The sequence below is a fragment of the Ruegeria meonggei genome (assembly GCF_900172215.1).
Lineage (GTDB): Bacteria > Pseudomonadota > Alphaproteobacteria > Rhodobacterales > Rhodobacteraceae > Ruegeria > Ruegeria meonggei.
The window spans coordinates 57,324-113,804 of sequence record NZ_FWFP01000013.1 but is presented as its reverse complement, the minus strand read 5'-3'; the positions used below and the strand labels follow the sequence as shown (position 1 = coordinate 113,804).

The window sequence follows — 56,481 nt, the reverse complement described above, 5'->3', positions numbered from 1 at the left end:
ACTAGTCAAACCCGTTCTTGGGCCGAAACGTCGCGGAAACGTGAAACTGAGGCCAATTTGCCTACACAAAGCCGGTAGGATTTGTCATCACATACCATGTCGGCCACATCTTGCGTGCCGACTGGTATCAAGGAGAGATTTCCCCGTGTCCGACGCCCAAAGCAGATTGGATCTGTTCATCGACCGCATGGTGTCTCAGCGCGCCTGTCTGGATTACGCCATCGCACAGTCTCATGGGATACCTGGTCCTGTATTCGAACTGGGTCTTGGCAACGGCCGCACGTACCATCACATGGTACAGTACATTGAGAACCGCCCTGTTTACGTGTTCGAGCGCGCGGTTGCCTCTCATCCGGATTCGACGCCGCCGGATGATCGTGTGATTCTGGGCGACGTCCGTGAGACGCTGCCAGCCTCGCTGGATCGTTTCGGGGCCACCGCCAGCCTTATCCATGCGGACCTTGGAGGGCATAACCGGGAAAAAAACGATGCCTTTGCCAGATTCGTTTCCCCGCTGATCGAACCGTTGCTAGCCGAAGGTGGCCTGATGGTGTCCAGCGACCGGATGTATTTCGACACGCTGACCGAATTGCCTTTGCCGCCCACCGCAGTGGATGGCAGGTGTTTTATCTATCGCCGCTGACGGGCTAAGAGGATCTTTCCATGCTATTCTACGATTGCGCGACCGCACCCAACCCGCGCCGGGCCCGCATGTTCATTGCTGAAAAAGGGCTGGACATAGAAACCCGGCAAATCTCGATTGCCAAGGGCGAACAGCTGAGCGGTGCTTTCAAAGCAGTAAATCCGAATGCAACCATTCCGGTTCTGGTCACGAATGAAGGTACAGTGCTGACCGAAAACCTTGGGATCGCGGCATATCTCGAAGCCCGTTGCCCCGAGCCGCCGTTGATGGGACGCACGGCGGACGAAAAGGGATTGGTTTTGATGTGGAACAGCCTGGTCGAACAGCAAGGCGGGATGCCCATTGCTGAAACCCTGCGAAATACGCATCCGGCTTTTGCGGATCGGGCTATTCCGGGTCCGGTGAATCACGCACAGATTCCCGAGCTGGCCCAACGTGGGGCGGTACGGGTCGGGCTTTTCTTTGACCTGTTGGAAACGCGGCTGTCTGAGAGCGCCTATATCGCCGGGCCGGATTTCACCCTTGCCGATATCTCTGCCTTTGTCTTTGTGGACTTTGCCCGCGTCATTAAGGCGCGGATTCCGCAGGAAAATTCTGCCACTCTGGCGTGGTTCGAAGGGATTGGTTCGCGCCCCAGCGCGCAGCTTTAAACCTTGCCACCGGGCTTAATGATTTCTGGCGGCCAGGACTGTACAGAAATGTCTAGACAGAAGTGAACAGTGCGTCTAGCGTCCTTTGCAATCATGCAGGGGAGAGCAGGATGAAATCTCAGTATAGGGTTGTGGTCATTGGCGGCGGCGTTGTGGGTGCGTCGGTTCTGTATCATCTGGCCAAGTTCGGATGGTCGGATGTGGTCATGCTGGAACGTCGGCGCCTGGCGTCGGGGTCGTCCTGGCATGCGGCGGGGGGCATTCATGCGCTGAACGCCGATCCGAATATGGCGTCACTACAGGCCTATACGATTGATCTGCTCAGCGAGATTGAAAAGGAATCCGGCCAGAATATCGGCCTGCATATGACGGGCGGCCTGACGCTTGCGGGAACGCCGGAGCGTTGGGAGTGGCTGCAGGCGAATTACCGGATTTTCCAATCCATTGGCATTGACGATTGTGAATTGCTGTCCCCGGAAGAAGCGCAGAGGCGCTGCCCGATCATGTCGACCGACGGCGTGTTGGGGGCAATGTGGGCCGACCGTGAAGGATACATCGATACCACGGGCACAGTGCAGGCCTACGCGACGGCTGCCAAGAAACGCGGCGCTGAGTATTACGAGGAAACCAAGGTCGAGGAGTTGATCCAGACTGACGACGGCTGGCAGGTCGTGACCGACAAAGGCACGATCACGTGTGAGCATGTGGTCAATGCCGCCGGCCTCTGGGCCAAACAGGTGGGGCGTATGGCGGGGGTTGAGCTGCCGGTTTCGCCTTTAAAACACCACTATCTGATCACCGATTCCATTCCCGAAGTGGCCGCCGCTGATTTTGAGATGCCAATGACCGTCGATCTCGAAGGTTTCACCTATATGCGGCAGGACCAGAAGGGCGTCCTGATTGGTATCTATGAGGTCGATCACGAACATTGGGCGATGGATGGCGCGCCCTGGACCTATGGTGAAGAGTTGTTTCAGGAACAACTCGACCGGATCGAAAACGAACTGATGCTGGGCTTTGAACGTTATCCCGCGATCCAGGACGTCGGCATCAAGACGTGGGTGAATGGCGCGTTTACGTTTTCGCCGGATGGCAATCCGCTGGTGGGCCCCGTTCCGGGCAAACGCGGTTACTGGACGGCCTGCGCCGTTATGGCCGGATTCCTGCAGGGCGGCGGCGTTGGCAAGACGCTGGCCGAGTGGATGATCCATGGCGAACCCGAGGCGGACGCATGGCCGATGGACGTGGCGCGTTATGGCGATTTTGCCCAGAACAAGCGCTATATTCGCGAAACCACCGGGCAGTTCTATTCCCGTCGGTTTGTAATGACCTATCCGAACGAACAACTGCCCGCGGGTCGCCCGCTGAAAATGACACCGGCCCATGACGCGATGACCGAAGCCGGGTGCAAATGGGGCGTCAGCTGGGATCTTGAGGTGCCGCTGTATTTCGCACCGAAGGGGTTCGAAGAGACGCCGACGCTGAAACGATCCAACGCGCATGACATAGTGGCCGAAGAATGCCGGACCATTCGCGAAGGCGTCGGCCTGATGGATATCACGGGCTTTTCCCGGTTCGAAGTATCTGGACCAAATGCCAAGATTTGGCTGGACAAGGTCATGGCGTCGAAGCTGCCCGCGCCGGGGCGGGCCAAGCTGGCACCGATGTTGGGTGAGAATGGGCGCCTAAAAGGCGATCTGACCGTTCTCAACTGGGGCGATGGCACCTGGTGGATCATGGGCAGTTATTACCTGCGCGCCTGGCATATGCGCTGGTTCGATGACCATATGATTGACGGTGTTTCCATCCGCGATCTTGGTGAGGAATACTGTGGCTTTGGCCTTGTCGGTCCGAAATCGCAGGCTGTGATCGAAAAGCTGGTGGAACAGGATATCTCGGGCCTGAAATTCATGGGTTGCGGTGATTTCGACATCGGTCTGGTTCGCGCCCGCGTCGCGCGCATGTCTGTGACCGGCGAAAAAGGTTATGAAATCAACTGCCGCTATGGCGACCATATCAAGCTGCGCCGGATGTTGCTTGAGGCCGGGGCCGAAAATGGCATTTGCGAATGCGGGTTCAACGCCATGCTGTCAACGCGGCTTGAGAAGAGCTTTGGCATCTGGTCGGCAGAATTCACCCAGGCCTACACGCCCGGTATGACCGGAATGGATCGCTGGATCGACTGGGACAAAGAGTTTGTCGGCAAACAGGCCGCGTTGGCCGAGCGGGATGGAAACGGCCCGGCGCAGGTGCTGGTCACGCTTGAGGTCGACGCGTTGGACGCCGATGCCAGCGGTTACGAGCCGATCTGGGCGGGCGAAGACCGCGTTGGGTTCGTCACCTCGGGCGGGTTCGGGCATTACACCGGCAAGTCGCTGGCCATGGGGCTGGTCAACCAAGACATGGCAGAACTGGGCACGGAACTGTCCGTCCATGTGGTTGGCGTTGAATGCTCTGCGCGGGTGATCGCGCCGTCACCTTATGATCCACAGGGCAAGGCGATGAGGGGCTGATGGTCACCTCACAAACACCCGAGCGGAGCAAACGGCGGCGGGGGCGCGGTGCAGACGCCCCGCCAAAACCTAGCCGCGATGTGAACTACCGCCAGCTTAAAAACCCCTTCCCGCAGATGGAGGTTTTCCCGGCCGATCATATCGCGGATATGCACGATACTGCCCTGCGGATGCTGCAAGAGCTTGGCGTCCGGGTCCTGCTGCCCGAGGCGCGAAGGATATTTGCCAAGGCTGGTGCAAAAGTTGATGAAGACAGCGAAATGGTTTTTATCGGGCGCGATATCGTCGAGGCCGCGGTTGCCTCGGCCCCCAAGTCCATCGCTTGCCAGGCGGGCGCGCGGCACCGGGATTTCACGCTTGAATTGGGCTCGTTGGTGTTCCAGCCGGGGGCCGGGGCCCCCAATGCCACGGATTTGGAACGTGGGCGGAGACCGGCGACGGGACAGGACTATCTGGAGTTCCTGAAGCTCACGCATCATTTTGATGTATTTCAGATGATCTCGCCTCAGGTCGAGCCGCAGGATGTACCGACCCATCTGCGGCACTACTTCACCACGCGGGCGCAGATGGAACTGACAGACAAGTTCCCGTTCTTCTTCTCGCGCGGGACACCGCAGATAACGGACTGCTTTGAGATGTTGTCCACCGCGCGCGGTCTCTCAGACGATGTTTTCCGCGCCAATCCGCATTGCTACACGATCATCAATACCAACAGTCCGCGGACACTCGATATCCCCATGGCCCAAGGTTTGATTGACTTTGCCCGATATGGCCAGATGTCGATCATCACGCCGTTCACTCTGATGGGGGCAATGGCACCCATCACCGTTGCGGGCGCAATCACTTTGTCCCATGCCGAGGCGCTTGCGGCGCTGACGCTGACCCAACTGACCAACCCCGGCGCGCCGGTCTGTTACGGGACATTCACCAGCAATGTTGATATGAAATCGGGCGCTCCGGCCTTTGGGACGCCTTCGCATTTTCAGGCGTCACTTGCCGCAGGCCAATTGGCGCGGCATCTGGGTTTACCCTGGCGGTCAGCGGCCGGGTCGGCCTCGAACAGCAATGATGTCCAGGCGGCCAATGAAAACCAGTTTGGTCTGTGGGGTTGTCTGATGGCCGGGGCGACGGTGATTATCCATTCTGCTGGCTGGTTGGAAGGCGGTCTGACTGTATCCTTTGAGAAACTGGTTTGCGACGCCGAAGTGCTGAACATGGTGGCGGAACTATGCGCCGGTGCCCAGGCCGGACGCGACGAGATTGGCTTTGACACCGCGCTGGCCGAGGTGGAGCCCAGCGGTCATTTCTTTGCCTCCAGTCAGACGATGGCGCGTTACAATACAGAGTTTTACCAACCGCACCTGCACGATTATGCCAATTTCGGAACCTGGGCAGAACGCGGCTCGGTCGACGCCAACCATCGGGCGACCGGAGTTTGGAAAGACATCCTTGCCAATTTCGAACCCCCGGACCAAAACGGCGACGGGCTGGCCGCGCTCGAGACGTTTATTGCCCGACGAACTCAGGAGGGCGGCGCGCCGCCAGAAAGCTGAATGAACACCAAACCCATCCTCCACCGTGATGATCCAAAGGCCGAACCTCTGGTCGGCAACGTCAAGGTCACGCGCGATGACTGGCTGAACGTGGCGATGGATGTGCTGATTTCGGACGGGGTGGACCAGATCAAGGTTCTGAACCTGGCCGAGCGGATGGCGGTATCGCGGTCTTCGTTTTATTGGTACTTCAAGTCACGACAAGAGCTGCTGGATGCATTATTGGCCCGGTGGCAAGCCACCAATACCGCCGCGCTTGTCGCGCAGTCCGAGGCCCCGGCAGACACTATCACAGGTGCAGTTTGCAACGTGCATCGCTGCGTGGTGAACACCGATCTGTTTGACACGGCGCTGGATTTTGCCGTGCGAGACTGGGCACGTAAATCGGGCAAGGTCCGGCGGTCTTTGGACCAATCGGATGCCCGTCGGTTGCAGGCCCTGCACGCGATGTTCGCGCGCTATGGTTATTCCGAGATTGAGGCCGAAACTCGCGCCCGCGTGCTGTATTACATGCAGATCGGCTATGACCTTGCACAGCTGAACGAACCCATGTCGGTGCGGATCGCAATGGTTCCGCACTATCTTTACGTCTTCACCGGGGTCGAACCAATGCCCGAGGAAGTCGAAGAATTCAGCGCCTATTCAAAGCGCTATTGGAAAGGAGATCCCTCATGAGCCAACCAGACGCAATCATCATCGGAACAGGTGTGATCGGCGCAGCGGTCGCGTTTGAAATGGCCAAGGCGGGGTGGAAAACCCTGTCGCTGGACCGCAACGCTCAGGTTGGTCATGGCTCGACCGCCGGGTCCTGCGCGATCATCCGGATGCATTATTCGACCTTCGACGGCACGGCGTTTGCCTGGGAGGGGTACCATTACTGGCGCGACTGGGCCGAATATCTGGGCCTGCCTGACGACGCCAATCTGGCGCAGTTCCGCGAAACGGGATGTCTGGTGATGAAAACAGACGCCAACGGGATGCTGGACAAACACATGAAAAACAGCGCCGATCTGGATTGCCCGTTCGAGGAGTGGTCGCCCGAGAAGATCGTCGACCGGTTACCGGTTTACTCCCTGGACAGCTTTACGCCGCCCAAACGTATGGACGATCCTGACTTTGGCCAACCAAACGGGCGCAAGATGCAAGGGGGCGTGTTCTGGCCTCAGGCGGGGTACGTCACCGATCCGGCCCTGTCGGCGCAAAACCTTATGGATGCGGCCAAACAGCATGGCGCTGAGGTGCGCACCGGGGCAGAAGTTGTTGAGGTTTTGGCAGAAGACGGGCGCGTGGCGGGTGTCAAACTGGCCTCGGGCGAAGAGATCCGCGCCAAGGTTGTTGTCAATGTAGCCGGGCCCGGCTCGGCCATCATCAACAAGCTGGCAGACGTGCTAGACGACATGACCATCGAAACCCGCCCCCTGCGGCAAGAAGTGGTGCATGTGCCTGCGCCCGAAGGGTTTGATTTTGAACACCAGGGCACGATCGTTTCAGACAGCGATATCGCGCTTTATTGCCGGCCTGAGCACGGCAACCACATCCTGATCGGCTCGGAAGATCCGGAATGTGATGCGCATCAATGGTGCGAGGATGACGTGCACTACAACCACGATTTCACCGATCAATGGACCACGCAGGCGATGCGTTATGCGCAGCGCGTGCCCAGCCTTGGCATCCCGTCCAAAACCCGCGGTGTGGTCGATCTGTATGACGCGTCGACGGACTGGATTCCTATCTATGACAAATCCAGCCTGCAGGGGTTCTACATGGCCTGCGGCACCAGTGGGAACCAATACAAGAACGCGCCAATTGCGGGCAAAATGATGACCGCGCTGATCGAATACTGCGAAGGTGGGGTGGATCACGACGCGCAGCCACTGCAGTTTGAACTGCCCTATATCAAACATGCGATCGATGTCGGGTTCTATTCCCGCAAGCGCCCGATCAATGAAGAAAGCAGTTTTTCGGTTCTGGGCTAGCTTGCGCTGCCAAATGCTCTAACTATCCTTAAAGCTGCAAAAACGGCAGGGTCCGGGATGACTGAACCGACGAACCGAGTTCTGATACTTGGAAGTGCGCCAAGCGCTGTGGCGGCACGGGCATGGCCCCGTGACGCCTTCACCCATATTGTTGCGATCAACAATGCCTGGCGTATTCGTCCGGATTGGGATGTTCTGATTCACCCCGAGGATTTTCCGAGGGCAAACCGTCCCGACAGTATCGCGGACCATCAACGGATCGTCTCGGCCGAGGAATACGTGCCTGTGCAGAACGATTTTGGGGGGTTTGTGTACGCTGGTGGGACAATGGCGTTCACCGCCGGGTACTGGGCCCTTGCAGCGCTGCGGCCCGCGGTCATGGCGTATTGCGGCTGCGACATGGTGTATCCCGAAACCGGCAAAACCCATTTCTATGGAACCGGAGAGGCCGATCCGTTGCGCACAGATGTAACCCTGCGCTCGCTCGAGGCCAAATCGGCGCGGCTGGCGATGTTTGGGGCAGCACAAGACTGCCGGGTTGTCAGGCTGTCGAACGGGGCCAGCCGGTTGCTGTTCCCGCCAGCGGGGTTGGGTGATCTAACCGCAGGCTCGTTGCCGTCGACAAAACGAATGGAAGAAGTTCTACACGCTGAAAAAAAGTTGGGCTACATGGTTCCGTCCGGACGCTATTGGGAGGCGGAAGACAGCTTCGAATCCGCTGAGATAGACGCAATAGACCGGCGATGGATATCCATCTACCAAGCACCCGTTTTTGAAGATGTAGCCTGAAAATACCCGGTCTTTTAGGCGGCGAACTGTGCCCAGGCCCAGACCATGGCTACATATGTCAGATTATGGAGGCACTGATCCAAACCGGCGGCACGCCAGAACGCGGCCTGGCTCGGCACCAGTTGCTTTTTGTCCGAATAGCTGGCCTTGGCGAAATCAATGTTGAAATGAACAATCCATTCCAGCGCTGCGATGATCAGAATGAAGGACCATGGCGCGCCAAACAGCATGAATACTAAAACCGAGCCCACAATGTGGACTCCGGCATGCTGCGCACGGCCCCAGTGAAAATACTCACCACGACCGGACAACATTTTAGGCGTCTGGAGGTAGAAATCCGCAAACATATGTTTGATTTGCAACAAGCAAATCATCAATAACACTGCGCCTAAGCTGGCACTCAAATTGGCCTCCCGAAATCGTCCTGGTTGAAACTTTAGGGGCTAAACCGAAGTTGCGCAAATGAACTTGTTCACACTCGGCGATAATCTGGTCAAATTGGAAACTATTTGCGTCTCAGACCCGGATTGCGGTAAATTCAGACTGTTGGATTTACGACATTTTCGGCAATATCAGGTCGGTGATCCGTAACAGGGGCAGGTTCCATAGAACGCACGATCTTCCGGTTTATTTGGAAATACTCGAAACGCGACCAGATGATCCTGCTGGCCGTGACCTCTACGCTGTTTCCGTTGCTGTATCTGACGTTGGAATTGCCTAAGCGCATTATTAACGATGCGATTGGTGCAACCAGTTCCGTGGTCGAATTCTGGGGCTATAGCCTGCAGCAGACCACTTTCCTTGTCATCCTGTGTGGCGCATTTCTGGCGGCCGTGCTGGCGCATGGTCTGATGAAAATGCGGATCAACACCATGAAAGGCGTGCTGAGCGAGCGGATGCTGCGCCGGTTCCGGTATCAGTTGATCAACCGCGCCTTGCGCTTTCCGCAGCCCTATTTCGAGCGGGTCAGTCAGGGTGAAATGGTTTCGATGATCACCGCCGAAAGCGAGCCGATGGGTGGTCTGATGGGCGACGCGATCAGCCAGCCGGTTTTACAGGCGGGGCAGATGATCACGATTCTGTCTTTCCTGTTTCTGCAAAGCGTCTGGTTTGGTCTGGCCGCCGTTGCATTGATCCCGCTGCAGGCTTGGCTGATCCCCAAATTGCAGCGCCAGATCAACCTGCTGAACAAGGAACGCATTCAGGAAGTCCGTTTGCTGGCAGCACAGATTGGCGAAAACGCGGCTGGGGCTTCGACATTGCGATCCAACGGCGGCTGGCGCTATCGCCGGGCGATGATTTCGGATCAGCTGGGGCGGCTTTTCGCGATTCGGTTCGACATCTACCAGAAGAAATTCTTTATGAAGTTCATCAACAACTTCATATCGCAGCTGACGCCTTTCATGTTCTACCTGGTCGGTGGTCTGTTGGTGCTGCAGGGGTCGGTTTCTCTGGGCGCGCTGGTCGCGGCACTGGCGGCGTACAAGGATCTCAGCTCCCCCTGGAAGGAACTGCTGACTTACTACAACCAAACCCAGGACATGTCGCTGCGATGGGATGTGGTTGTAGAGCGCTTTGCGCCACCGGGCATGCCGGATGAAAAGCTGTTCGAAGGCGAGCCCGAGAAGCGCCCGCGTCTGAATGGCGATATCGTTCTGACCCATGTCTCGGTTCGAGACATGGACGGCAATCAGGTTCTGGACGATCTGAATCTGGCGTTCCCCAGCGGGCAAACCATCGGGATTGCAACCCCCAGCGAAGAAGACAGGCGCGCCGTGGCCGAGTTGCTGACGCGCGAGGTTGTGCCCAGCTCGGGCCGGGTTGAGATTGGCGGTGAAAACCTGTCTGGCGTGCATCAAAGCATCGTGGCTGCGCGGATCGGCTATGCCTCATCCCGTCCTGTAATGTTCCAGGGCACTTTTGGCGACAACGTCATGATGCCGATGCGGTTCAAACCGGTGACGGCCCCGGTGGAGGACCCGGCGTTTGCTGAAACTCAACGGGCTGGAAACAGCGCGGACCCATTCCAGGCGGACTGGCTTGATCCCTCGCTGGCCGGGTTGAACAGCCCGGCAGAGCTGCGTGACTGGTGGCTGCACCTGATCGACGGTTTGGGATCAGGCCCAGCCCTGTTTCAACGCGGATCGGAACAAAGTTTCGATCCAAAAGAACATCAGGAACTGGCGCGCAAACTGGTTGAGCTGCGCCCCTTGGTGCAACAGGCTGTGCTGAAAGCCGGGCTGGAACAACAGGCGCTGGTTTTTGATCGCAACACCTATAACCCCGCATTGCCGGTGGCAGAAAACCTGCTGTTTGCCACGCCACGCGTCCCGGTCACACAGGAATTGCTGGCGGGCCAAACGGTCTTTCTGGGGCAATTGCGAGAGTTGGGCCTGGATGAAACTTTGGTCAACCTGACCCGCGACGTGATCGAGATGCTGCGCCAGATTTTTGGTCTGGATGGCACTGATCACCCGTTGTTCCGCAAGCTTGGGCTTGAGGCAAAGACCTATGAAACCGCTGTGGAACTCATTGAGCAGACCCGAAACGACGGGGTCGCCGGGTTGAACGATGAGCAGCTGGCCAATCTGCTGGCGGTGCCGTTGGTGATTTCGGCCGAACAGATTGGGCCAGCTTTCACGGATGAGCTTAAGAACCGCATCCTAGAACTGCGTCACAGCCATTCGGAAAAACTGTTGGAGCGGTTGTCGGATGTCTTCGTCCCCTTGCGCGGCGATGAATTCGCCCCCGGTTTGACCGTGATGGAGAACGCTTTGTTCGGCAAGGTCAGTCAGATCGGTGGTACGCGCTCGGATGAGGTACGCAAGCTGATCGTGGATGTTCTGGACGAAAACGGCGCGCGCCCGCTTGTTGTCGAATTGATCTATGACGTCCCAGTTGCGCTGGGCGGGCAGAACCTTCCGGCGCTGTTTGCCGAACCTCTGGCCTTTACCCGCGCGACAATCAAAAAGCCCGATATTCTGATTCTCGAGAATGCGCTGGCAAGCTACGACATGGCCACTCAGGTCGCCGTGTACAAAAACCTGCGGTCAATGTTGCCGGACACGACGGTGATCTATCTGAATGATCAGTTCGAAAACCCGGCAGTATTCGACATGTATGTGGAAATCCGGCAGGGTAGGGTGGTTTCGGATGAAGGACCCGGCGAAGTGGAAGAAGACAGTGCAGCCTCTGCTGATCTGGCGCGCAAGCTGCGCGCGTTGGAACAGACGCCGCTGTTCTCGGGTCTGGACCGCAGGCAGTTGCGCCTGCTGGCCTTTGGTGCGCGCTGGTATGATGCTAAACCCGGCGAGGTCGTCTTTTTGAAAGACGACCAACCCACTGATGGTGCGTATGTGGTGCTTGAGGGCGAGGCAGGGCTGTATTTGCCTCAGTTGGAAGGTCCGGATCAGTTGATTGCCAAGGTCGGATCCGGCGCTCTGGTGGGTGAATTGGGTCTGATCCGAAAAGAACCACGTGCCCTGAGCATGATTGCGGAAACCGGCCTGTCCTGTTTGCGGATCGGTGAGGAAGAATTCCTAGCGGTAGTTGAGAACGACGCGGCAACAGCGTTCAAACTGATGCAGGTTATCGCCGGGTATGTTTCAAACTAGGGGTTGAGGACCTGGCCGGCGGGTTTTGCCCAGGGGGTGAGACCAGGTGCTTTACGCGTCGCTCGCCGGGGCACCCCCCTGAAACGCATTGCCGTTGACATAGTCGCAGGGGTCTTCCTGCATCTCCAGATGCAGCCCGTCACCAGTATATGGGAGCGCGCGGGCCAGGTCTTCGTCCACATCAATGCCCAGGCCGGGTGCGGTTGGGGCAGTCACGAAACCGTCTTCAGTGCGCAAGGTGCCTTTGATCAATTGTTGGTGGAACGGCGTTTCGATGGTTTCCAGCAACAAGAGGTTGGGGATGGATGCCGCCAGATGCACATTTGCCGCCCACTCAACCGGTCCGGCATACAAATGAGGTGCCATCTGAGCGTTGAACACTTCGGCCATGGCGGCAACTTTCTTCATCTCCCAGATGCCGCCTGCACGGCCCAAGGCGGGTTGCAGGATTTCCGCCGCACCTGCGCGCAGTACGGCGCCAAATTCGGCTTTGGTGGTCATCCGTTCGCCGGTCGCAACGGGAATGCGAACATTGCGGGCGACTCGGGCCATATCCTCGATCATGTCGGGTGGTGTCGGTTCCTCGAACCACAGGGGAGAGTAGGGTTCCAAAGCCTGACCCAGTCGAATGGCACCTGCGGTGTTGAACTGCCCATGGGTGCCAAAAAGCAGATCTGCCTTGTCGCCAACCGCCTCGCGGATTGCTTTGCAGAAGGCAACCGACATCGCGATGTCTGACATCGCAGGCATGTGCCCGCCGCGGATGGTGTAGGGACCTGCCGGGTCAAACTTGACCGCCGTAAACCCCTGCCGGACCATTTCTGCAGCGCTTTCTGCCGCCTGATCGGCCGAGGTCCAGAAATCGGACAGGTTATGCTGCGGCAGCGGGTAGAGATAGGTATAGGCGCGGATGCGGTCATTCATCAGCCCGCCTAACAGGGCATAGACGGGACGGTCGCGATCCTTGCCCAGAATGTCCCAACACGCGATCTCTAGCCCGGAAAATGCACCCATCACCGTCAGGTCCGGGCGCTGGGTGAACCCGCTGGAATAGGCGCGGCGGAACATCAGCTCGATGTTTTCAGGGTTTTCGCCCAGCATATGCCGTTCGAACACATCTCGGATGACATGGCGCATCGCCTCGGGGCCAACGGATGAGGCATAGCATTCGCCCCAACCCGTGATCCCGGTATCGGTCGTGACTTTGACCAAAATCCAATAGCGCCCGCCCCAGCCCGGTGCAGGCGGGGCGGTGACGATGATGTCGAGTTCCTGCAGTTTCATCCGGTATCCTCCCGCCTGGTGGCGTCAGTCGTTGTCAAAGACAATCACGTTGCGCTTGGCTGATCCGGTTTTGGTGTCCTCGATCGCCTCGTTGATCTGCGACAGGGACCAACGGCCCGAGATCAACTCGTCCAGTTTCAGCCGCCCCTGTTCATAAAGATCAATCATCCACGGGATATCGCGCTGGATGACAACATCCCCCATTTTCGATCCGACCAATCCCTGGCCCATCGCGGCCAGTACAACCGGCTCATAGCTGGACATGTCGCCTGAATGGGGCATTCCGATCATGATCGCCTTGCCCCCACGACCCAAATAGCGCGGGGCCTGATCATAGGCAGGTATCGCACCGACGGTGATCAGAACGGCGTCCGCCCCGCGATTTCCCAGGGCTTTGTACACGGCTTTCCAGGGTTCCTTGAGGCTTGCCAATACGCCGTGGGTCGCGCCGAATTCCTTGGCGATTTCCAACTTCTCTTCGGTCATGTCGACCGCCACGATGCGCCGGGCCCCCGCGATGCGCGCGCCCTGAATGGCGTTTAGGCCCACACCACCTGCGCCGATCACGACAACATCCTGACCCGGTCGCAGATTGGCGGCATTCACAGCCGCACCAACACCTGTGATCACACCGCAGGACAGCAAACTGGCAAGGTCCTTGGGCAGGGCCGGTGGGATCTTCACGATCTGACGGTGACTGACCACAACCTTTTCGGCAAAGGCGCCGCAAGCCATTGCCTGATCCAAAGGCGCCCCATCCGCGGTATGCAGCGGACCCTTGCTGGTATCGAACGGTGTTTCGCATATTGTCGGTTTGCCTCCGGCGCAAGATGGGCACGACCCGCAGGCCCGGATCAGCGTGACTACAACCGGGTCACCGACCTGAAATTCGCCAACCGCATCACCCGCGGCGGTGATCACCCCAGCCGCTTCGTGGCCATAAACAGCAGGCAGAAATCCGCCCCATGCGCCGCTGGCGAATGAGATGTCGGAATGACAGATGGCAACTGCATCCAGAGTGACTTCGACTTCACCCGTGCCGGGTGGCTCGATCAATACGTCCTCGATGACCAGAGGTTCGCCGAACGCATGGCAGACGGCCGCTTTGATAGTTTGCATGGTTTTCCTCATTCCATTTTGATCACGGTGGCGCGCGGTGATCCGCTCTGCAAGGTGGAAAGCGTCATGAAAGGGTCGTTGTTATGCTACCTGAGGGCGTGAACGCAAAAACATCGCGAATCCAACGAACATCAAAAGCAAAGCCAGCAAAAATGGCGCGCCGGGAAGGTAGTAGGCCGTGCCCGGCCGTACAAAATAGGCAAACACACTGGTCATGGCCAACGGAGACAAAACCATCGACAGTGCATGAAGCGATGTGAGGACACCCTGAAGCTCACCTTGTTGCGAATCCGGGGTCGCGCGCGAGGTAAGGGCCTGCAGGGCCGGGGTGACGACAGCCCCAAGCGCAGTGATGGGGATCAGCATCAGCGCGATGAAGCCGTTGGTAAGAAGTGAAAGCAGCAAAAAGCTGATGATCCCGAAAGTCATGCCGAAGATGATCGTGATGCGTTCGCCCAGATATCGGGTGGCCGGGCGGATCAGCCCGCCCTGAACCGCTGCCATCCCAATGCCGTAGATGCCCAATGACAGGCCGATCATCTGCGGCGACCAGCCGAACCGCTCGGTCGTGAAATAGGCCCAGATCGCGGGGTAGACATAGATCGAAACTGAATACAGGAAATAGACCCACAGCAACGGGCGTATGCCGGGCAAAGCGGCAATGGCGCGCAGAGAGTTCACGGGGTTGGCCCGCCGCAGGCTGAAAGATCTGCGGGTCTTGTCAGTCACTGTTTCGGGCATCACCAGAAGGCCTGCAAGAAAGGTCAACGCCGATAGCCCCGCCGCCGCCCAGAAAGGCGCGCGCGTGCCATATTCGGCGAGCAGTCCGCCAATCACCGGCCCCAGCACGAAGCCCACGCCAAAGGCTGCACCCAGCAGACCAAAATTGGTGGCTTTTTCATGCGGCTTTGACACATCCGCCATGAACGCTGCTGCGGTGGCATGGGTTGCCGCAGTGACGCCGCCGACGATACGCCCGATCAGCAACAGCCAGATGGTGCCGGCAAGCGCCATGACCACATAGTCCAGCGACATAACAAACAGCGACACCAACAACACGGCGCGCCGACCGTAGGCGTCCGACAGATTTCCCAGAATTGGCCCGAAGACAAACTGCATGGCGGCAAAAGCGGTGCTCAGCACCCCGCCCCAGATCGCCGCATCAGCCAGCGAGCCGCCCTGAACCTCGACAATCAGTTCCGGCATGATGGGCAGCACCAGACCGATGCCCATTGCGTCGATCATAACCGTGCCGAGAACAAAGAGAAAAGGCAGACGCATGGGACCCGTTCAACTGGATTACCGGGACACTACCACGGAGAACTGATGTGTGAAGGGCCTGCGTTGGGACCTTACTCAGGGTAACTCCTGCGCCAGATCATCCAGAATGGCGGCCAGTTCACCGGGGTGGGAAAAAAACGGGGAATGCGAGCTGTTGATCACGCGACGCAGACCTTCTTGGGCAACGCGACTCATTTCTTCTTCATATTCAGGGGGAATCGTCCGGTCATCGGTTGCGCGGATATAGGCTTTGGGAACACCCGCAAAGCGCTTGCTCAGCGCCAGTGGGGTGTCCTGTGGGGCGATGGGTTGCGGGCATAGGCGCGCCAATGAATACGGCACCGTTTCCGGCGGGCAGTCGTGATAGAACAATTCCTGCACCCGGTCCGGCCTGACCGTGTAGGACAAGCCATCTGTGGATTTCTCAACAGCGTCGGCAAACATCTGACGTGGCGCGCGTTTACGCATCTCGACCATGGACAGGCCGTCGCGGGGCACATAAGCGCACAGGTAGACAAGCGCGCGCATGGCATCCGGGTTTGCTTCGGCTGCCGCACTGATGGGATAGCCACCCCAGGAATGGCCCACAATGATCGTGTCAGGCGTTGATCCGGCCAGGATGGCATCGCGGCAACTGTCCAGAGTGACCTGCGCAATCGGCGTTGGATCAGACCCGTGGCTGGGCATATCGACGGTTTGCGCCGCATGTCCCAACGCCTCAAGCGCGGGGATAAGGTCGCGCCAGCACCATGCACCGTGACAGGACCCATGGACCAACAGGAAATCTGCCAAGTCTCTGCTCCTTTAAATATGTCCGATGTCGCTTAGAAAGCTCTGCAGCAAGGCGGCGTATTCGGACGGTTGTTCAACGCAAGGCAAATGGCCAGCCCTTCGCATCAGCTCAAATCGTGCGCCGGGGATCAAATCAATGGTCTCTCGTACCAGATCGGGCGGGGTTGATCCATCTTCACTGCCGGCGATGCCCATTGTCGGCAATCGCAGGCCGCTGGTCGGCGTGTAGAAATCCGTGCCCGAGATGGCAGCGCAACAGCCGACATAGCCATCCACCGGCTGCCGGACCATCATGTTGCGCCATGCCACGTGTTCGGCAGATGCGCGAAAGTCGCGGGAAAACCAACGCTCCATCGCCGCGTCGGCCAGCGCTTCGATCCCGTCTTTGCGCACGGCGGCCATCCGGTCCTGCCAGATCTTGGGCGTGCCGATCTTGGCGGCGGTGTTTGACAAAACCAGCGCGCGCACCTGATCCATGCGTTTGACTGCCAGCCCTTGCGCGATCAGGCCACCAATCGAGAGGCCGACAAATACACAATCCCGTACTTGCAGATGATCCAGCAATGCCTCGGTATCGCGCACCAGGGCTCCCATTGAGTAAGGCGCGGTGGGCTCCGAAGACAGGCCATGACCCCGCTTGTCATAGCGGATGATCCGCAATCCAGCGGGCAGATGGGGCAGGACCGCGTCCCAAAGGCGCAGATCGGTTCCCAGTGAATTGGCAAAGACAATCGGCGCGCCATTTGGATCACCATCAACCCGATAGTGAAGCTGCACGTCCCCGATATCCGCAATTTGCATGACCAAAGCCCCCTGCCGTCACACGCTAAGGTCCCAGACTGACACTTTACTTGATCGGTGTCAGGTCAGGAATTCCAGCGCCTTCCCAAAGACCTCGGGGTCCGCGTTGCCCCCCGACGCCACAACAATCACCGAATCGCCTTCGATTTCGTCCCTCCGGAACAAGGCAGAGGCCAGCGAGACTGCACCGCCCGGTTCCAGCACGATCTTCAACCGTAAAAAGGCCTGTGCCATGGCGCGCATCGCTTCGTCCTCGGTCACGGACAGGCCCGGGCCGCACAGGCGGCGCAGGATGGGAAAAGTGATGTCTCCGGGCTGCGGCGTCAGGATCGCGTCGCAGATATTGCCAGCAGCTGCGTTGTTGTTTTGAATTTGGCCGGTAGCAAGCGACCGCTTGACGTCGTCAAACCCTTCGGGCTCGCACGGGCGGGCGCGTAGACCGGGCGCATGACTTTCCAGGGCTAGTGCAATACCCGATGTCAGCCCGCCGCCGCCGCAACAGACCAAAACATCCGCCTGATCCACGCCCATGTCGGCTGCTTGCCGCGCAATCTCCAGCCCTGTTGTGCCCTGTCCTGCGATGACCTGCGGTTCGTCATAAGGACGGATCAAGGTCAGGCCGCGCTGGGCGGCCAAAGTCTCGCCAATCTCTTCCCGGCTTTCATTGGCGCGGTCGTACAAAACCACTTCTCCGCCCAATGCCCTGGTGTTGTTGATCTTTAATTGCGGCGCGTCCGACGGCATGACAATGACAGATGAAATCCCGTGCTGCGTGGCGGCAAAGGCTACGCCTTGCGCATGGTTGCCAGAGGAATAGGCGATCACCCCGCGCTGCCGGTCTGCGTCATCCAGTGCCGAGATTGCCGACCACGCCCCGCGGAACTTGAAGCTGCCGGTATGTTGCAGGCATTCGGGTTTCACCAATACGCGCCGCCCGGCGAGCTTGTCCAGAAAGGGTGAGGTCAGAAGTGACGTTTCCCGCACATGCCCATTTAACCGGACAGCAGCGGCTTCGATCATGTCCAGCGTGCTCATGCGGCGTCCAGTACTTTGCGAATGAGGTTCAGCGACTGCGGTTCGTCCAAGAAGGGAACATGCCCGCGATCAGGCACCTCAACAGAGATAAGACCCGGGTGACGTTTGTGCATTTCGATCAACGTTTCGGTACTAAGAATGTCCGAGTTCGCGCCGCGGATTACGCCGGTTGGAATATCCCGCAGTGCCTCAAAAAACGCCCATAAATCCGGAGTTTCACCAGCCGCAGCCTGATCCATCAAGACCGTGCGCAAGGCCGGGTCATAGCGCAACGCCAAACCGTCCGCGGTTTGCTCGTACTGGAATTCTGCCACCTGACGCCACCGGTCAAGCGAGATACCAGGGAACTGTGGTCCCATAACGTGCTGCAGCGCTTGCGCGGCATGGTCAAAAGTTTTGGACACCGGTTGTTTGCCGATGTAGCCCATGATTTTCGCGATCCCCGAAGGTTCGATTACCGGCCCCACATCATTCAGAACCACGGCCCGCAACCGCTTGGGGTGGCTGATCGCCAGTGCCATCGCGATCAGGCCCCCACGAGAGGTTCCAAGGACGGCCACGCGGTCAAGACCCAGATGGTCAAGCAACTCAATCACGTCTTGGGATTCACGCGGGACGTTGTAGTTCATGAAGTCTGGATCATAATCCGACTGCCCACGCCCTCGGTAATCCATCGCAATCAGCCGCAGGTCCGTGACATGGGGGGTAAGGAAGGAAAAATCTTTGGTGTTTCTGGTCAGGCCAGCAAGGCACAGCAGGGGCGTCCCCGACCCTGTGTCCTCGAAATAGAGGTCTCTGCCATCGGAAGTGGTAAAAAAAGCCATTAAAGTCCAGCCAGTTGAGGAATGGGTGTCAGGTCGGACGGTACATGTGCAGGTTTCCATGGCAAGCGGTCCATTGGCTCGCCCGCCCGGTTTACCCAGGCAGTGGTAAATCCATATCCACTGGCCCCGGCAGCGTCCCAGCCATTTGAGCTGACGAACAATACCTCGTCGCGGGCGCAACCAAACCTTTGCTGCACAAGATCGTAAACCCGCGCATGTGGTTTGAAGACACCGACGCTTTCGACTGACAGCACATCGTCCAACACATCGCCCAAACCAGCGGATTGCACCGCACCATCCAGCATTGCGGGCGATCCGTTCGACAAAATCGCCGTTTGCAGGCCACCGGTTTTCAGTGCGCTCAGCATTTCCGGCACTTCCGGGTAAGCCTGCAATTCCCAGTACAGGTCAAGCAAGCGCTGACGCAGCGAGGGATCGCCATCCAGACCGGTGGCCTCAAGCGCCCAGTCCAGCCCGTCTTGCGTCACGTTCCAGAAATCGCCATGCGCATCGGCCACCGCCCGCAACCAAGTGTATTGTAACTGCTTCAACCGCCAGTGATTGGCCAGATCCGGCCATTTTTGTCTTAGCGCCTCAAAGCCGGGTTCGTCGGCGGCCTGACGCGCCGCGGCGGATACATCGAACAGCGTTCCGTAGGCGTCAAAAACGCAAGTTGTTATCGGCATCAATACCCCTCCCTGGATTGCGCGCAGGTTGGCACAAAGACCCAGGGTGCAAAAGGGGTAGAGGGTTTACAATACCGTGTTTCGCCCTACGCTTGCCGGCTCATTCCTTAACGGCCGGAGGCCACACATGACCGCAATCAAACAAGGCGACACGGTTCGCATCCATTACACCGGCACCCTGCTGGACGGGAACGTGTTCGACAGCTCTGAGGGGCGCGATCCGCTGGAGTTTGTGGTTGGCTCGGGCCAGATTATTCCGGGATTGGACACGGCCATGCCCGGTCTTGCCACGGGTGAGAAAAAGCGCGTTGAGATTGCCTGTGTGGACGCCTACGGCCCGATCAATCCCGCAATGCGGCAGCAGATTCCCCGCGAAGGCATCCCGGACGACATACCGCTGGAGCCCGGCGTCCAGTTGCAGATGCAGACACCCGATGGACAGACCCTGCCGGTAACAGTGGTCGAGACAGACGAAGCGACTGTAACATTGGATGCCAACCATCCACTGGCGGGGCAGGATTTGGTTTTCGAGATCGAGGTTGTCTCAGTCAACTGACCGCGATGCGGGTGGACAGGTCAGCCTGAAAACAGGCTGGTCCATGTCTTCAGTGATTCCTGTGCGTCCGGCTGTGTGAAGAACACAAACAGGAACAACAAGGTGGTCAGTGTCAACAATGCAACCCGCCCGCGATAACCCAGAAAGCCGGATTTTCGTCGGGACGCCCGTATGTTGCTTGCGATTATTTGGTCAGCTTTGCTCATGCCGGTATTCCTGCCTGCGAAAGATGGTGAAATCTTGACGCAGGCAGGGAAAGATCGGGTCACATAGCCTCGGGTTGCGGCATGCCCAGAACGTGGAAACCACCGTCGACGCGAATGATCTCGCCCGAGGTGCAGGCACCTGCGTCTGAGGCCAGATAAACGGCCGTGCCGCCTACGGCTTCCAGTGTTGCGTTGGAGCGCATCGGCGCGTTTTGATCACAGAATTTGAAGGTCTTGCGCGCGCCGCCGATCGCGGCACCCGCCAAGGTCTTCATCGGACCGGGCGAGATTGCGTTCACGCGGATGCCTTCTGGTCCCAGATCGTTGGCCAGGTAACGGGTCGCTGATTCCAGCGCCGCCTTGGCCACGCCCATGACGTTGTAATTCGGCACAACCCGGTTAGAGCCCTGATAGGTGAGGGTCAGAATGGTGCCGCCGTTCTCTTTCATCATCGGATAAGCGCGGCGGGATACTTCGATCAGTGAATAGGCCGAAATATCCATCGAGTTTTTGAAGTTCGCTCGTGTGGTGTCCAGAAACCGGCCCGTCAGTTCAGACTTGTCCGAATAGGCGATGGCGTGAACCACAAAGTCGATTGTTGGCCAGCGGGTGCCCAGTTCGTCAAATGCCCGGTCCAGCGAGGCGTCGTCGGTGACGTCTGCATCGACCATGAAATCGCTGCCCAGGCTTTGGGCCAGCGGCTCAAGGCGTTTGCCAAATGCCTCACCCTGATAGGTGAAGGCCAGTTCGGCACCGGCCTCGTGCATGGCCTTGGCAATACCCCACGCGATCGAGCGGTCATTGGCCACGCCCATGATCAGGCCGCGTTTGCCTTTCATTTGATCCGACATCCTAATTCACCCGTTATACTTGGACAGAATCATGGACCCGTTTGTGCCGCCAAAGCCGAAGCTGTTGGTCATGACACTGTCCAATCCTGCGTTTTCAACAACTTGCGTTGCAATTTCACCGGGCTCGATGCCTTCGGCAAGTGTGTCGACATTAATCGACGGCGTAATAAAATCATGGTCCAGCATCAGCAGGCAGAAGATAGCCTCAAGCGCGCCAGCCGCACCCTGCGCGTGACCTGTCATCGACTTGGTCGACGAGATCGGCGGTACGTTCCCTGCTCCGAAAATGCGGCGCACCGCTTCGACCTCACCTACATCGCCTACTGGCGTCGAGGTGCCGTGGGCGTTGATGTAATCAACTTTGCGTCCTTCGGGCATGGTGGACAGGGCCAAACGCATGGCGCGCTCACCGCCTTCACCGGAAGGGGCCACCATATCGTGACCGTCCGAGGTGGCCGCGTATCCCGTGACTTCGGCATAGATCTTGGCACCACGGGCCAGCGCGTGCTCCAGATCTTCCAACACCACGATGCCCCCGCCGCCCGAGATCACAAACCCGTCGCGGTCTTGGTCAAACGCGCGCGAGGCTTTCTCGGGCGTGTCGTTGTATTTCGAGGACATCGCGCCCATCGCGTCAAACAGGCAGGACAGGGTCCAGTCAAGTTCCTCACCACCACCTGCAAACATGATGTCCTGCTTGCCCATCATGATTTGTTCAGCCGCGTTACCGATGCAATGCAGCGAGGTCGAGCAGGCCGAAGTGATCGAATAGTTGATCCCTTTGATCTTGAATGCAGTCGCAAGGTTTGCCGAAATCGTCGAGCACATGCATTTCGGCACCGCAAAAGGTCCGATCCGCTTGGTGGCGCCGGTTTTCAGCACTGTTTGGTGTGCGGTCAGCATGGCGCTGGTTGACGGGCCACCCGATCCGGCCACCAGGCCGGTGCGCGGGTTTTCGACCAGATCCTCGGTCAGACCGGCATCAGAGATTGCCTGGTTCATAGCGATATGGGCATAGGCCGCACCCGGTCCCATGAACCGCAAAGTGCGCTTTTCGACATGCTCAGATACATCAATCTTAAGCGATCCGGCGATCTGGCTGCGAAAGCCGTGTTCGACCATCTGCTCGTTGGCCTCAATGCCGGACTTGCCAGCCTTAAGTGAGGCCAGAACCTCTTCGGCATTGTTCCCGATGGAGGACACGACCCCCAAACCGGTGACAACTACTCGACGCATGTGCGTGCTCCTTATTTCGGGCCGGTCAGGCTCAGGCTTCAGACAGGACGACTTTCATGTCTTTGACATCATAGATCATTTCACCGTCTGCTTCGACGATACCATCCGCCACACCCATAGTCAGCCGGCGGGTCTGGATCGCCTTTTTGAAATCGATTTTATAGGTCAGCATCTTGCGATCCGGGCGGACCATGCCGGTCAGTTTTACCTCTCCGACGCCGACAGCCATGCCGCGCCCCTGCCAGCCGCGCCAGCCCAGGTTAAAGCCGGTCAGCTGCCACAGGCCATCAAGGCCAAGACAGCCGGGCATGATCGGATTTCCGGGAAAGTGACACTCAAAGAACCACAGGTCCGGATTAATATCGAATTCGGCCAGGATGTGGCCTTTGCCGTGGGCGCCGCCATCTGCAGAAACATCGGTGATCCGGTCCATCATCAGCATCGGCGGGGCAGGTAGCTGCGCGTTGCCTGGGCCGAATAACTCGCCACGGGCGCATTTCAGCAGATCGTCCTTGTCAAAGCTGCTCGGGAATTGGGCCATTCTGCCGCCTCTCCTGCCATGGGTCTGTTTGTGTTATTTGGCCTCGTCTACCACCCGTTTGCAAGGTCCTGCAAGAGCGGCGGCCCACATCCTGTTGTGATCAGATCATTCCTTGCGAATGAATTTCATTTGAAATTACCTTACCAGACTACTTATATATAGCTCAGCAACAAATCGGTATCGGATACATGACACTTGCAAGCCAGAGCATAGCCACAAATTGGTTGGTTCAAGCAAGACTGCGCCCGACGCGTCAGCGTGTGGCCCTGGCCGAGTTGTTGGTTGGGGACGGACTGCATCGCCACGTCACCGCAGAAAGCCTGTTTGAAGCAGCCAAAAAGAACGGCGACGCTGTCTCGCTGGCCACTGTCTACAACACTCTGCGCGCTTTCTGCGATGCGGGTGTTTTGCAGGAAATCACTGTGGACGGGTCGAAAAGCTATTTCGATACCAACACGCATGATCATCCGCATTTCTTCTGGGAAGATGAAAGCCGTCTGAGTGATGCGCCGTCTGAGGAACTGGTGATTCAACGCCTGCCCGAAGCCCCGGAAGGGGTTGAGATTGCGTCGGTCGACGTGGTCATCCGCCTCCGGAAAAAGTAACCTTACGTCATTAAGTCGATCAGAACGCGTTCTGCGGCCGCTGTTTGTGGATCAGCTGGCCCTGTTCCATGTCTCGCCAGTACTACCGGTTCGGCGGCAAACGAATCCGACACCGGCAGGCTGCGCAACGGCATGCCGTCGTAACTGACTTCTGTCGGAGGGTTAGCATAGCTTATCGCAATGCCCTCTTGATGCGCGGCAAGGCTGCGCTGAATTTCCAATGACGCCGCCCGGTGCGCGATGGTTGGGTTTTGACCAATCTGTCGAAAAAGCCCCAGCACATGCTGCGCGGAAAGTCCCTCTTGTGACAGGATTAGAGGGTAGGCGGCCAGATCCCGCACTGACACATTGCTGCGCGAGGCCAAAGCGTGATCCGGCGACATCACGGCGTTTGGTGTGCTGGAAAACAATGTATGCCGGGTAAAAGCTGCATCCATGCTCAGCCCGTAGGTCAGCGCCATATCGATCTGCCCATCGACGAGACCCGAGATCAACCCCTGAAAACTGTCCACCCGGTAAGACACCGCGACATCAGGCAGTTCGACGCGCAACCGTCGCAGAGCACGCGCCAGCAGAAACGGTGCCAGATCGACAAAGCAACCCACGCGCAACCGGGCTTTGACTGACCCCGTGTCAGAGGCGTTTTCCAGACGGGCGGCGTTTGTCAACAGGGCCTCGGCGTCTTCGATAAAGCTGCGCCCCTGCGGCGTCAGCGCCATGGCCGCACCACGTTTACGGGCAAACAACGCATAGCCCAATTGATCCTCAACCCGGGTCAACGCGTTGGACAGCGCGGGTTGCGAAACATTCAGGTGTTGTGCGGCGGCGGACAGGCTGCCGTGTTGCCCGATGGCGCAGACATATTCGTATTGGCGCAAGGAGATATATAACATGAAGTTAAGTCTATCTTTGAAAGATATGATTTGAACAGAGGGCTGTATCATGCGCAGATCATCAGACCACGGGCACGGAGACAGAGATGACGCATCCTTTGATTACCCAGGACTTGATCGACAGCTACCAGAAGGACGGTGTTGTTTTGATCAAAGGGTTGTTTGCAAATCACGTGGACACGCTGCGCGACGGTATTGCGGCAAATATGGCAGAGCCGGGCCCGTACGCATCCGAGAACAAAAAGCAGGGTGAGACGGGCCTGTTCTTTGACGATTACTGCAATTGGCACCGGATCGATCAGTTTCGGGATGTGATAAAAAACTCTCCGGCGGCTGAGGTTGCGGCCGACCTCATGCAGTCACAAACCGTGCAGATGTTTCACGACCACGTCTTGGTCAAGGAACCGGGGACGTCGATGGCAACGCCGTGGCACCAGGACGGGCCTTATTACTTTGTTGAAGGTCGCCAAACGGTCAGTTTCTGGTCACCGCTGGACCCTGTAAAACAGGCGACATTACGCTGCGTTGCCGGGTCCCACCTGTGGGAAAAAGAAGTGTTACCAACGCGCTGGGCCTCGGAAGATGGGTTTTTCCCGGACGAGGGCCAGTACATACCCGTCCCTGATCCAGATGCCGAGGGCATGAAAGTGGTGGAGTTCGAAATGGAACCAGGCGATGCGGTTGCCTTCAACTATCGCACACTGCACGGAGCCCGCGGGAACCAGTCAGACCGCCGTCGCCGTGCTTTTTCGCTGCGTCTGGTTGGCGATGATGCGCGATATGTCGAACGTCCGGGTCGAACCTCTCCGCCATTTCCCGGCCACGACATGATCCCCGGTCAGCGGCTGCGCGAAGACTGGTTTCCGGTTCTGTTGCAGCGTTAGATCAAAGGCCCGGTCGGATCAGAACCACTGACCGGGTTCGATCAGCCCCAGATCCAGCAATTGGCTTGACGACCATTGAAACGGGACCGAGTTTCGCCAGCGAAACGTTGGGATGTCGAATGTCGATCCGGCGTTGCTTTTCAAGGCTTTGGCCGCTCGGAATGAGCAAATTGCTGCTGTCATGTTGTGGTGCCAGGGGCAGGAATAAGTATTGTACTCGGGTTCATCGAACGTGTGATCGGGCTGCAATTTCAGGTCTTTGCGGGACTTGAAAAGGGCGATCCGGTCGATGCGCCGTCGCTCGTACGGAATGTGGTCCTCGAACCGCCAGCGCAAACCACCTGACATATCCAACTGACGGTCGACTGGTTGGTCGTCTACGTCGTGGCGCGTGTGGGCGTAGTAGCCTGTGCTGTCCAGCATCGCGTGGTCCGGGGCGACACCGTTTGGAAAGTCGGTCAGATCACCCGCATACAGATCGACCACATGGCTGAGCATCGCATCCCGGCGCTCTTCTGTGTGAAAGGCCAGCAATTCGCCGACCGTACGGGTCTCGCAAAACGGAAAAAACAGGTATTCGGCGTTATAGCAGTAATACATCCAAAGCCCGGGCGCGGCCTGGATCAGCCTGTTGACCGTGTCAAACACCACCGTTCTAGGCGCGCAGGCCAGAGCGACGCGGTGGATGCGGTCCGATAGCTCGGGGTTCAGCGCGAAATCCTGCGGCATGAAGGCGATCAGGGATTTGAAACCCAGGTTCAGGTGGTGTTGGATGGTGCTGGCGATCTCAACATCGTCCTCGGCAAAGATCAGCGCGACAGGGCCCTTGGCCAGAGCGCTTTTGCCCGAGGTCAGAAAATCGTCAATTGAGTCGTACTGCATTGCCTGTCCGGTTCCACTTTGCTGGAATCTCCGGCCAAAATCGGGTAATCGCGCGGGCATTGCAAGCGGCGTTCGTAAGGTATAGACGACGCCGATCCCGCGAACGCAAAGGCTATGACCATGTCAGACCCCAAAAAGCTGTACATCAAAACTTATGGTTGTCAGATGAATGTCTATGACAGCGAGCGTATGGCCGAAACGCTGGGCGGGCAGGGCTATGTTGAAACCCAAAGCCCCGATGACGCGGATATGATTCTGCTGAACACCTGCCATATCCGGGAAAAAGCGGCCGAAAAAGTCTATTCCGAGCTGGGTCGGTTCAAAGGGTTGAAGGCCGAAAAACCCGATCTCAAGATCGGTGTTGCCGGCTGCGTCGCGCAGGCCGAGGGCGAAGAGATCATGCGTCGTCAGCCTCTGGTCGATCTGGTAGTTGGGCCGCAGAGCTATCACCGCCTGCCCGAGATGGAGGCGAAGACGCGCGAAGGCGCCAAGGCGCTGGATACGGATTTCCCCGAAGAGGACAAGTTCGAAAAGCTGAAGAACCGACCCAAGGCCAAACGAGGCCCGACGGCATTTCTGACCGTACAAGAGGGTTGCGACAAGTTCTGTGCCTTCTGTGTCGTGCCTTATACCCGAGGTGCCGAGGTCAGCCGCCCTGCTGACCGTATCCTGCGCGAGGCACAGGATCTGGTCGAACGTGGCGTGCGCGAGATCACTCTGCTTGGTCAGAACGTGAACGCCTATCACGGCGCAGGTTCGAACGGCGACATGACGCTGGCTGGTCTGATCTGGGAGCTGAACAAGGTCGATGGTCTGGAGCGCATTCGTTTTACCACCTCGCACCCCAATGACATGGCCGACGATCTGATAGAGGCGCATGGGACTTGCGAAAAACTGATGCCTTACCTGCATCTTCCGGTGCAATCAGGATCGGACAGAATCCTAAAGCGCATGAACCGCAGCCATACGGCGGAAAGTTATCTGCGACTGCTCGAACGCATCCGGGCTGCACGTCCGGATATCGTGATGTCGGGCGACTTTATCGTCGGGTTTCCCGAAGAAACCGAAGAGGATTTTCAGGCCACATTGGATCTGGTTGAGCAGGTCAAATACGGCTATGCCTATTCGTTCAAGTATTCCACGCGGCCCGGAACACCTGCGGCGGAACGGTCTCAGGTTGATCCTCAGGCGGCGGATGACCGCCTACAGCGCCTGCAAGCTCTGATCACGCGGCATCAGCGCGAAATTCAGGATTCAATGGTTGGGCGCACAGTCCGCGTCCTGTTTGAAAAACCCGGTCGCCTTCCGGGGCAAATGGTTGGAAAGTCTGAGTATCTGCATTCGGTACACGTGTCTGACGCGGATGTTGGAATCGGCGATCTGAAGGACGTTCGGATCACGTCGTCCGGTGCGAACTCGCTGGCCGGAGCGCTGGTTTGATCCTGTTTTAGGGTGTGTCCTGAATACTGTCGGTGGCGTTTGTTTCCAAAATTAACCCTTGATTTATGCCTTGGAACTATGTTCCGAGAAAGGTCAGATTTTCGGGGCGTGTGTTTTGTGCCCGTTAGAAACAAGATCTGCGCCGACCTGTTTTCAGGTTAGGACGATGGAGGGTGCGAGTGAAATTCCTGAAACGTTACTTTGGACCGGGCAGATATGTCGCCCTTTCGACCCTGCTGGTCTATTCCATCCTGTCCAGCGCGACAGTCGCGGGTAATCTGGATCAGGGCGTCACCGATGCGCCCGTTGTCAGCCCAAAACGGTTCAGCAGCGATGTAAACGCCTTTTACCTTGGGCTTTCCGGGGGCTATGCGACCGGGGGCACAGACAGGTTTGGTCTACGTACATCCACGGGGTCTCTTTTTGAAATAGGGGAAGTAGACCTGAGCGGTGGCTACGGTGGCATCCGCGGCGGATGGCGTGGCGTTTTGCCTGCCATGGGTGGTCGCGACTATGTCTACGGGTTTGAGCTTGGTTACGATTTTGGCTCGCTCGATGATGAAGTTTCAACTCAGATTGGCGGTGTGGATGTAACAGGTGGGTCCGAGGTATCTGATGTCTTGTCCGTGCGTTTTCGCAATGGGCTTAGCAACAAAAGCGGCACCGTTTTGTATTTCCTCACCGTTGGCTATGTGCAGGGTGACGTCACAACCACCAGCAGCATTACGTCCGGCACTGCGGTTCAGTCCCTGGAGGACGAAGGAAGTCGACCGGGGTTTTCGGCAAGCATCGGGGCCGAACACCGGCTGAATGAAAACTGGTCCATAACAGGCGAGTATGAATATGTGCAATTCGAGTCGGAGACGGTTGAATTCGACGGCGGGTTTTCAACAAAATCCACGCCGCGCTATCGCGGATTGAGATTTGGTTTGAACTACACCTTTTGATACCTACCCCTCAAAAGCCGCACGCCAAGGGATTTGCGGCAAGCGCGGTTTAAAACTCGGCGGTTTTACCATCCGCTACGGAAAAAATGAAACTGTGGCTTGCGCCCACCAAGATTTGTTGTCTACGCTCAAGATGAAAACGCCAACACAGGAGAACGTATTGGCCATCGGTGCCCTGACCCCACCGCAAAACGAAATGCCCCAGCGCGAGGCGTTTGTAGAATTTCCTGACAACCGGTTATTGATTGATCTGTGCGGCGAGTACGACCGCAACTTGACCGATATCGAACAGAAGCTGTCCGTCCAGATCGTGCGGCGCGGCAACCAGCTTGTTGTTATGGGTGACGAAGACGCCCAGAAACAGGCGATCGAGGTGCTTCAGTCGCTATACACGCGGCTTGAAGGCGGCCGCGATGTCGAGGCTGCGGATGTAGACCGCGAGCTGCGGATGGGCGGTGCGGAAAAAGGAACCGGTACCCGAGACGGCGACCAATTAGAGATGTTCAAGGGCGGGACGGTAGAGATCAAGACCCGCAAAAAACTGGTCGAGCCGCGCACTGATGCACAGAAGGCCTATGTCCAGTCCCTGTTCAATAATGAGCTGGCCTTTGGAATCGGCCCCGCCGGGACCGGCAAGACCTATCTGGCGGTCGCGGCAGGTGTGTCGATGTTCATCGGGGGTCATGTTGACCGGATCATCCTCAGTCGCCCGGCCGTCGAGGCGGGTGAAAAGCTGGGCTATCTGCCCGGTGACATGAAGGACAAGGTCGACCCCTATATGCAGCCGCTCTATGATGCGCTGAACGACTTTTTGCCGGGCAAACAACTGGCCAAGCTGATCGAGGAAAAGCGAATCGAAATTGCCCCGCTGGCCTTTATGCGCGGGCGCACGCTGGCCAATGCGTTTGTGGTTCTGGATGAGGCGCAAAACGCTACAACCATGCAGATGAAGATGTTTCTGACCCGGCTGGGCGAAGGCAGTCGCATGGTCATTACCGGTGATCGGTCTCAGGTTGACCTGCCACGTGGGGTTCAGTCCGGCTTAGCGGATGCTGAACGCTTGCTGAATACGATCCCAAATATCAGTTTCAACTATTTCACCTCGAAAGATGTCGTGCGCCACCCGCTTGTCGCCGCCATCATCGAAGCGTATGAGGCCGACTCGGGCCGCGAGACGAGGTAATCGTCAAAGCCCGAACAGGGCTTTGGACGGCGTGACATGAATCTTGAACTGATAATTGTTGATCCGCGTTGGCAGGGTCTTGAGGCGCTGGCGACACGCACCGTTCAGGCAGTGCTGGATCACTGCGACCTGGAGGCGGAGCTTTGCGAGATCAGCTTGCTGGCCTGCGATGACACCCGAATCGCTGAGTTGAATACGGAGTTTCGGGAAAAACCGACGCCCACCAACGTGCTCAGCTGGCCAGCCGAGGATTTGGCTGCAGAAACTGCCGGGCAGGCCCCGGAGTTGCCGACCCCGGACTTTACCGGAGAAATAGCACTGGGTGATATCGCTATTTCGTATGACACTTGTACGCGCGAAGCGGCTGAGGCCGGCAAACTCATGGACGATCACGTGACACACCTGATTATTCACGGAACGTTACATTTGCTGGGTTACGACCATATTCGTGACCTTGACGCCACTTTGATGGAGGCTGTTGAAGTCAATATACTTGGCAAACTGGGTATTGATGACCCATATAATGTGTAGAGATGGCCATAAGGCCGATTAATTGGATAGGTTTATGGGCGATACAGACGGCAGTTCTATGGCGGCGCAGAGCGCGCAACCGAAGAACAGCGGTGACAATGTTAACGAGAAAGCCGGATTTTTTTCTCGGATAGTGGACGCGCTTTCACCACAAAGCGACGCAGAGGTTGGCACGGCCAATGGGCACGAGGCTGACACAGTTCAGCCGCGCGGTATGATCAACTTGCGCCGGATGCGGGTTGAAGATGTCGCCATCCCAACGGCCGAGATTATCTCGGTTCCTTCAACCATCACCAAAGACGAATTGGCGCAGGTGTTTCGTGATAGCGGCCTGTCCCGGATACCGGTTTATGAAGGGACGCTCGATACTCCGCTTGGGTTTGTGCACCTCAAGGATTTTGCCTTGACCCATGGATTCAACGGGACGTCCAAGGAATTCGATCTGGTATCGATGCTGCGCACGTTGTTGTTCGTGCCGCCTTCGATGCCGATTGGCATTCTGATGACCAAGATGCAGACCGAACGTCGCCACATGGCGTTGGTGATTGACGAATATGGCGGTGTCGACGGGCTGCTGACGATTGAAGACCTGATTGAGCAGGTCGTGGGCGAAATCGCGGATGAGCATGACGCAGATGAAGACCAGCTTTGGGTGCATGAGAAACCCGGCTGCTATGTCGTTCAGGCCCGCGTCCCGCTGGACGAATTTGAGGCCGAGATCGGGCGTTCACTGACCAGTCATGAAGATGTGGACGAAGAAGAGATTGATACTCTGGGTGGTCTGGTCTTCATGCTATCAGGCCGCGTTCCGGCGCGGGGTGAGGTCGTGTTGCATCCCGAGGGCCCTGAGTTTGAGGTGATCGACGCAGATGCGCGGCGGATCAAGCGATTGCGCGTGATGTTGCCGGACCTTGTTGGATGAACCCTGCACAAGGCTGGCCCCTGTGGCTGAGACTTATACTGGCGGTCCTGCTGGGCGCGCTTGCGGCCTTTGGTCTTGCGCCATTTGGCCTCTGGATGGCGACGCTGCTAGCGCTGGTGCTGTTGGCACCGCTTTTTCTGTCCACTGAAACGCGGATTCGGGCGGCCTGGCTGGGTTGGGCTTTTGCGACCGGATATTTCGCCAATGCCCTCAGCTGGATCATCGAGCCGTTCCTTGTAGACGCAGAGCGCCACGCGTGGATGGCGCCCTTTGCGCTTGTCCTTATGGCGGGTGGATTGGGCTTGTTCTGGGCGCTGGCATTTTGGGTCGCGCGGCGTCCCGGTGCCAGAGCCGTTCAACAGACAACGTTTCTGGCCATCGCCATTTCATTGACGGAATGCGCCCGCGGTTATGTGCTAACGGGGTTCCCGTGGGCCGGGATGGCACAGGTCTGGGTCGATACGCCGGTCGCACAGTTGCTTTCGTTGTTCGGACCTTATGGTCTGGGCACGTTGACCTTGCTTGCAACCCTGCCTTTGGGCGCGGCGCTGACACAGCGCGGCGGGTTTGCCCTGCCGCTTGGCCTGACGTTGGGGGCTGTCTGTCTGGTCGCCGGATACGCCGCGACGCGGCCCGAGGTCACTGCCACCGGCAATGTTGTGCGTCTGATCCAACCCAATGCTCCGCAGCATCAGAAATGGGATCCCGAATTCGCGCCGCTCTTTTTTGCGCGTCAGATTGAACTCACAGCAGCACGGCCCAGGCCGGATTTGATTGTTTGGCCTGAAACGTCGGTACCCGCGTGGTTGGGCAGCGCGCAGCCTTATCTGGATGTCGTCGCCAAGGCGGCGCAGGGAACGCCGGTCTTTCTGGGCATCCAGCGTGGCGACGGCCCGCGCATTTACAACTCGATGATCTATCTGAATGAGGACGGCCAGCAGCAGGGTCTGTATGACAAACACCATCTGGCCCCGTTTGGAGAGTACGTGCCGTTTGGCGATGTGATGGCGAAGTTCGGCATTTACGGTATGGCGGCAATCACTGGTCACGGGTTCAGCGCGGGTCCCGGTGCTGCCCTGATGGATGCGGGTAAACTGGGCAAGGCGCTGCCACTGATCTGCTACGAGGCGGTGTTTACACAAGATGTTCTGTCCGCACCGGGCCGGGCGGATTTTCTGTTGCAGATCACCAATGATGCTTGGTTCGGTACGCGATCCGGCCCGTATCAGCATCTGGCGCAGGCCCAGATGCGGGCGATTGAACAAGGGCTGCCGATGATGCGCTCGGCTAATACCGGCGTGTCGGCAATGATTGATCCGCTGGGACGTATTACAGACGCGCTGGCACTGGGACAGGCGGGGTATGTCGACGCGGAACTGCCAGCACCCATGGCACCAACTTTTTATTCACGCTTGGGCGATAATCCGGTGATTTTTGCGCTTTTGGTGCTGCTTACGCTGCTCTGGCGCAACGCTGCACGGGGGCAAACACAATAACGGATTGACCCTGTCTTTGTGTGGGCGTATCCCCTCACATGCTTGTCACAACGGCTTCCTGGCGTGACGGGGAAATCTTAATGGAGCACTTTCATGTCCCGACAGAACTACACATTCACTTCGGAGTCCGTATCCGAAGGGCACCCGGATAAGGTTTGCGACCGGATTTCCGATGCCGTCCTTGATGCGCTTTTGAACGAAGAGCCAGAGGCGCGCGTGGCTTGTGAAACTTTTGCCACAACCAATCGGGTTGTCATTGGTGGTGAGGTGGGCCTGTCGGATCAGGACAAGCTGCACGACTATATGGGCCGCATCGATGAGATCGCCCGCGCCTGTATCAAAGATATCGGTTATGAACAGGACAAGTTCCATCACCAGACCGTCGAGGTGACCAACCTGCTGCACGAACAATCCGCGCATATCGCGCAGGGTGTCGACGCAGCCGGCGAGAAAGACGAAGGCGCTGGCGACCAGGGCATCATGTTCGGTTATGCGACCACGGAAACACCAGCATTGATGCCGGCGCCGATCCAGTATTCCCACGCGGTTCTGCGGCGGTTGGCCGAGGTGCGTAAAAACGGGACTGAACCGGCTCTGGGCCCGGATGCAAAATCTCAGCTGTCGGTGATTTACCGTGATGGCATGCCGGTTGGCGTCAGCTCAATCGTGTTGTCGACTCAGCACCTGGATGCCGCGCTCAGCTCGGACGATATCCGCGCTATCGTTGAACCGTACATTCGCGAGACCCTGCCCGAGGGCTGGTTGACAGCGAATACCGAATGGCACGTGAACCCCACCGGCAAATTCGTGATTGGCGGACCGGACGGTGATGCAGGTCTGACCGGACGCAAGATCATCGTTGATACCTATGGCGGGGCTGCGCCGCATGGTGGCGGCGCGTTTTCGGGCAAGGACCCGACCAAGGTGGACCGCTCGGCCGCTTACGCCGCGCGCTACCTGGCCAAGAACGTGGTCGCTGCTGGCATGGCCGAACGCTGCACCATCCAGCTGAGCTATGCGATTGGTGTCTCAAAGCCGCTGTCAATTTACGCCGATACGCATGGAACCGGCCAGATCGATGACGCGCTGATTGAAAAAGCTGTGGATCAGGTGATGGACCTGACACCTCGCGGCATCCGTCAGCACCTGGAACTGAACAAGCCGATCTACCAGCGTACCGCGGCCTACGGCCATTTTGGACGACAGCCCGAGGCAGATGGCGGTTTCAGCTGGGAGCGTACCGACCTGGCGGATGCGCTGAAAAAAACAGTCTGAGCTGAAACAAACCCAAGCGCGCCGCACCAGGCGCGCTTATTCGTTTCGGTGCAAGGCGTCGCAAGGCTTGCAACGCCGCAGCCCGCGCAGTATGGGCACGCCCATGAGCACCCAGACCCCAAAACGCCCGCGCAGAAACTTCTATGGCCGCTTCAAGGGCAAGACCCTGAAGCCCAGTCAAAAGACGTATCTCAGCGAAGACCTTGACGCCCTATCGCCGGGCGCTGTGGACTGGGATGTGAACCCCGAACGCACTCCGCTGGACCTAAAGGCGTTGTTTGGTGGCAAGGATGTCTGGCTTGAGGTTGGGTTTGGCGGTGGTGAACATCTGGTGCATCAGGCCGCAAACAATCCCGGTATCGGTATCATCGGGGCAGAGCCCTACATCAACGGTGTTGCCATGTTGCTGGGCAAAATCCGTCGGGCCGGGGTCGAAAACCTTGCCGTGCATCCCGGTGACGCGCGCGATCTTTTCGATGTCTTGCCCGAAGCCAGCATTTCACGTGCCTTTCTGCTCTATCCCGATCCCTGGCCCAAAACCCGGCACCATCGCCGCCGGTTTGTGACGCCTGAACACCTGGAACCTCTGGCCCGGGCCCTGAAACCGGGGTCGATTTTCCGCGTGGCGACCGACATCCCCGACTATGTCCGCCAAACGCTGGAGGAAGTGCCGCGCGCCGGGTTCGAATGGCTGGCTGAGCGCCCTGCAGACTGGCGCGAGCCGTGGGAGGATTGGATTTCCACCCGCTACGAACAGAAAGCCCTGCGCGAAGGGCGCACGCCGCATTACCTGACCTTCCGCCGCAAGGGCTGATTGCGGCTGGACCAAACGGCCCCAATTCGCTAATCGGCCTTAGACTGATAGCGCAAAAAGGAGCCCCCATGTCCGGACACGGCACGCCCATCCCGATGACCTCGCATCCCTGCGGCCCGCTGACCGGCACGGCAGAGGTGCCCGGCGACAAGTCGATCTCGCACCGGTCTCTGATCCTGGGTGCGATGGCTGTGGGTGAGACGAAGATCTCGGGTCTGCTAGAGGGCGAAGATGTTCTGGACACTGCCAGGGCCATGCGTGCCTTTGGGGCCGAAGTAACAGACCACGGCAATGGTGAATGGACAGTGCACGGCGTCGGTGTCGGCGGGTTTGCTGAGCCGGATCAGGTGATCGATTGCGGCAACTCGGGTACTGGCGTGCGATTGATCATGGGTGCGATGGCGACCTGTCCCATCAGCGCGACGTTCACCGGCGATGCCAGCCTGAACAAACGCCCCATGGCGCGGGTCACTGATCCTTTGGCGCTGTTTGGCACGCAATCCGTCGGCCGCTCTGGCGGGCGGTTACCGATGACCATCGTAGGTGCGGCCGAACCCGTGCCTGTGCGGTACGAGGTGCCGGTGCCGTCAGCGCAAGTGAAATCCGCCGTGTTGCTGGCCGGTCTGAACGCCCCCGGCAAGACAGTGGTAATCGAGAAAGAGGCCACCCGCGACCATTCAGAACGGATGCTGGCGGGCTTTGGCGCGGAAATCACCGTTGAGGACACGGATGAGGGCAGGGTGATCACTTTGACCGGGCGGCCCGAGTTGAAGCCACAGGTCATTGCCGTGCCGCGCGACCCGTCCAGCGCGGCTTTCCCGGTCTGCGCTGCGCTGATCACGCCCGGTTCAGATGTGTTGATTCCGGGCATCGGACTGAACCCTACGCGCGCGGGGTTGTTTACCACGCTGCGCGATATGGGCGCAGACCTGACCTATGAAAACGAGCGCGAAGAGGGCGGCGAGCCCGTCGCCGACCTGCGCGCAAAGTATTCGCCCAACATGAAGGGCATCAATGTGCCCTCTGAACGCGCGGCCTCAATGATCGACGAATACCCGGTGCTGTCTGTGATCGCAGCAAATGCCACGGGCACTACGATGATGAGCGGCGTGAAAGAGCTGCGCGTGAAGGAAAGCGACCGAATCGATGCAATGGCCCGAGGGTTGCGCGCCAATGGCGTCACCGTGGATGAGGGCGAAGACTGGTGGTCGGTCGAAGGCCTGGGCATCGGCAACATCCCCGGCGGCGGCACCTGCGAGAGCTTTCTGGATCACCGCATCGCCATGTCCTTCATGGTCATGGGAATGGGCGCCCAATCCCCGGTCTCGGTCGATGATGGTAGCCCGATTGCAACCTCTTTCCCGATCTTTGAGCCCCTGATGTCATCACTGGGTGCCAAGGTCGCGCGCACATGAGCTTTACGGTCGCCATCGACGGGCCTGCAGCGGCCGGTAAGGGGACGATTTCCAAAGGGGTCGCTGCGCATTTCGGTTTCGCTCATCTGGACACAGGGCTGCTGTATCGCGCGGTTGGCCGTCGTACGCTGGACGGAATGGAGCCTGTAGCCTCGGCCAGGGCTCTGACTGCTGAAGAACTGGAGCAGGGCGATTTGCGCACAGCTCAGATCGCACAGGCGGCCTCGAAAGTTGCTGTTATTCCGGATGTGCGTACTGCGCTGGTGGGTTTCCAACGCGCCTTTGCCCGTCGCCCAGGTGGCGCGGTTCTGGACGGACGAGACATCGGGACAGTTATTTGCCCTCGGGCCGAGGTCAAACTGTTCGTTACTGCCAGTGCCGAAGTTCGCGCAGAGCGGCGCTATTTGGAACTGAATGCAAAGGGTGCGGATGTCACTCGCGACCAGGTGTTGGCAGATGTCCGCGAGCGCGATGCGCGGGATGCCGAACGCAGCACCGCGCCGATGAAGCCTGCGGAGGATGCCATATTGCTGGATACCTCAGAGTTAAGCATCGAGGCGGCCCTCGCTCAGGCTGTGGCCTTGGTCGAGCAGAAACGGCCCGCGACGGGTTAACGCCGCGGGCCACTGGCTTAAAGCTCGCTGACAGCGATGCTTTTGATGTTTCCCCATTGATCGTCAGCCGTTTTCGATGTGGCGGGTACATCTTTCAGGAATGCGGCGCGCGTTTCAGCACTCAGGAACAGATACAGCTTTCCATCTGCAACCAGATACTGGTCCGGATCGCCGTCAAATTTCTTACCGACCGACACACCGAACGAACAGAACCCGCCATGTTGTGGCAGATAGGCGGCAGGGTTTGCCTCGAATGCTTCACGGTTTGCGGCGGTGGTGAAATAGTAAGAGGCACCGTCAAATGTTGCGGAGTTGGAGGCAAAACCTTCGACCGGATTGCCATCATTGACCAGCGCAACCAGATCGACACCATGCGCGGCCAACGGCGCGCCCGCGGCCGAGATACCGTTTGAAACGTTGATCTCATCGGCTGCAAAGGCCGGGGCCGCGATCAGCGGCAGGGTGGCAATCAGAGTCGTCAGGATAAGGGATTTCATTGCATTTTCCTTTTGTGTTCAGGGGCGGGTTGGTTGATTTTCCATCCGCTGAAACAAAGTTAGGGCGTGGGTTTTGAACGCGCTATCGCAGCAAGGCCAGCAAACCTTGCAGATCGTTCAAAGAAGTGAGCGTGCAGGAAAGGCTCTTCACTAAGCTTTGTTTGGTCAGTGCGCAGGCAGGTTCCTATGGTTAGGAAATTGCCCGCAGGAGAGAGACCATGATCCGACTAGCCCTAATGCTGATATTTTTGGCCGGAAGCCTGACAGCACAGGAGAGCGAGCCGCGCATGGACTACGAGCGTCTGGGCAATATCCTATTTGCGCTGGACCCCGATGCACAGCCGCATGGCCCCGGTTTTCAGATGACTGTGTCGGATGAGCTGGTTTTGGTGGTCATCGATTCCAATGCGGACCGGATGCGCGCCATGGTCCCCATCCGCAGCGCTGAAGGTCTGACCTCCGAAGACATGCAACGCATGATGCAAGCCAATTTCGACAGCACCCTGGACGCCCGCTATGCGATTGCCAATGGGATGCTGTGGGCCGCGTTCATCCACCCCTTGTCGTCGCTGGAAAAAGATCAACTGATTTCGGGGTTGGCGCAGACAGTCAATATCGCGAAAACCTACGGCTCGCTCTATTCTGGTGGCGCGCAGCAATATGGTGGCGGCGACAGCGAGAATTTGCAGCGTGATTTGATCGATGAACTGCTGAAAAAAGGCGAAGAGATCTGATACCCGCGGTCACACAGGAACTGGCACCGCCGCCCGATCCCCCAGCAGATACCGGATGACATCGACATAATCGAACACCAGCGAAACCACGAGTGTCAGCAGTACAACGCGTATGATCCACTTTGGCGGGGTCGGTATGTCGGAACGCCCTTGTTGCCGCCACAGGTAATAGGCCAGCGGCGTCCAGGCCACTGCATGTCCCAGACCCATCAGACGGACATATCCCATCTGCGAGAAGATCAGTATCACCCCAACTGCACCGAGCAAGCTGCCTACGACTGTGATCAATGCCGTCAGACGCGTTTGTCGCCAGATAACCAGTGTGATGGGCAGAACAAAGGCGCCAAACATCAGGATGTTCAACCAAATCTGAACCCATTGGGGTTGCTGCGCGACAATGAGGTCAAATTCTTCCATGGTTCGACTAAAGCTCCGGTCGCTGGGTCGATAAGTGTTGCCGGTGGGGTGCCGCAATAAACGGGTAGGTGCAACAGGGAAGAGCCGGGATCAGTGGAATGTGAACGCGGCAAGATTGTTTGGTCTGCTGGCGCGGAACCGCTTTCGACTTGCGAGACACCCGCCAAGCCGCTATAGAGCGCGCGTCGACAAGGCGATTTGAGCCATAAAACAATGAGACGAGCAGGGTCGGAACCAACCGGCCCTCTTTGTTTTGTGCACTAAGTCAGTTCGCCTGACCAATCTATTAAGACCGGCGGAGACAACCGCTCGGCCAGTAAAAACGTTATGTAAAGGAAAACACTGCCAGATGGCTGATACAACCATGGAGGAATTCGAAGCCCTCCTGAACGAAAGCTTCGAAATGGACACGCCCGAAGAGGGTTCTGTTGTCAAAGGCAAGGTTCTCGCAGTCGAAGCGGGCCAGGCCATCATCGACGTCGGCTACAAAATGGAAGGCCGCGTTGATCTGAAAGAATTCGCAAATCCCGGCGAAGCCCCTGAAATCGCTGTTGGTGACGAGGTAGAAGTTTACCTGCGCGCCGCAGAAAACGCCCGCGGCGAAGCTGTCATCTCTCGTGAGATGGCCCGCCGTGAAGAGGCATGGGACCGTCTGGAAAAAGCATACGCAGACGACCAGCGCGTCGAAGGCGCAATCTTTGGTCGTGTCAAAGGTGGCTTCACTGTCGATCTCGGTGGCGCAGTTGCGTTCTTGCCTGGTTCGCAAGTCGACGTCCGCCCCGTGCGCGACGCGGGCCCGTTGATGGGTCTAAAGCAGCCGTTCCAGATTCTGAAAATGGACCGCCGCCGTGGCAACATCGTTGTTTCGCGCCGTGCAATCCTTGAAGAATCGCGTGCCGAACAGCGTGCCGAAGTTATCGGCAACCTGACCGAAGGTCAGACCGTTGAAGGCGTGGTCAAGAACATCACCGAATACGGTGCGTTTGTTGATCTGGGCGGCGTAGATGGCCTGCTGCACGTCACCGATATGGCGTGGCGTCGTGTGAACCACCCATCCGAAATCCTGACGATCGGCGAGACAATCAACGTTCAGGTCATCAAGATCAACAAAGAGACCCACCGTATCAGCCTTGGCATGAAGCAGCTGCAGGACGATCCGTGGGATCTGGTTGCGGCCAAATACCCGCTGAGCTCGGTTCATCAGGGTCGCGTCACCAACATCACTGATTACGGCGCGTTCGTCGAGCTGGAAGCCGGTGTCGAAGGTCTGGTGCACGTGTCCGAGATGTCGTGGACCAAGAAAAACGTCCACCCCGGCAAGATCGTTTCGACCAGCCAGGAAGTCGACGTCATGGTTCTGGAAATCGATGGTGCCAAGCGCCGCGTGTCTCTGGGCCTGAAGCAGACTCAGCGCAACCCATGGGAAGTGTTTGCAGAAACACACCCCGAGGGCACCGAAGTCGAAGGCGAAGTCAAGAACATCACCGAATTCGGTCTGTTCATTGGCCTCGAAGGCGACATCGACGGCATGGTTCACCTCAGCGACCTGTCCTGGGACGAGCGTGGCGAGGATGCCATCCAGAACTACCACAAGAACGACGTGGTACAGGCCGTTGTGTCTGAAGTTGATGTCGAGAAAGAGCGTATCTCGCTGTCGATCAAAGCCCTGGGCGGTGACAAGTTCGCCGAAGCCGTGGGCGGCGTGAAGCGTGGCTCGATCATCACCGTTGAGGTCACCGCGATCGAAGATGGCGGCATCGAAGTGGAATACGAAGGCATGAAGTCCTTCATCCGCCGCTCTGACCTGTCGCGTGACCGTGCCGAACAGCGCCCCGAGCGTTTCTCGGTCGGTAACAAGGTCGACGTCCGCGTCACCAATGTCGACAGCAAAACCCGCCGTCTGGGTCTGTCGATCAAGGCACGTGAGATCGCCGAAGAGAAAGAGGCCGTGGAACAGTACGGTTCTTCCGACTCGGGCGCATCGCTGGGCGATATCCTGGGTGCAGCGCTGAAATCCGGCGACTAAGCTCGGGCCTCAGCCTTAGCCGGTTTTTCGGCCCCGCGTGACCGCGCGGGGCCGTTTTTGTTGCGAATCAATATGTTCCGATTTTTAGGCTTATTCCGGCGGTCGTTCGCGCTTGAGGCGAGGAATTTGGGCGAACAAGCGAAAAATTGCGTTACTTACCCGCAAAATGACCGCTTTGCCTAAAGAGTTTACGTTCCCCCGAACCGGCTTTTTTCCTATACTGTCCAAAGTAATAGACATGGTAAACCGGTCGCCTGGGAGGGAAATACTCATGATCCGTTCAGAACTGATTCAGAAAATTGCCGACGAAAACCCGCATCTCTATCAGCGAGACGTCGAGCGGATCGTGAATACTGTGTTCGAAGAAGTAACGGATGCGATGGCACGCGGCGACCGTGTCGAACTGCGTGGCTTTGGGGCTTTTTCCGTTAAACAGCGCGACGCGCGCGTGGGCCGCAACCCCAGAACCGGTGAGACCGTGCAGGTCGAAGAAAAATGTGTTCCGTTTTTCAAGACTGGCAAGTTGCTAAGGGATCGTTTGAACGGTAAAGCCTAGGCTATGATGCGTTACCTTCGATATGCTTTTCTGGCGGTCCTCGGGATCGTTCTTATCTCCATCTCTCTGGCCAACCGGGAATCGGTTGAGCTTAAGCTGATGCCGGACGCCTTTGCCGAACTTGTTGGCTTTAACCTCAGCACGTCCCTGCCGTTGTTTGTTGTCGTGCTGGGCGGTGTCGTCGCTGGCCTGATCATCGGCTTCCTGTGGGAATGGCTGCGCGAGCACAAACATCGCCGCGACGCCTCTGCCAAGACCAGCGAAGTGCGCAAGCTTGAGCGCGAGGTCAAGAAGCTTAAGAAAAAGCAGAATCAAGACCAGGACGAAGTGCTGGCGCTTCTGGACGAGGCAAGCTGAGGCCCTTTAATGCCGGATGTTTCTGTAAAAATCTGCGGCCTGACCGCGCCGGATCACGTGCGCGCAGCAACCGACGCAGGTGCGCGGTACCTTGGGTTTAACTTCTTTCCCAAATCGCCCCGCTATGTCACGCCCCAGCAGGCGGCGGAACTGATGGCGCATGTTCCCGTCGGAGTGGCAAAGGTGGCCCTTGTTGTAAACGCCTCGGATGATCTGTTGGACAGCATCACGCAGGCGGCACCTTTCGATATGTTGCAATTGCACGGATCCGAACCGGTAGACCGGGTGCGCGACGTTAAAGAACGGTACGGCTTGCCGGTGATGAAAGTGATCGGCGTGGCCGACACTGAAGATCTCGCCGCCATTGATACTTACAGCGAAGTGGCCGACCAGCTTTTGATCGACGCTAAGGCCCCCAAGACCGCGGTTTTGCCGGGAGGGAACGGGTTGGCATTTGATTGGCGTTTGCTGGCGGGGCGTAAGTATTGGCGCAAACCCTGGATGCTGGCCGGTGGGTTGAACCCCAAAAACGTGGCCGAGGCGATCCGGATGACAGGTGCTCAGCAAGTCGATGTGGCCTCGGGCGTGGAAAGCGCACCGGGGGTCAAGGATGCCGCGCTGATGCGGGCCTTCATTGACGCGGTGCGATAGCCCTTAGGCGGGACAAAAGGCGCGTTTTGCCATGGCAAAACCCGTCGTCACCTCCTATGAACAACGGGAACGACGAGGGAGACACCCATGGCCAACGATCTTTTCAATTCCTTCATGTCCGGTCCCGATGAACAGGGCCGTTTTGGCATCTTCGGCGGGCGGTTTGTCAGCGAAACTCTGATGCCGCTGATCCTGGCGCTGGAAGAGGAATACGAGAAGGCCAAGGACGATCCGACCTTCTGGGCCGAGATGGAAGATCTGTGGACCAACTATGTTGGTCGCCCTTCGCCGCTGTATTATGCGGAACGTTTGACCCAGCATCTGGGCGGCGCGAAGATTTACCTGAAACGGGATGAGCTGAACCATACCGGCGCGCATAAGATCAACAACGTGCTGGGCCAGATCATTCTGGCGCGGCGCATGGGCAAAACCCGGATCATCGCCGAAACCGGGGCAGGGCAGCACGGCGTGGCAACCGCCACCGTCTGTGCAAAGTTCGGCCTAAAATGCGTGGTTTACATGGGCGCGCATGACGTACAGCGGCAGGCCCCCAATGTGTTCCGCATGCGTCTGCTTGGAGCCGAGGTCATTCCGGTGACATCTGGCCGCGGCACCTTGAAAGACGCCATGAACGATGCCTTGCGCGACTGGGTGACAAATGTGAACGACACGTTCTACTGCATTGGCACGGTGGCGGGTCCGCATCCTTACCCGGCGATGGTGCGCGATTTCCAGTCGATCATCGGCAAAGAAGCCAAGGAACAGATGCACAAAGCCGAGGGCCGTTTGCCCGACACGCTTATCGCCGCCATTGGCGGTGGCTCGAACGCGATGGGTCTGTTTTATCCGTTTCTGGACGACAAGGACGTCAATATCATCGGCGTCGAGGCGGGTGGCAAGGGAGTGAATGAAAAGATGGAACATTGCGCGTCTCTGACCGGTGGACGTCCTGGCGTGCTGCACGGTAACCGGACCTATCTGCTGCAGGATGACGACGGGCAGATTCTGGAAGGTTATTCGATCTCGGCTGGACTGGATTACCCGGGTATCGGGCCAGAACACTCGTGGTTGCATGAAATAGGCCGCGCACAATATGTCTCGATCACCGACAAAGAGGCGCTGGAGGCGTTCCAGCTGTGCTGCGCAACCGAGGGCATCATCCCGGCGCTGGAGCCCTGCCACGCATTGGCTCACGTCATGAAGATCGCGCCAGATTTGCCCGAAGATCACCTGATCTGCATGAACATGTGCGGGCGCGGTGACAAGGATGTGCAGACCGTGGCCAAATATCTGAACTTCGACATGTCGGATACCGAAGGTCGCAGCATCGATTGAGCCCAAAATACGACGGGCCCGGGAAAGCCTGGGCCGGTTCGACTAGTTTTGGGTCGCGTGGTCTTTCAGCAGGCGCAACGGCACCACTTCCAGTGCACGTTGATGGGTCGCTTCCAGATGCACTTTGGGGGCGCACCCTTCGTCATGGGCCTGAAGGAACCGTGCAGCGCACAGGCACCAGCTGTCCCCGGGCTTTAGCCCCGGAAAGTTGAAATCTGGGTGCGGGCTGCTCAGATCATTGCCTACGTATTTTGAGAAGGCCAGGAATTCGGCCGTCATCACCGCACAGACCGTGTGACTGCCCTGATCCTCGGGGCAGGTGTTGCAGGCCCCATCCCGAAAGAACCCGGTCAGCGGATCGCGCGAACATGGGGCCAGAGCGCCCCCCAATACGTTGATGCTGTCCTGTTTCTGCATGGCTTCACCTTACAGGCTTTGGGCGATCTTGCGGAACATCTCGATGTTTGCGTCGTTTACGCCGGGATCGCGAAACCTGCGATCTGCCCCAGTCGCAACAATCAGCATATCGCGGGGTTGATCAAAATAGATGTACTGACCATACACACCGCGCGCCAGAAATTCACCCTCATGCGCGCCAACAGGAATCCACCACTGGTATCCATAGCCGATCTTGCCGGATGCGGTCGGTGCGCTGGGCCAGACGGACTCGGCAATCCAGTCCGCAGGCACCAGTTGCTGGCCATCGTAAGTGCCGTTTTGCAGGATCAACTGGCCGAATCGGGCATAGTCGCGGGTGGTGAAGTTCAACCCGCCTAAAACAAAGGCTACGCCTGCACCGTCGGTGACGTAATAGCCGTCATGTTCCAACCCAAGCGGCTGCAATATCTTCTCGCTCAACAGCTCGGCAACGCTGCGGCCGGTTGCGCCGCGCACTACCATGCCGACAACATGCGTGTCGATTGAGACATACTGCCAGGTCTCGCCCGGCGCGGTGAAACTGTCCTGCAGCGAGGCTGCGAAATTGTCCAGTTCTCCGCCCAAGGCCACAACACGACCCATCCGGTTGATGTCCGAGTTGTAGTCCAGGTAGTCCTCATCAAAGGTCACGCCGCTGGCCATGTTCAACACGTTGCGGATCGTCACGCCTTCATAGGCCGAGCCTTCCAGTTTGGGCGCGTATTTCACCACCGGATCGTCCAGTGAATCGATTGAACCTTCGGCCAACAGGATACCGAAAAGGGCGGACAAATAGCTTTTGGCGACAGACCAAGATATCCGCCGGTCTTCGGCTGTTGTGCCCAGATAGTATTCCTCGAACCGGATCTGACCGCCTTGCATAACCAATAACGAGGTCACCGAGCGGTCTTCGATCCAAGTATCGGTGCCTTCCGGCAGGTCAAAGCCAGTGCCATAGCCAAGCTCTGATGTCGGCCCTTTGCCGCGTGGCAGGTCCACGGTTTTGAAGGCCTCATTCATATGGGAAAAGTTGTGAACGATCTTGTCTTCGGCAAACAGGGAATTCACGGCCACTAGGCGCTGAATTTCTTCTCGTTTCCAAATACCCACAACAACTGCGGCCAGCACCAGCATCAGCAGGATGCGCAGCACCCACTTCAACAAAGTTTTCATATGTCGCCTCCCATTTGCGTATCGTATTGGACCGTGCCCGGTGCCATTGGGCAAATGGGACGTTACGGCAAGAGATCTGGCTCTACCTGAATTTGTCCATCAGTTTCTGCATCGCTGAGCGGTCGTCAGGTTCAGAATGCGGCGCTGGTTTTGGCGCGGTTTTGGGTGCCTCCGCAGGTGATTTCGACGACCGCGGCGGGACCGTGCGCAGCGCAACCGCATTCATGAACTTGCCACCTTCGCCGTCGGCGAGATGACCTGCGCCATCCGAGACGCCTCGCAGGACATCATCCAGCCAGTCTGCATCAGCTTTGGAAAAGTCACCCAGTACATAGGGTGAGACCATTTCTTTTCGGCCCGGATGTCCGATCCCAAGGCGCACCCTGTCATAGGTCGGGCTGATGTGTTCGTGGATCGAGCGCAAACCGTTATGGCCCGCAAGCCCGCCGCCCGCCTTGACCCGCACCTTGCCGGGGGCAAGATCCAGCTCGTCATGGAACACCGTTACTTCGGTTGGCTCCAATTTATAAAAACGCATCGCCTCGCCCACTGTCTGGCCCGAGCGGTTCATGAAGGTTTGCGGTTTGATGAGCAGAACCTTTTCATGCCCCAGACGCCCTTCGGCGATTTCTGCCTGAAACTTGGACTTCCAGGGACCAAACCCGTGGTCATCGGCAATCCGGTCTACAGCCATAAAGCCGATATTGTGCCGATTGCGGGCGTATTTTGAACCCGGGTTTCCCAATCCGACAAACAACTTCATTGCTACGTCCCTATCTCAAGCGAGAAATGTACATCTGCTTGATCGCATGGTTTGTACTTGGGTTTCCACCCTCTGTGCACAAAGAAAAACGGGACCACAGGGGCCCCGTTTCGCAATCCAGAAAACTGGGTCTGGATTTATTCTTCTGCTTCTTCCTGACCAACGACTTCAACCTCGTCAACGGCCACTTCTTCGTCATCTTCGTCGTCGTCCGACGCAAGACCGGTCGGGGCCGAGATGTTCGCAATAACGAAATCACGGTCGATGGTCGGCTTGGTGCCACCCGGCAGATCAACCGACGAGATGGTCACAACGTCATTGATTTCCATGCCGGTCAGATCAACGGTGATCTTCTCGGGGATGTCGCCGGCGGTGCACAACAGTTCGACTTCCGGGCGGACAACGGTCAGAACGCCACCCTTCTTGATACCGGGTGCCTCTTCTTCGTTGATGAAATCAACGGGAATGAACAGCGCGATTTTGGTGGTCCGACGCAGACGCATCAGGTCCAGGTGGGTCGGCAGGTCTTTGACAACGTCACGCTGAACGTCGCGGCAGATGACACGGACGTCATCGTGGCCTTCAACCTTCAGGTTCCACAGGGTCGACTTGAACCGGCCTGCTTTCAGGCGCTTGAACAGGACGTTAAACGGGATCTGAATCGGCAGCGGTTCTTTGTCGCCACCAAAAACAATGCCCGGAACCATGCCATCGCGGCGTGCCTGACGAGCGGCGCCCTTGCCTGTCCCCGTCCGTTCCAGAGCTACGAGATCAGGAATCTCTCCAGCCATGATAATTCTCCAATGTTAGGGCGGGCATCCTCCAAGGCTGTATACCCGCGTGAAGCCGCGTCCTTAGCTTGATTCACTGGATTTGGAAAGGCCTGCCGCAGGATTATTTTTCAGCGAGGCTCTGCCTCGCGCTCCGGGATATTTTTAGCCAGATGAAGCTGGTATCCCTTGTTCATCTGGCTACAAGTATCCCCGGGGGAGGTGCCGTAGGCGTCGGGGGCAGAGCCCCTATACCGAGGTCGGTTCAGACAGCGGCCGATCAGGTCTGCCAACATCCGCCAAAATCTTGGGGCACTAGCACGTTGTGACGTCCCAGATCCTGGACGTGACGTTCGCCGCACAAGGCCATTGTGGTGTCCAGCTCTGTGCGGATGACGTTCAATGCCGTCGTGACGCCATTTTGACCCATGGCACCAAGACCGTACACGAATGCACGGCCGATAAAGGTGCCTTTGGCGCCAAGAGCCAACGCTTTCAGCACGTCCTGACCAGAACGAATGCCGCTGTCGAGATGGACCTCAACATCATTGCCCACGGCGTCCATGATTTGTGGCAACATCCGAATTGAGCTGAGTGCGCCGTCCAGTTGGCGGCCGCCATGATTTGAAACCACAATAGCATCCGCGCCCAGTTTAGCCGCCATTTTGGCATCTTCAGCGTCTAGTATCCCTTTCAGGATGACCTTGCCGCCCCACTGTTCCATCAATTTTTCGACCTTATGCCAATCCAGGCTGGGGTCGAATTGTTCTGCCGTCCATGCCCCCAGCGATGACGCATCAGAAATACCTTCGACATGGCCAACGATGTTACCGAATTCCCGGCGCTTCGCGCCCAGCATCTCAAGGCCCCAGGACCATTTGGTCATCAGGTTTGCGATGGTTTTTGCGGTCAGCTTTGGTGGGGCGGACAATCCGTTCTTCAGGTCCTTGTGCCGCTGCCCAAGTACTTGCAGGTCCAGCGTGATCACGAGGGCCGAACATTTAGCGTCTTTCGCCCGTTGGATCAGACGGCTTACGTAATCCTGATCCTTCATTGTATAGAGCTGGAACCAGAATGGTTTGTTGGTGTGTTCCGCCACGTCTTCGATCGAGTTGATCGACATGGTCGACAATGTAAAGGGTACACCGAAATCCTCGGCGGCTTTGGCGGCCTTCATCTCTCCGTCCGCATGTTGCATCCCGGTCAACCCGACAGGTGCCAGGGCGACCGGCATCGCGACCTCTTGTCCGATCATCTGCGATGCGGTCGAGCGCCCGGACATATCGACGGCAACCCGTTGGCGCAGCCTGATATCTTCAAAGTCTGAGCTGTTCTCGCGAAAGGTCTGCTCTGTCCAGCTGCCGCTTTCTGCGTAATCGTAAAACATCCTCGGAACGCGGCGTTCATAGATGCGGCGGAGATCTTCTATGGTTGTGATGACGGGCATTTTGGGGCGCTTTCGTCGATTTGGTTAAATTTTCATACCAATTTATTGACGCGTGGGTCAATCGCGTCCAGACAACAAAAAAGCCGCAGCAAGCAAAGAACTCACTGCGGCGGTTGAAAACGCGAATTTGGCTGTGGTCAGGCGGAGTGGGCTCCGTCGGCCAGCGATTTGACAAAGCCCAGGACATCGGGAACAGATTTGCCTTCGGCAATCTGACTGACAATGGCAGACCCGACCACAGCCCCGTCTGCGACACTGGCGATGGCTTTGGATTTGTCAGGCGTGTTGATGCCAAACCCAACAATCACCGGCAGATCGGTTGCCGATTTGATCCGGGCCACTTCGGGGCCGACATTGGTGGCCTGAGCCTCGGCCGCTCCGGTGATGCCGGTGATCGAGACATAGTACACAAAGCCCGAGGTGTTTTGCAGAACGCGGGGCAGGCGTTTGTCATCTGTGGTTGGGGTGGCAAGGCGAATAAAGTTGAGACCCGCCGCTTGTGCTGGCAAGCACAGTTCTTCATCTTCTTCCGGGGGCAGGTCGACGACGATCAGACCGTCGATCCCCGCGGCTTTGGCATCTGCCAAGAACGTGTCGACGCCCCGACTGTAGATCGGATTGTAATACCCCATCAGGACAATCGGCGTTGTGTCATCGGATTCGCGGAAGGCGCGCGCCAGATCCAGCGTGCGCTGCAAGGTCATGCCGCTTTCCAATGCCCGTTGACCCGCGGCCTGAATGGTAGGGCCATCTGCCATCGGGTCGGTGAAGGGCAAGCCCAGCTCGATCACATCGACGCCGGCGCCGGGCAGGCCTTTTACGATTTCAAGCGAGGTGTCGAAATCGGGGTCGCCTGCCATGATGTAAGACACAAAGGCCTTTTTCCCTTCGGCCTTCAGGGCAGCGAACTTGGCATCTATACGGGTCATCTGCAGTCCTTGCATTCAGAGTTGATCCTGATGTGCAGAAACTTTGACCGGAAATCAATCCCGCCAGGGCCAGATTGCGTCAGAACCCGTAGTGATAGCGCAGTAACACTGAGTTTACGCCCGGGTTGGAGGAGTTGGTACTAGCGTTGGACTTATGCGCCACGGCCACCGAGATCTTGTTTCCGCGGTCCAGCGTGTAGCCAACACCCAGCAGGCTGCGGATCTGAAAGTTGCCACCCAGATCGTTGTCGTCGTCCCCGGCGTTGAAATAGCCCGGCATGACACTGAGTTCGGCAAACCAGCGGTCGGACAGATTGTAGAGACCGACCAGTCCGGCACCGATATGAGTATCTCCGGCGGTGTCCACCGACAGCGCCGCGCCCAAGCCTGCGCTGAACCGCGTCGCCTGGTGAAAAGGTCTGTGCTGATACTCGAGCGAAAAAAGCGCATGATCGTCTGATGCGCCGCTCGAGAAGTCTGAATAGCCTGCGCCAAATATGACGGATTGGGCCTGAACGGCAGTGGCCGTTGCCATTAGGAAAACGGAAAGAATGAGTGATTTCATGGTCGTAATTCGTCAGTTCTGTTGCGCGTTATGAAACATTTGGTGACGCTGGATCGATGATTGCAACCATCCAGTTATCAACTGTGCTTGACAGATGTGTGATGTTGCAAAACGGACTCGGCCCAATTTGGGCCTCTGGGTTGCGCATTTCTCCTGACCTGCATAGAAGACGCCGTCGTATCGCTTCAGGAGGCCAGCATGGGCTTTAAAATGGGAATCGTGGGTTTGCCGAACGTCGGCAAGTCGACTCTGTTCAACGCGTTGACCAAGACCGCGGCCGCGCAGGCGGCGAATTTCCCGTTCTGTACCATCGAACCAAATGTGGGCGATGTTGCGGTCCCTGATGACCGGCTGGACAGGCTGGCCGCGATCGCAAGTTCAAAGCAGATCATCCCGACGCGGATGACGTTTGTGGATATTGCCGGTTTGGTTAAAGGCGCCTCGCAGGGGGAAGGGCTGGGCAACCAATTTTTGGCCAATATTCGTGAGACCGACGCGATTGCCCATGTGTTGCGCTGTTTCGAAGACGGTGACGTGACCCATGTGGATGGGCGCGTCGATCCGGTAGCCGATGCCGATACCATCGAGACCGAACTGATGCTGGCCGATCTGGAAAGCATCGAAAAGCGCCGCGCCAATCTGGTGCGCAAGCTGAAGGGCAACGACAAAGAGGCTCAGCAGCAGGAACGCCTGCTGGCCGAGGCGCAGGCGATGCTGGAAAGCGGCAAGCCGGCCCGTCTGGTTGAGGTCACCGCCGAAGACGACAAGGCCTGGAAAATGCTGCAATTGCTGACCACCAAACCGGTGCTTTACGTTTGCAACGTCTCAGAGGAAGAGTCCGCCGAAGGCAATGAATACTCAGCTCGCGTAGCCGAGATCGCCGCAGCACAAGGCAACGCGCACGTCATCATCAGCGCCAAGATCGAAGAAGAGATCAGCCTGCTGGAAGAAGATGAGGCCCAGATGTTCCTGGAAGAGATGGGCCTGGAAGAGCCCGGCCTCGATCGTCTGATCCGCGCAGGTTACGACCTGCTCAAGCTCGAGACCTATTTCACCGTCGGCCCGAAAGAGGCACGTGCCTGGACCATCCGTACCGGAACCGCCGCGCCGCAGGCCGCCGGAGTGATCCACGGCGATTTCGAAAAAGGCTTCATCCGTGCCGAAACCATCGCCTATGACGACTATATCACCGCCAATGGTGAGCAGGGCGCGAAAGAAGCGGGCAAGATGCGGGCCGAGGGCAAGGGATACATCGTCAAGGATGGCGATGTGATGCATTTTCTGTTCAACACGTAGAGCCTGAAGGATGACGCATTGGGGTCGAAGTGAGAACAGGCTAAGTCCGCTATAAGCTCTTATGGTTGCCCAAGATTAACTTAACAACCATTTGCCCAATGGGCATTAGCATAAGACCCACTATGGCTTCCAAACCAACTACATTAGGTGAAGTGCTCTCAAAAGGTTTTGCCTCAAAACAAGACCGCAATACCGTCGCATGGTTATGGTGCACCCTGCAAAGGCTCTTGAGCTTTGGTCTGTTGGTTTGCATATCTGCACTGTCTGTGTGGTGGCTTTTAGGATCGTCAGGTTCGAAGAACACTCAGGTTTTGATCCTTCTGTCTGCACTTGTTATCATTTGGTGGTTTGTAGTTCGCAGAGTTCGCACAGGTAAACAGCACTTCTTGTTGGCCAATGACCGTCAGGGGTTTTTGCGGGGTCTCAGACTGGATGAAAAAACGGCTGTTTTTGATGGCAGCAATATCTACCATCTTGGGCATGACAACGGATTGGATGCACAACCGCTTGGTGAGATCGCCAATCTGCTCCGCTCACAGGGATACCGTATCGTTTGTTTCTTTGATGCCAGTATTTTTCATACACTCAGTGAACACGGGGCTTTTCCAAGCAGCCAACGACATTCTTTGATCCTGCTGGCACAAATTTTTGGCCTCAAAGAAGACGAGGTTTATGTCGTTCCTGGCGGCGTTCAGGCAGACAAGTATATTTTAGAGGCTCTGAAACACATGCCGATCTCTTTTGCCGTGACCAACGACAAATACCGTGACTACGCAAGCAAATACCCGACTGTGATGAAGGATCATCTTTGGCGTAAGGGCGTGGTGATTTCAGATGGTGAAACCAAGCTGCTTCAGCATCGAGTTTAAGACTGACAATAGTAGATTATCAAACAGCTTCTAATTCTGCAGAGTTGGCTTTTGCTTTGCGTTTGAAACGTCCAGTTGTTTGAATTCTCGCACCAATACCAAACCGCCCCTCGTCGGGCTCTGCAGTAACTCTCGCTTTCCCCCCGCGCAAAACCCGCTAGTCTGCCGTTCAACCTGCCCCCTGGGATAACCTTAGATGATCGAGATCCGCGACCTGCAATTGCTCAGCGCTTTGGCGCGGCATCGCCATTTCGCCAAGGCGGCCGCGGAATGTGGGATTTCGCAGCCAGCATTCTCGATGCGCATCCGCAATCTTGAGGACCGGCTGGGCGTGTCCATCGTGCGGCGGGCCAACCGGTTTCAGGGCCTGACCGAAGAAGGTGAGATGATCGTCCAGCGGGCGCGGCGTATTCTTGATGACACCAAGGCCCTGGAGCAACAGGTGCTGGCCGCCAAGGGCGAAATCACCGGGACATTGATCCTTGGGGTGATCCCGACAGCGATTGCTTTTACCGGTCGTCTGACCAAACGCTTGCGGCAGGCCCATCCCCGGATCGTGACGCGGATTGAAACCATGTCTTCAACTGCGATCCAACATCGGTTGGACGAGGGCAGCCTTGATGCCGGTGTGACTTATGGCGACAGTATCGGCACAGATCTGCGGCAGGTTCAGCCTCTATACGAAGAGACCTATGTTTTGCTGCTGCCGTCCCACATGACGGATGAAACCGGCCCGATCCCCTGGGCACGGGTGGCCGAATTCCCGCTCAGCCTGCTAGAACCGCGAATGCAGAACCGGCGCATTCTGGACCATATCTTCGAAGAACAGGGGCTGCATCCGGATGTGGTGGCCGAGACCAGCGGGTTTACCGCCTCGATGGTGATGGCGCGCGAGGGGTTGGCGGCCACGGTTGTCCCTCGTGTTCTGGTGCGGGCACTTGGAGAGCTGAAGGGCACGAAAGTGCTGCCTTTGGTGGATCCGGTTGTCAGCAAACCAATTTGTTTGGCCACACTGATACGCGAGCCGGAATTGCCAACGGTCGAGGCTTTGCGCGCGGTGGTGACGTCTTTACGGTGATAACCTGTCGTTATCGTGCGATAGTAATAAGCGATTTGACGATATGCTAGTCTGATGAGAAACGAAGTCCTAATCGGAGGGCATCATGGCACCATTAGATACCAAGCCATCAGGCGCACCCAAGGGCGTCTGGAAGTCAGGTAAAGGCAAGGGGCGGCACACGCCCAAAGGCCGTCAGTTCACGGATGAGGCACAGGTCGAAATTGCGCACCTGCTGGGCGATCGCCCCCGGCGCCGTGATCTTCTGATCGAGTTTTTACATTTGATTCAGGACGCGCATGGCCATATCAGCGCCGACCACATCGCCGCCTTGGCCGTGGATATGCGCCTAGGTCAGGCCGAGATTTATGAGACCGCCACCTTCTATGCCCATTTCGATGTGGTGAAAGAGGATAAAGCCCCGCCACCCGCGCTGACCATCCGGGTCTGCGATTCCCTGTCTTGCGAAATGGCTGGTGCCCAGCAGTTGCAAAAGGCGTTGGAGGATGGGCTGGACTCGTCTGAGGTTCGCGTGCTGCGCGCGCCCTGTATGGGCCGCTGCGACACCGCCCCTGTGCTGGAGATCGGTCACAACCATATCGATTACGCGACCCCGGAAAAAGTGCAGGCGGCGATTGCGGCCGGTGACACCCACGCCCATCTGCCCGAATATGAGGCCTTTGCCGCCTATGCCGCCAACGGCGGCTATGCCAAGCTGCAAGAGCTGCGTGACAGCGGTGATTGGGAAAAGGTGCAAGAAGACATCCTGTCCTCGGGCCTGCGCGGTCTGGGTGGCGCAGGTTTCCCGTCTGGCAAGAAATGGGGTTTTGTTCGCATGAACGAAGGTACCCGCTATCTGGCTGTGAACGGCGATGAGGGCGAGCCCGGCACGTTCAAAGATCGCTACTATCTGGAGCGTATGCCGCATGTTTTCCTTGAGGGTATGTTGATCGCTGCTTGGGCGGTCGAGGCAGAGACCTGCTTCATCTACATGCGTGATGAATACCCTGCGGTGCTGGAAATCCTCGCCCGCGAGATTGCCGCGTTGGAAGAGGCCGGGATCGTCGAAAAGGGTTACATTGACCTGCGCCGGGGTGCTGGTGCTTACATCTGCGGTGAAGAATCCGCGATGATCGAGTCGATCGAGGGAAAGAAGGGCCTGCCGCGTCACCGTCCTCCGTTCGTGGCGCAAGTTGGGGTCTTTAACCGCCCAACGCTGGTGCACAATGTCGAGACGCTGCATTGGGTGTCAAAGATCTGCCGCGAAGGGCCGCAGGTTTTGAATTCTGTCGAAAAGAATGGTCGCAAAGGTTTGCGTAGCTATTCCGTTTCGGGCCGGGTGGCCAATCCGGGTGTATTCTTGCTGCCCGCAGGGTCAACCATTCTGGACGTGATCGACGCCGCCGGTGGTATGGCCGAGGGTCACGCCTTCAAAGCTTATCAACCGGGCGGGCCGTCTTCGGGCTTGCTGCCAGCCAGCATCGACGATGTGCCGCTGGATTTCGACACGCTGCAGCCGTTGGGCACCTTCATCGGCTCTGCCGCTGTGGTGGTCCTGTCCGATCAGGACGCGGCCCGCGACGCCGCGCTGAATATGCTGCGGTTCTTCGAGGATGAAAGCTGTGGCCAATGCACGCCTTGTCGGGCGGGTTGTGAAAAGGCGGTCAAGCTGATGCAGGCTGACACATGGGATCAGGACCTGCTGGAAGACCTGTGCCAGGTCATGGGAGATGCCTCGATCTGTGGTCTTGGGCAGGCGGCCCCGAACCCGATCCGCCTGGTCATCAAACACTTCGCTGACGAAATCTGAGGGAGACAGAGCAATGCTTGATGCAAGCCCAACAAAGACCGTCACCTTCAACTTGAACGGAAATGACGTCACCGTGCCCGAAGGCTGGACCATCTGGGAAGCCGCCAAGGGGCAGGGGTTCACCATCCCGCACCTGTGTCACAAACCGGCACCAGGCTACACGCCTGACGGCAATTGTCGCGCCTGTATGGTCGAGGTAGAAGGCGAGCGCACATTGGTCGCCTCGTGTATCCGCCCGGCAGCGGAAGGCATGGTGGTCAAAACCGACACCGACCGGGCCGAGAAATCGCGCGCTCTGGTGATGGAGCTGCTGGTGGCCGATCAGCCCGAAGTGGCGCATGATAACTCCAGCCATTTCTGGGGCATGGCAGCGATGAACGGCGTCGATGACAGCCGCTTTCCTGCGAAGGAACCTGCGAAAATCCCGCTGCTGGATGACAGCCACATCGCGATGCGCGTCAATCTGGACGCCTGTATCAACTGCAACCTCTGCGTTCGCGCCTGCCGGGACGTGCAAGTGAACGATGTGATTGGCATGGCCGGTCGCGGGCACACCGCGCAGGTCGTGTTCGACCAAAACGACCCGATGGGCGAGTCCTCTTGTGTGGCCTGTGGCGAATGCGTTCAGGCCTGCCCGACCGGCGCACTGATGCCCGCAACGGTGCTGGACGACCAACAGCACGGCGACAGCAAGGATTACGATTCCGAGACCGAAAGCGTCTGCCCGTTCTGCGGCGTGGGCTGCAAGGTCTCGCTCAAGGTCAAGGACGGCAAGGTCAAATACGTCGAAGGCATCAATGGCCCCGCCAACGAAGGCCGTCTGTGCGTCAAAGGCCGGTTCGGGTTCGACTATATCCACCATCCGCACCGTCTGACCAAGCCGTTGATCCGGCGCGAAGACGCCCCTGCCAAGGGATTGAACGTTGATCCCGGCAATCTGGGTACGCATTTCCGTGAAGCGACATGGGAAGAGGCGATGGATCTGGCGGCCACCAAGCTGAAGACGCTGCGAGATGAAGATCCGCGCAACGTCGCTGGCTTTGGATCGGCCAAATGCACCAACGAAGAGGCGTATCTGTTCCAGAAGTTCATCCGTCAGGGTTTCCGCCACAACAATGTCGATCACTGCACGCGTTTGTGCCATGCCTCATCCGTGGCGGCGCTGATCGAAAACGTCGGCTCGGGCGCTGTGACCGCGACATTTAACGAGGTCGAAAACTCGGACGTGGTTATCATCATCGGGGCCAACCCGATTGAAAACCACCCCGTTGCCGCGACCTATTTCAAGCAGTTCACCAAACGCGGCGGCAAGTTGATCGTGATGGATCCGCGCGGCGTTGGGATGCGCAAGTTTGCCGATGAAATGCTGCAATTCCGTCCGGGTGCTGATGTCTCGATGCTCAACGCGATCATGAACGTGATCGTTGAAGAGGAACTGTACGACAGCCAGTACATCCACCGCTGGACCGAGAACTGGGAGGCCGAGAAAGAGCATCTGCGCGCCTTCACGCCTGAGGCGATGGCCCCGATCTGTGGTATTGAGCCGGCTCAGCTGCGCAGGGTCGCGCGTACCTTTGCGCAGGCCAAGGCTGGTCTGATTTTCTGGGGTATGGGCGTCAGCCAGCATATCCACGGCACGGATAACTCGCGCTGCCTGATCAGTCTGGCGTTGATGACCGGAAATGTTGGCAAACCGGGCGCAGGTTTGCACCCGCTGCGGGGTCAGAACAACGTGCAGGGTGCCTCGGACGCCGGTTTGATCCCGATGTTCCTGCCGGATTACCAGTCGGTTATGGATGATGACATTCGGGCCAAGTTCAACAATGTCTGGAACTCGGACGACTTCTCGAACGAAAAGGGACTGACGGTCACCGAGATCATCGATCAGGCTTATGCGGGCAACATCAAGGGCATGTATATTCAGGGCGAAAACCCGGCCATGTCCGACCCGGATGTCGGCC

56 protein-coding genes and 1 riboswitch (1 of these 57 cut by a window edge) are annotated in these 56,481 nt (G+C 57.8%); of the genes, 32 read left to right on the top strand and 24 right to left on the bottom strand.

Annotated elements, in window-relative coordinates:
- Window positions 1-145: 145 nt before the first annotated feature.
- The 7 genes from RUM8411_RS19045 (at window position 146) to RUM8411_RS19015 (ending at window position 8,124) form a co-directional block, all read left to right on the top strand.
- Window positions 146-643, top strand: a complete 498-nt coding sequence (locus RUM8411_RS19045) for a class I SAM-dependent methyltransferase (protein ID WP_143534938.1) — start codon at window positions 146-148, stop codon at window positions 641-643.
- A gap of 20 nt (window positions 644-663) precedes the next feature.
- A complete protein-coding gene (locus RUM8411_RS19040) occupies window positions 664-1,293 on the top strand; it encodes a glutathione S-transferase family protein (RefSeq protein WP_085824306.1) in 630 nt (209 codons plus the stop codon).
- Between the two features lie 110 nt (window positions 1,294-1,403).
- A complete protein-coding gene (locus RUM8411_RS19035; protein WP_085824305.1) occupies window positions 1,404-3,806 on the top strand; it encodes a GcvT family protein in 2,403 nt (800 codons plus the stop codon).
- On the top strand, window positions 3,806-5,359 hold the full coding sequence (locus tag RUM8411_RS19030; RefSeq protein ID WP_085824304.1) for a trimethylamine methyltransferase family protein: 1,554 nt from the start codon (window positions 3,806-3,808) through the stop codon (window positions 5,357-5,359). The genes RUM8411_RS19035 and RUM8411_RS19030 overlap by 1 nt, the downstream gene beginning before the upstream one ends.
- A complete protein-coding gene (locus tag RUM8411_RS19025; RefSeq protein ID WP_085824303.1) occupies window positions 5,360-6,034 on the top strand; it encodes a TetR/AcrR family transcriptional regulator in 675 nt (224 codons plus the stop codon).
- The gene (locus RUM8411_RS19020) at window positions 6,031-7,335 is read left to right on the top strand and encodes an NAD(P)/FAD-dependent oxidoreductase (protein ID WP_085824302.1); all 1,305 of its coding nucleotides are present in this window, start codon (window positions 6,031-6,033) and stop codon (window positions 7,333-7,335) included. Before RUM8411_RS19025 ends, RUM8411_RS19020 begins: the two co-directional genes overlap by 4 nt.
- 57 nt (window positions 7,336-7,392) lie before the next feature.
- The gene (locus tag RUM8411_RS19015; RefSeq protein ID WP_085824301.1) at window positions 7,393-8,124 is read left to right on the top strand and encodes a hypothetical protein; all 732 of its coding nucleotides are present in this window, start codon (window positions 7,393-7,395) and stop codon (window positions 8,122-8,124) included.
- 14 nt (window positions 8,125-8,138) lie between these two features.
- On the opposite strand, the gene RUM8411_RS19010 is transcribed toward RUM8411_RS19015, so the two are convergent.
- Window positions 8,139-8,528, bottom strand: coding sequence for a DUF3307 domain-containing protein (locus RUM8411_RS19010; RefSeq protein WP_085824300.1), 390 nt, complete (start codon window positions 8,526-8,528; stop codon window positions 8,139-8,141).
- Between the two features lie 252 nt (window positions 8,529-8,780).
- Between RUM8411_RS19010 and RUM8411_RS19005 the strand changes: the two genes are divergently transcribed.
- The gene (locus tag RUM8411_RS19005; protein ID WP_085824299.1) at window positions 8,781-11,738 is read left to right on the top strand and encodes an ABC transporter transmembrane domain-containing protein; all 2,958 of its coding nucleotides are present in this window, start codon (window positions 8,781-8,783) and stop codon (window positions 11,736-11,738) included.
- A 51-nt stretch (window positions 11,739-11,789) separates the two neighbouring features.
- Here RUM8411_RS19005 and RUM8411_RS19000 read toward each other — a convergent pair whose 3' ends face one another.
- From RUM8411_RS19000 to RUM8411_RS18965, 8 genes are all read right to left on the bottom strand, one after another.
- Entirely contained in the window at window positions 11,790-13,022 is a 1,233-nt protein-coding gene (locus RUM8411_RS19000; protein WP_085824298.1) for a mandelate racemase/muconate lactonizing enzyme family protein, read from the bottom strand.
- 24 nt (window positions 13,023-13,046) lie between these two features.
- The gene (locus RUM8411_RS18995) at window positions 13,047-14,141 is read right to left on the bottom strand and encodes a Zn-dependent alcohol dehydrogenase (protein WP_085824297.1); all 1,095 of its coding nucleotides are present in this window, start codon (window positions 14,139-14,141) and stop codon (window positions 13,047-13,049) included.
- Between the two features lie 81 nt (window positions 14,142-14,222).
- The gene (locus RUM8411_RS18990; RefSeq protein ID WP_085824296.1) at window positions 14,223-15,422 is read right to left on the bottom strand and encodes a TCR/Tet family MFS transporter; all 1,200 of its coding nucleotides are present in this window, start codon (window positions 15,420-15,422) and stop codon (window positions 14,223-14,225) included.
- Between the two features lie 75 nt (window positions 15,423-15,497).
- Window positions 15,498-16,214, bottom strand: a complete 717-nt coding sequence (locus RUM8411_RS18985) for an alpha/beta fold hydrolase (protein WP_085824295.1) — start codon at window positions 16,212-16,214, stop codon at window positions 15,498-15,500.
- A 12-nt stretch (window positions 16,215-16,226) separates the two neighbouring features.
- Window positions 16,227-17,015, bottom strand: a complete 789-nt coding sequence (pcaD, locus tag RUM8411_RS18980; RefSeq protein ID WP_085824294.1) for a 3-oxoadipate enol-lactonase — start codon at window positions 17,013-17,015, stop codon at window positions 16,227-16,229.
- A 60-nt stretch (window positions 17,016-17,075) separates the two neighbouring features.
- On the bottom strand, window positions 17,076-18,050 hold the full coding sequence (locus RUM8411_RS18975; protein WP_085824293.1) for a threonine ammonia-lyase: 975 nt from the start codon (window positions 18,048-18,050) through the stop codon (window positions 17,076-17,078).
- Window positions 18,047-18,874, bottom strand: a complete 828-nt coding sequence (locus RUM8411_RS18970; protein ID WP_085824292.1) for an alpha/beta fold hydrolase — start codon at window positions 18,872-18,874, stop codon at window positions 18,047-18,049. The genes RUM8411_RS18975 and RUM8411_RS18970 overlap by 4 nt, the downstream gene beginning before the upstream one ends.
- Window positions 18,874-19,560: a haloacid dehalogenase type II gene (locus RUM8411_RS18965; RefSeq protein WP_085824291.1), complete on the bottom strand. Its 687-nt coding sequence runs from the start codon at window positions 19,558-19,560 to the stop codon at window positions 18,874-18,876. Before RUM8411_RS18965 ends, RUM8411_RS18970 begins: the two co-directional genes overlap by 1 nt.
- A gap of 127 nt (window positions 19,561-19,687) precedes the next feature.
- Between RUM8411_RS18965 and RUM8411_RS18960 the strand changes: the two genes are divergently transcribed.
- Complete coding sequence (locus RUM8411_RS18960; protein ID WP_085824290.1) at window positions 19,688-20,116, top strand: FKBP-type peptidyl-prolyl cis-trans isomerase; 429 nt, start codon at window positions 19,688-19,690, stop codon at window positions 20,114-20,116.
- Between the two features lie 20 nt (window positions 20,117-20,136).
- On the opposite strand, the gene RUM8411_RS18955 is transcribed toward RUM8411_RS18960, so the two are convergent.
- The 4 genes from RUM8411_RS18955 to fabA are packed head-to-tail and all read right to left on the bottom strand — an operon-like array spanning window position 20,137 to window position 22,950.
- Window positions 20,137-20,322, bottom strand: coding sequence for a hypothetical protein (locus tag RUM8411_RS18955; RefSeq protein ID WP_085824289.1), 186 nt, complete (start codon window positions 20,320-20,322; stop codon window positions 20,137-20,139).
- Between the two features lie 59 nt (window positions 20,323-20,381).
- A complete protein-coding gene (locus RUM8411_RS18950) occupies window positions 20,382-21,173 on the bottom strand; it encodes an enoyl-ACP reductase FabI (protein ID WP_085824288.1) in 792 nt (263 codons plus the stop codon).
- A 6-nt stretch (window positions 21,174-21,179) separates the two neighbouring features.
- Complete coding sequence (gene fabB, locus RUM8411_RS18945) at window positions 21,180-22,409, bottom strand: beta-ketoacyl-ACP synthase I (protein ID WP_085824287.1); 1,230 nt, start codon at window positions 22,407-22,409, stop codon at window positions 21,180-21,182.
- A gap of 31 nt (window positions 22,410-22,440) precedes the next feature.
- Complete coding sequence (gene fabA, locus RUM8411_RS18940; protein ID WP_085824286.1) at window positions 22,441-22,950, bottom strand: bifunctional 3-hydroxydecanoyl-ACP dehydratase/trans-2-decenoyl-ACP isomerase; 510 nt, start codon at window positions 22,948-22,950, stop codon at window positions 22,441-22,443.
- A 188-nt stretch (window positions 22,951-23,138) separates the two neighbouring features.
- Here fabA and irrA point away from each other — a divergent pair, with 188 nt between their 5' ends.
- A complete protein-coding gene (gene irrA / locus RUM8411_RS18935) occupies window positions 23,139-23,555 on the top strand; it encodes an iron response transcriptional regulator IrrA (RefSeq protein ID WP_085824285.1) in 417 nt (138 codons plus the stop codon).
- 2 nt (window positions 23,556-23,557) lie between these two features.
- Here the strand turns inward: irrA and RUM8411_RS18930 are convergent, their stop codons facing one another.
- Window positions 23,558-24,448, bottom strand: a complete 891-nt coding sequence (locus RUM8411_RS18930) for a LysR family transcriptional regulator (protein ID WP_085824284.1) — start codon at window positions 24,446-24,448, stop codon at window positions 23,558-23,560.
- An 86-nt stretch (window positions 24,449-24,534) separates the two neighbouring features.
- Here RUM8411_RS18930 and RUM8411_RS18925 point away from each other — a divergent pair, with 86 nt between their 5' ends.
- Window positions 24,535-25,332 (top strand): phytanoyl-CoA dioxygenase family protein, encoded by a 798-nt coding sequence (locus RUM8411_RS18925; RefSeq protein WP_085824283.1) that lies wholly within the window; start codon window positions 24,535-24,537, stop codon window positions 25,330-25,332.
- A gap of 18 nt (window positions 25,333-25,350) precedes the next feature.
- On the opposite strand, the gene RUM8411_RS18920 is transcribed toward RUM8411_RS18925, so the two are convergent.
- The gene (locus RUM8411_RS18920; protein ID WP_085824282.1) at window positions 25,351-26,214 is read right to left on the bottom strand and encodes a glycosyltransferase family protein; all 864 of its coding nucleotides are present in this window, start codon (window positions 26,212-26,214) and stop codon (window positions 25,351-25,353) included.
- 120 nt (window positions 26,215-26,334) lie between these two features.
- Here RUM8411_RS18920 and miaB point away from each other — a divergent pair, with 120 nt between their 5' ends.
- The 10 genes from miaB (at window position 26,335) to RUM8411_RS18870 (ending at window position 36,851) form a co-directional block, all read left to right on the top strand.
- A complete protein-coding gene (miaB, locus tag RUM8411_RS18915; RefSeq protein WP_085824345.1) occupies window positions 26,335-27,654 on the top strand; it encodes a tRNA (N6-isopentenyl adenosine(37)-C2)-methylthiotransferase MiaB in 1,320 nt (439 codons plus the stop codon).
- 179 nt (window positions 27,655-27,833) lie between these two features.
- Window positions 27,834-28,601 (top strand): outer membrane protein, encoded by a 768-nt coding sequence (locus tag RUM8411_RS18910; protein WP_234995295.1) that lies wholly within the window; start codon window positions 27,834-27,836, stop codon window positions 28,599-28,601.
- Between the two features lie 160 nt (window positions 28,602-28,761).
- The gene (locus tag RUM8411_RS18905) at window positions 28,762-29,784 is read left to right on the top strand and encodes a PhoH family protein (protein ID WP_085824281.1); all 1,023 of its coding nucleotides are present in this window, start codon (window positions 28,762-28,764) and stop codon (window positions 29,782-29,784) included.
- Window positions 29,785-29,820: 36 nt separating this feature from the next.
- On the top strand, window positions 29,821-30,315 hold the full coding sequence (gene ybeY, locus RUM8411_RS18900) for an rRNA maturation RNase YbeY (RefSeq protein WP_085824280.1): 495 nt from the start codon (window positions 29,821-29,823) through the stop codon (window positions 30,313-30,315).
- Window positions 30,316-30,349: 34 nt separating this feature from the next.
- Entirely contained in the window at window positions 30,350-31,237 is an 888-nt protein-coding gene (locus tag RUM8411_RS18895; RefSeq protein WP_085824279.1) for a hemolysin family protein, read from the top strand.
- Window positions 31,234-32,733: an apolipoprotein N-acyltransferase gene (gene lnt, locus RUM8411_RS18890; RefSeq protein ID WP_085824278.1), complete on the top strand. Its 1,500-nt coding sequence runs from the start codon at window positions 31,234-31,236 to the stop codon at window positions 32,731-32,733. The genes RUM8411_RS18895 and lnt overlap by 4 nt, the downstream gene beginning before the upstream one ends.
- 39 nt (window positions 32,734-32,772) lie before the next feature.
- Window positions 32,773-32,821: riboswitch (SAM-SAH riboswitch) on the top strand.
- 5 nt (window positions 32,822-32,826) lie between these two features.
- Window positions 32,827-34,008, top strand: a complete 1,182-nt coding sequence (metK, locus tag RUM8411_RS18885) for a methionine adenosyltransferase (RefSeq protein ID WP_085824277.1) — start codon at window positions 32,827-32,829, stop codon at window positions 34,006-34,008.
- A gap of 103 nt (window positions 34,009-34,111) precedes the next feature.
- Window positions 34,112-34,822, top strand: a complete 711-nt coding sequence (gene trmB / locus RUM8411_RS18880; protein ID WP_143534936.1) for a tRNA (guanine(46)-N(7))-methyltransferase TrmB — start codon at window positions 34,112-34,114, stop codon at window positions 34,820-34,822.
- Between the two features lie 68 nt (window positions 34,823-34,890).
- Window positions 34,891-36,237: a 3-phosphoshikimate 1-carboxyvinyltransferase gene (aroA, locus tag RUM8411_RS18875; protein ID WP_085824275.1), complete on the top strand. Its 1,347-nt coding sequence runs from the start codon at window positions 34,891-34,893 to the stop codon at window positions 36,235-36,237.
- A complete protein-coding gene (locus RUM8411_RS18870; RefSeq protein WP_085824274.1) occupies window positions 36,234-36,851 on the top strand; it encodes a (d)CMP kinase in 618 nt (205 codons plus the stop codon). The genes aroA and RUM8411_RS18870 overlap by 4 nt, the downstream gene beginning before the upstream one ends.
- Window positions 36,852-36,868: 17 nt before the next feature.
- On the opposite strand, the gene RUM8411_RS18865 is transcribed toward RUM8411_RS18870, so the two are convergent.
- Complete coding sequence (locus tag RUM8411_RS18865) at window positions 36,869-37,348, bottom strand: YHS domain-containing (seleno)protein (protein ID WP_085824273.1); 480 nt, start codon at window positions 37,346-37,348, stop codon at window positions 36,869-36,871.
- Window positions 37,349-37,566: 218 nt separating this feature from the next.
- Between RUM8411_RS18865 and RUM8411_RS18860 the strand changes: the two genes are divergently transcribed.
- Window positions 37,567-38,082, top strand: a complete 516-nt coding sequence (locus tag RUM8411_RS18860) for a hypothetical protein (RefSeq protein WP_085824272.1) — start codon at window positions 37,567-37,569, stop codon at window positions 38,080-38,082.
- 9 nt (window positions 38,083-38,091) lie between these two features.
- Here the strand turns inward: RUM8411_RS18860 and RUM8411_RS18855 are convergent, their stop codons facing one another.
- Complete coding sequence (locus tag RUM8411_RS18855; RefSeq protein WP_085824271.1) at window positions 38,092-38,499, bottom strand: hypothetical protein; 408 nt, start codon at window positions 38,497-38,499, stop codon at window positions 38,092-38,094.
- A gap of 349 nt (window positions 38,500-38,848) precedes the next feature.
- Between RUM8411_RS18855 and rpsA the strand changes: the two genes are divergently transcribed.
- From rpsA to trpB, 5 genes are all read left to right on the top strand, one after another.
- Window positions 38,849-40,525 carry a 30S ribosomal protein S1 gene (rpsA, locus tag RUM8411_RS18850; RefSeq protein ID WP_085824270.1) on the top strand — a complete coding sequence of 559 codons (1,677 nt, stop codon included), beginning with the start codon at window positions 38,849-38,851 and terminating at the stop codon, window positions 40,523-40,525.
- A 271-nt stretch (window positions 40,526-40,796) separates the two neighbouring features.
- On the top strand, window positions 40,797-41,081 hold the full coding sequence (gene ihfB, locus RUM8411_RS18845) for an integration host factor subunit beta (protein WP_037310872.1): 285 nt from the start codon (window positions 40,797-40,799) through the stop codon (window positions 41,079-41,081).
- A gap of 6 nt (window positions 41,082-41,087) precedes the next feature.
- Entirely contained in the window at window positions 41,088-41,438 is a 351-nt protein-coding gene (locus tag RUM8411_RS18840) for a lipopolysaccharide assembly protein LapA domain-containing protein (RefSeq protein ID WP_200818609.1), read from the top strand.
- 9 nt (window positions 41,439-41,447) lie between these two features.
- The gene (locus RUM8411_RS18835) at window positions 41,448-42,089 is read left to right on the top strand and encodes a phosphoribosylanthranilate isomerase (RefSeq protein WP_085824268.1); all 642 of its coding nucleotides are present in this window, start codon (window positions 41,448-41,450) and stop codon (window positions 42,087-42,089) included.
- 87 nt (window positions 42,090-42,176) lie between these two features.
- The gene (gene trpB, locus RUM8411_RS18830) at window positions 42,177-43,424 is read left to right on the top strand and encodes a tryptophan synthase subunit beta (protein ID WP_085824267.1); all 1,248 of its coding nucleotides are present in this window, start codon (window positions 42,177-42,179) and stop codon (window positions 43,422-43,424) included.
- 42 nt (window positions 43,425-43,466) lie between these two features.
- Here trpB and RUM8411_RS18825 read toward each other — a convergent pair whose 3' ends face one another.
- From RUM8411_RS18825 to RUM8411_RS18795, 7 genes are all read right to left on the bottom strand, one after another.
- A complete protein-coding gene (locus RUM8411_RS18825; RefSeq protein ID WP_085824266.1) occupies window positions 43,467-43,841 on the bottom strand; it encodes a DUF2237 family protein in 375 nt (124 codons plus the stop codon).
- 9 nt (window positions 43,842-43,850) lie between these two features.
- Window positions 43,851-45,014: a serine hydrolase domain-containing protein gene (locus tag RUM8411_RS18820; RefSeq protein WP_085824265.1), complete on the bottom strand. Its 1,164-nt coding sequence runs from the start codon at window positions 45,012-45,014 to the stop codon at window positions 43,851-43,853.
- 82 nt (window positions 45,015-45,096) lie between these two features.
- Complete coding sequence (pth, locus tag RUM8411_RS18815; protein WP_085824264.1) at window positions 45,097-45,777, bottom strand: aminoacyl-tRNA hydrolase; 681 nt, start codon at window positions 45,775-45,777, stop codon at window positions 45,097-45,099.
- Between the two features lie 137 nt (window positions 45,778-45,914).
- Window positions 45,915-46,568 (bottom strand): 50S ribosomal protein L25/general stress protein Ctc, encoded by a 654-nt coding sequence (locus tag RUM8411_RS18810; RefSeq protein ID WP_085824263.1) that lies wholly within the window; start codon window positions 46,566-46,568, stop codon window positions 45,915-45,917.
- A 259-nt stretch (window positions 46,569-46,827) separates the two neighbouring features.
- A complete protein-coding gene (locus tag RUM8411_RS18805) occupies window positions 46,828-47,994 on the bottom strand; it encodes an alpha-hydroxy acid oxidase (protein WP_085824262.1) in 1,167 nt (388 codons plus the stop codon).
- 137 nt (window positions 47,995-48,131) lie between these two features.
- Window positions 48,132-48,923, bottom strand: coding sequence for a tryptophan synthase subunit alpha (gene trpA / locus RUM8411_RS18800; RefSeq protein ID WP_085824343.1), 792 nt, complete (start codon window positions 48,921-48,923; stop codon window positions 48,132-48,134).
- A gap of 79 nt (window positions 48,924-49,002) precedes the next feature.
- Window positions 49,003-49,488, bottom strand: a complete 486-nt coding sequence (locus tag RUM8411_RS18795) for an acyloxyacyl hydrolase (protein ID WP_085824261.1) — start codon at window positions 49,486-49,488, stop codon at window positions 49,003-49,005.
- Between the two features lie 198 nt (window positions 49,489-49,686).
- Here RUM8411_RS18795 and ychF point away from each other — a divergent pair, with 198 nt between their 5' ends.
- The 5 genes from ychF to fdhF all read left to right on the top strand — a co-directional run.
- Window positions 49,687-50,784 (top strand): redox-regulated ATPase YchF, encoded by a 1,098-nt coding sequence (ychF, locus tag RUM8411_RS18790; protein WP_085824260.1) that lies wholly within the window; start codon window positions 49,687-49,689, stop codon window positions 50,782-50,784.
- A gap of 122 nt (window positions 50,785-50,906) precedes the next feature.
- Window positions 50,907-51,653, top strand: coding sequence for a hypothetical protein (locus RUM8411_RS18785; RefSeq protein WP_143534935.1), 747 nt, complete (start codon window positions 50,907-50,909; stop codon window positions 51,651-51,653).
- 196 nt (window positions 51,654-51,849) lie between these two features.
- Window positions 51,850-52,731, top strand: a complete 882-nt coding sequence (locus RUM8411_RS18780; protein ID WP_085824258.1) for a LysR family transcriptional regulator — start codon at window positions 51,850-51,852, stop codon at window positions 52,729-52,731.
- A gap of 85 nt (window positions 52,732-52,816) precedes the next feature.
- Window positions 52,817-54,520, top strand: coding sequence for an NAD(P)H-dependent oxidoreductase subunit E (locus tag RUM8411_RS18775; protein WP_085824257.1), 1,704 nt, complete (start codon window positions 52,817-52,819; stop codon window positions 54,518-54,520).
- Between the two features lie 13 nt (window positions 54,521-54,533).
- On the top strand, window positions 54,534-56,481 hold the 5' portion of the coding sequence (gene fdhF, locus RUM8411_RS18770; RefSeq protein ID WP_085824256.1) for a formate dehydrogenase subunit alpha. Its footprint extends 836 nt past the window's final position; only the first 1,948 of its 2,784 coding nucleotides appear in the window; the start codon lies at window positions 54,534-54,536; its stop codon lies beyond the right edge, outside the window.

Bases quoted from the DNA above. Each gene is read 5' to 3' on its own strand.
- RUM8411_RS19040 (WP_085824306.1), top strand. From the start codon at position 664: ATGCTATTCTACGATTGCGCGACCGCACCCAACCCGCGCCGGGCCCGC.
- RUM8411_RS19035 (WP_085824305.1), top strand. From the start codon at position 1,404: ATGAAATCTCAGTATAGGGTTGTGGTCATTGGCGGCGGCGTTGTGGGT.
- RUM8411_RS19030 (WP_085824304.1), top strand. From the start codon at position 3,806: ATGGTCACCTCACAAACACCCGAGCGGAGCAAACGGCGGCGGGGGCGC.
- RUM8411_RS19025 (WP_085824303.1), top strand. From the start codon at position 5,360: ATGAACACCAAACCCATCCTCCACCGTGATGATCCAAAGGCCGAACCT.
- RUM8411_RS19020 (WP_085824302.1), top strand. From the start codon at position 6,031: ATGAGCCAACCAGACGCAATCATCATCGGAACAGGTGTGATCGGCGCA.
- RUM8411_RS19015 (WP_085824301.1), top strand. From the start codon at position 7,393: ATGACTGAACCGACGAACCGAGTTCTGATACTTGGAAGTGCGCCAAGC.
- RUM8411_RS19005 (WP_085824299.1), top strand. From the start codon at position 8,781: ATGATCCTGCTGGCCGTGACCTCTACGCTGTTTCCGTTGCTGTATCTG.
- RUM8411_RS19000 (WP_085824298.1), bottom strand. From the start codon at position 13,022: ATGAAACTGCAGGAACTCGACATCATCGTCACCGCCCCGCCTGCACCG.
- RUM8411_RS18995 (WP_085824297.1), bottom strand. From the start codon at position 14,141: ATGCAAACTATCAAAGCGGCCGTCTGCCATGCGTTCGGCGAACCTCTG.
- RUM8411_RS18990 (WP_085824296.1), bottom strand. From the start codon at position 15,422: ATGCGTCTGCCTTTTCTCTTTGTTCTCGGCACGGTTATGATCGACGCA.
- pcaD (WP_085824294.1), bottom strand. From the start codon at position 17,015: ATGCAAATTGCGGATATCGGGGACGTGCAGCTTCACTATCGGGTTGAT.
- RUM8411_RS18975 (WP_085824293.1), bottom strand. From the start codon at position 18,050: ATGAGCACGCTGGACATGATCGAAGCCGCTGCTGTCCGGTTAAATGGG.
- RUM8411_RS18970 (WP_085824292.1), bottom strand. From the start codon at position 18,874: ATGGCTTTTTTTACCACTTCCGATGGCAGAGACCTCTATTTCGAGGAC.
- RUM8411_RS18965 (WP_085824291.1), bottom strand. From the start codon at position 19,560: ATGCCGATAACAACTTGCGTTTTTGACGCCTACGGAACGCTGTTCGAT.
- RUM8411_RS18960 (WP_085824290.1), top strand. From the start codon at position 19,688: ATGACCGCAATCAAACAAGGCGACACGGTTCGCATCCATTACACCGGC.
- RUM8411_RS18955 (WP_085824289.1), bottom strand. From the start codon at position 20,322: ATGAGCAAAGCTGACCAAATAATCGCAAGCAACATACGGGCGTCCCGA.
- RUM8411_RS18950 (WP_085824288.1), bottom strand. From the start codon at position 21,173: ATGTCGGATCAAATGAAAGGCAAACGCGGCCTGATCATGGGCGTGGCC.
- fabB (WP_085824287.1), bottom strand. From the start codon at position 22,409: ATGCGTCGAGTAGTTGTCACCGGTTTGGGGGTCGTGTCCTCCATCGGG.
- fabA (WP_085824286.1), bottom strand. From the start codon at position 22,950: ATGGCCCAATTCCCGAGCAGCTTTGACAAGGACGATCTGCTGAAATGC.
- irrA (WP_085824285.1), top strand. From the start codon at position 23,139: ATGACACTTGCAAGCCAGAGCATAGCCACAAATTGGTTGGTTCAAGCA.
- RUM8411_RS18930 (WP_085824284.1), bottom strand. From the start codon at position 24,448: ATGTTATATATCTCCTTGCGCCAATACGAATATGTCTGCGCCATCGGG.
- RUM8411_RS18925 (WP_085824283.1), top strand. From the start codon at position 24,535: ATGACGCATCCTTTGATTACCCAGGACTTGATCGACAGCTACCAGAAG.
- RUM8411_RS18920 (WP_085824282.1), bottom strand. From the start codon at position 26,214: ATGCAGTACGACTCAATTGACGATTTTCTGACCTCGGGCAAAAGCGCT.
- miaB (WP_085824345.1), top strand. From the start codon at position 26,335: ATGTCAGACCCCAAAAAGCTGTACATCAAAACTTATGGTTGTCAGATG.
- ybeY (WP_085824280.1), top strand. From the start codon at position 29,821: ATGAATCTTGAACTGATAATTGTTGATCCGCGTTGGCAGGGTCTTGAG.
- RUM8411_RS18895 (WP_085824279.1), top strand. From the start codon at position 30,350: ATGGGCGATACAGACGGCAGTTCTATGGCGGCGCAGAGCGCGCAACCG.
- lnt (WP_085824278.1), top strand. From the start codon at position 31,234: ATGAACCCTGCACAAGGCTGGCCCCTGTGGCTGAGACTTATACTGGCG.
- metK (WP_085824277.1), top strand. From the start codon at position 32,827: ATGTCCCGACAGAACTACACATTCACTTCGGAGTCCGTATCCGAAGGG.
- trmB (WP_143534936.1), top strand. From the start codon at position 34,112: ATGAGCACCCAGACCCCAAAACGCCCGCGCAGAAACTTCTATGGCCGC.
- aroA (WP_085824275.1), top strand. From the start codon at position 34,891: ATGTCCGGACACGGCACGCCCATCCCGATGACCTCGCATCCCTGCGGC.
- RUM8411_RS18870 (WP_085824274.1), top strand. From the start codon at position 36,234: ATGAGCTTTACGGTCGCCATCGACGGGCCTGCAGCGGCCGGTAAGGGG.
- RUM8411_RS18865 (WP_085824273.1), bottom strand. From the start codon at position 37,348: ATGAAATCCCTTATCCTGACGACTCTGATTGCCACCCTGCCGCTGATC.
- RUM8411_RS18860 (WP_085824272.1), top strand. From the start codon at position 37,567: ATGATCCGACTAGCCCTAATGCTGATATTTTTGGCCGGAAGCCTGACA.
- RUM8411_RS18855 (WP_085824271.1), bottom strand. From the start codon at position 38,499: ATGGAAGAATTTGACCTCATTGTCGCGCAGCAACCCCAATGGGTTCAG.
- rpsA (WP_085824270.1), top strand. From the start codon at position 38,849: ATGGCTGATACAACCATGGAGGAATTCGAAGCCCTCCTGAACGAAAGC.
- ihfB (WP_037310872.1), top strand. From the start codon at position 40,797: ATGATCCGTTCAGAACTGATTCAGAAAATTGCCGACGAAAACCCGCAT.
- RUM8411_RS18840 (WP_200818609.1), top strand. From the start codon at position 41,088: ATGCGTTACCTTCGATATGCTTTTCTGGCGGTCCTCGGGATCGTTCTT.
- RUM8411_RS18835 (WP_085824268.1), top strand. From the start codon at position 41,448: ATGCCGGATGTTTCTGTAAAAATCTGCGGCCTGACCGCGCCGGATCAC.
- trpB (WP_085824267.1), top strand. From the start codon at position 42,177: ATGGCCAACGATCTTTTCAATTCCTTCATGTCCGGTCCCGATGAACAG.
- RUM8411_RS18825 (WP_085824266.1), bottom strand. From the start codon at position 43,841: ATGCAGAAACAGGACAGCATCAACGTATTGGGGGGCGCTCTGGCCCCA.
- RUM8411_RS18820 (WP_085824265.1), bottom strand. From the start codon at position 45,014: ATGAAAACTTTGTTGAAGTGGGTGCTGCGCATCCTGCTGATGCTGGTG.
- pth (WP_085824264.1), bottom strand. From the start codon at position 45,777: ATGAAGTTGTTTGTCGGATTGGGAAACCCGGGTTCAAAATACGCCCGC.
- RUM8411_RS18810 (WP_085824263.1), bottom strand. From the start codon at position 46,568: ATGGCTGGAGAGATTCCTGATCTCGTAGCTCTGGAACGGACGGGGACA.
- RUM8411_RS18805 (WP_085824262.1), bottom strand. From the start codon at position 47,994: ATGCCCGTCATCACAACCATAGAAGATCTCCGCCGCATCTATGAACGC.
- trpA (WP_085824343.1), bottom strand. From the start codon at position 48,923: ATGACCCGTATAGATGCCAAGTTCGCTGCCCTGAAGGCCGAAGGGAAA.
- RUM8411_RS18795 (WP_085824261.1), bottom strand. From the start codon at position 49,488: ATGAAATCACTCATTCTTTCCGTTTTCCTAATGGCAACGGCCACTGCC.
- ychF (WP_085824260.1), top strand. From the start codon at position 49,687: ATGGGCTTTAAAATGGGAATCGTGGGTTTGCCGAACGTCGGCAAGTCG.
- RUM8411_RS18785 (WP_143534935.1), top strand. From the start codon at position 50,907: ATGGCTTCCAAACCAACTACATTAGGTGAAGTGCTCTCAAAAGGTTTT.
- RUM8411_RS18780 (WP_085824258.1), top strand. From the start codon at position 51,850: ATGATCGAGATCCGCGACCTGCAATTGCTCAGCGCTTTGGCGCGGCAT.
- RUM8411_RS18775 (WP_085824257.1), top strand. From the start codon at position 52,817: ATGGCACCATTAGATACCAAGCCATCAGGCGCACCCAAGGGCGTCTGG.